This window comes from Kitasatospora griseola, assembly GCF_014648555.1.
Taxonomy (GTDB): domain Bacteria; phylum Actinomycetota; class Actinomycetes; order Streptomycetales; family Streptomycetaceae; genus Kitasatospora; species Kitasatospora griseola.
This window is the reverse complement of record NZ_BMRI01000003.1, coordinates 119423-175021: the sequence shown is the minus strand read 5'-3', so window position 1 is coordinate 175021 and position 55599 is coordinate 119423. Positions and strand designations below refer to the sequence as shown.

Annotated in this window: 54 protein-coding genes, 1 tRNA gene and 1 pseudogene; 40 read left to right on the top strand and 16 right to left on the bottom strand. The window is 72.2% G+C overall.

The window, feature by feature from the left end:
* From IEZ12_RS37705 to IEZ12_RS04950, 4 genes and pseudogenes are all read right to left on the bottom strand, one after another.
* Window positions 1-244 (bottom strand): annotated as a pseudogene (locus IEZ12_RS37705) (STM4012 family radical SAM protein); the annotation flags it as partial.
* Complete coding sequence (locus IEZ12_RS04960) at window positions 241-1062, bottom strand: STM4013/SEN3800 family hydrolase (protein ID WP_189271117.1); 822 nt, start codon at window positions 1060-1062, stop codon at window positions 241-243. The gene IEZ12_RS04960 and the pseudogene IEZ12_RS37705, both read right to left, overlap by 4 nt.
* A gap of 37 nt (window positions 1063-1099) precedes the next feature.
* On the bottom strand, window positions 1100-2269 hold the full coding sequence (locus IEZ12_RS04955; RefSeq protein ID WP_189270992.1) for an STM4014 family protein: 1170 nt from the start codon (window positions 2267-2269) through the stop codon (window positions 1100-1102).
* A gap of 14 nt (window positions 2270-2283) precedes the next feature.
* Window positions 2284-3234 carry an STM4015 family protein gene (locus IEZ12_RS04950; protein WP_189270991.1) on the bottom strand — a complete coding sequence of 317 codons (951 nt, stop codon included), beginning with the start codon at window positions 3232-3234 and terminating at the stop codon, window positions 2284-2286.
* A 164-nt stretch (window positions 3235-3398) separates the two neighbouring features.
* Between IEZ12_RS04950 and IEZ12_RS04945 the strand changes: the two genes are divergently transcribed.
* Window positions 3399-3725 carry a DUF8820 family protein gene (locus IEZ12_RS04945; RefSeq protein WP_189270990.1) on the top strand — a complete coding sequence of 109 codons (327 nt, stop codon included), beginning with the start codon at window positions 3399-3401 and terminating at the stop codon, window positions 3723-3725.
* 36 nt (window positions 3726-3761) lie between these two features.
* On the top strand, window positions 3762-4868 hold the full coding sequence (locus tag IEZ12_RS04940) for a DUF6745 domain-containing protein (protein ID WP_189270989.1): 1107 nt from the start codon (window positions 3762-3764) through the stop codon (window positions 4866-4868).
* 33 nt (window positions 4869-4901) lie between these two features.
* Here IEZ12_RS04940 and IEZ12_RS04935 read toward each other — a convergent pair whose 3' ends face one another.
* Window positions 4902-5636, bottom strand: coding sequence for a TetR/AcrR family transcriptional regulator (locus IEZ12_RS04935; RefSeq protein WP_189270988.1), 735 nt, complete (start codon window positions 5634-5636; stop codon window positions 4902-4904).
* Window positions 5637-5764: 128 nt separating this feature from the next.
* On the opposite strand from IEZ12_RS04935, the gene IEZ12_RS04930 reads away from it, so the two are divergent.
* From IEZ12_RS04930 to IEZ12_RS04910, 5 genes are all read left to right on the top strand, one after another.
* The gene (locus IEZ12_RS04930; protein WP_189270987.1) at window positions 5765-6415 is read left to right on the top strand and encodes a rhomboid-like protein; all 651 of its coding nucleotides are present in this window, start codon (window positions 5765-5767) and stop codon (window positions 6413-6415) included.
* A 56-nt stretch (window positions 6416-6471) separates the two neighbouring features.
* Window positions 6472-8184, top strand: coding sequence for a DUF885 domain-containing protein (locus IEZ12_RS04925; protein WP_189270986.1), 1713 nt, complete (start codon window positions 6472-6474; stop codon window positions 8182-8184).
* Window positions 8185-8271: 87 nt separating this feature from the next.
* Window positions 8272-9852 carry an MFS transporter gene (locus IEZ12_RS04920; protein ID WP_189270985.1) on the top strand — a complete coding sequence of 527 codons (1581 nt, stop codon included), beginning with the start codon at window positions 8272-8274 and terminating at the stop codon, window positions 9850-9852.
* A gap of 209 nt (window positions 9853-10061) precedes the next feature.
* Window positions 10062-11045, top strand: a complete 984-nt coding sequence (locus IEZ12_RS04915) for a trypsin-like peptidase domain-containing protein (protein WP_189270984.1) — start codon at window positions 10062-10064, stop codon at window positions 11043-11045.
* 68 nt (window positions 11046-11113) lie between these two features.
* On the top strand, window positions 11114-11866 hold the full coding sequence (locus IEZ12_RS04910; RefSeq protein ID WP_189270983.1) for a hypothetical protein: 753 nt from the start codon (window positions 11114-11116) through the stop codon (window positions 11864-11866).
* A gap of 7 nt (window positions 11867-11873) precedes the next feature.
* On the opposite strand, the gene IEZ12_RS04905 is transcribed toward IEZ12_RS04910, so the two are convergent.
* Window positions 11874-12221 (bottom strand): hypothetical protein, encoded by a 348-nt coding sequence (locus IEZ12_RS04905; RefSeq protein WP_189270982.1) that lies wholly within the window; start codon window positions 12219-12221, stop codon window positions 11874-11876.
* A gap of 116 nt (window positions 12222-12337) precedes the next feature.
* Window positions 12338-12409: transfer RNA gene (locus tag IEZ12_RS04900), tRNA-Arg, on the bottom strand.
* Between the two features lie 166 nt (window positions 12410-12575).
* On the opposite strand from IEZ12_RS04900, the gene IEZ12_RS04895 reads away from it, so the two are divergent.
* From IEZ12_RS04895 to IEZ12_RS04770, 26 genes are all read left to right on the top strand, one after another.
* The gene (locus IEZ12_RS04895) at window positions 12576-13091 is read left to right on the top strand and encodes a response regulator (RefSeq protein ID WP_189270981.1); all 516 of its coding nucleotides are present in this window, start codon (window positions 12576-12578) and stop codon (window positions 13089-13091) included.
* Window positions 13092-13208: 117 nt separating this feature from the next.
* Window positions 13209-14864, top strand: a complete 1656-nt coding sequence (gene argS, locus IEZ12_RS04890; protein ID WP_189270980.1) for an arginine--tRNA ligase — start codon at window positions 13209-13211, stop codon at window positions 14862-14864.
* A 97-nt stretch (window positions 14865-14961) separates the two neighbouring features.
* Window positions 14962-16353, top strand: a complete 1392-nt coding sequence (gene lysA / locus IEZ12_RS04885) for a diaminopimelate decarboxylase (protein ID WP_189270979.1) — start codon at window positions 14962-14964, stop codon at window positions 16351-16353.
* Window positions 16354-16485: 132 nt separating this feature from the next.
* A complete protein-coding gene (locus IEZ12_RS04880) occupies window positions 16486-17778 on the top strand; it encodes a homoserine dehydrogenase (protein ID WP_189270978.1) in 1293 nt (430 codons plus the stop codon).
* Window positions 17779-17786: 8 nt separating this feature from the next.
* The gene (gene thrC / locus IEZ12_RS04875; RefSeq protein ID WP_189270977.1) at window positions 17787-18884 is read left to right on the top strand and encodes a threonine synthase; all 1098 of its coding nucleotides are present in this window, start codon (window positions 17787-17789) and stop codon (window positions 18882-18884) included.
* Between the two features lie 283 nt (window positions 18885-19167).
* Window positions 19168-20085: a homoserine kinase gene (thrB, locus tag IEZ12_RS04870; protein ID WP_189270976.1), complete on the top strand. Its 918-nt coding sequence runs from the start codon at window positions 19168-19170 to the stop codon at window positions 20083-20085.
* A gap of 503 nt (window positions 20086-20588) precedes the next feature.
* Window positions 20589-22730, top strand: coding sequence for a transcription termination factor Rho (gene rho, locus IEZ12_RS04865; RefSeq protein WP_189270975.1), 2142 nt, complete (start codon window positions 20589-20591; stop codon window positions 22728-22730).
* A gap of 142 nt (window positions 22731-22872) precedes the next feature.
* On the top strand, window positions 22873-23985 hold the full coding sequence (locus tag IEZ12_RS04860) for an LCP family protein (RefSeq protein WP_189270974.1): 1113 nt from the start codon (window positions 22873-22875) through the stop codon (window positions 23983-23985).
* A 125-nt stretch (window positions 23986-24110) separates the two neighbouring features.
* On the top strand, window positions 24111-24338 hold the full coding sequence (rpmE, locus tag IEZ12_RS04855; protein WP_035866123.1) for a 50S ribosomal protein L31: 228 nt from the start codon (window positions 24111-24113) through the stop codon (window positions 24336-24338).
* Between the two features lie 134 nt (window positions 24339-24472).
* Entirely contained in the window at window positions 24473-25549 is a 1077-nt protein-coding gene (gene prfA / locus IEZ12_RS04850) for a peptide chain release factor 1 (RefSeq protein WP_100588011.1), read from the top strand.
* Window positions 25550-25567: 18 nt separating this feature from the next.
* The gene (gene prmC, locus IEZ12_RS04845; RefSeq protein WP_043916027.1) at window positions 25568-26434 is read left to right on the top strand and encodes a peptide chain release factor N(5)-glutamine methyltransferase; all 867 of its coding nucleotides are present in this window, start codon (window positions 25568-25570) and stop codon (window positions 26432-26434) included.
* Window positions 26435-26510: 76 nt separating this feature from the next.
* Window positions 26511-27158: an L-threonylcarbamoyladenylate synthase gene (locus tag IEZ12_RS04840; RefSeq protein WP_043916028.1), complete on the top strand. Its 648-nt coding sequence runs from the start codon at window positions 26511-26513 to the stop codon at window positions 27156-27158.
* Between the two features lie 32 nt (window positions 27159-27190).
* The gene (locus IEZ12_RS04835; protein WP_100588116.1) at window positions 27191-27826 is read left to right on the top strand and encodes an arsenate reductase/protein-tyrosine-phosphatase family protein; all 636 of its coding nucleotides are present in this window, start codon (window positions 27191-27193) and stop codon (window positions 27824-27826) included.
* Between the two features lie 207 nt (window positions 27827-28033).
* Window positions 28034-29296, top strand: a complete 1263-nt coding sequence (glyA, locus tag IEZ12_RS04830; RefSeq protein WP_189270973.1) for a serine hydroxymethyltransferase — start codon at window positions 28034-28036, stop codon at window positions 29294-29296.
* A gap of 150 nt (window positions 29297-29446) precedes the next feature.
* Complete coding sequence (locus IEZ12_RS04825; RefSeq protein ID WP_189270972.1) at window positions 29447-30778, top strand: glycosyltransferase family 4 protein; 1332 nt, start codon at window positions 29447-29449, stop codon at window positions 30776-30778.
* Window positions 30779-31058: 280 nt separating this feature from the next.
* Entirely contained in the window at window positions 31059-31481 is a 423-nt protein-coding gene (locus tag IEZ12_RS04820; protein WP_043916030.1) for a Cg1360 family ATP-synthase-associated protein, read from the top strand.
* A 279-nt stretch (window positions 31482-31760) separates the two neighbouring features.
* Entirely contained in the window at window positions 31761-32573 is an 813-nt protein-coding gene (gene atpB / locus IEZ12_RS04815; protein ID WP_373295432.1) for a F0F1 ATP synthase subunit A, read from the top strand.
* A gap of 80 nt (window positions 32574-32653) precedes the next feature.
* A complete protein-coding gene (gene atpE, locus IEZ12_RS04810; protein WP_189270970.1) occupies window positions 32654-32884 on the top strand; it encodes an ATP synthase F0 subunit C in 231 nt (76 codons plus the stop codon).
* Between the two features lie 41 nt (window positions 32885-32925).
* Window positions 32926-33483, top strand: a complete 558-nt coding sequence (locus IEZ12_RS04805; protein ID WP_043916033.1) for a F0F1 ATP synthase subunit B — start codon at window positions 32926-32928, stop codon at window positions 33481-33483.
* On the top strand, window positions 33480-34295 hold the full coding sequence (locus IEZ12_RS04800) for a F0F1 ATP synthase subunit delta (protein ID WP_189270969.1): 816 nt from the start codon (window positions 33480-33482) through the stop codon (window positions 34293-34295). The genes IEZ12_RS04805 and IEZ12_RS04800 overlap by 4 nt, the downstream gene beginning before the upstream one ends.
* Before the next feature lie 154 nt (window positions 34296-34449).
* Window positions 34450-36024, top strand: coding sequence for a F0F1 ATP synthase subunit alpha (atpA, locus tag IEZ12_RS04795; RefSeq protein ID WP_189270968.1), 1575 nt, complete (start codon window positions 34450-34452; stop codon window positions 36022-36024).
* Window positions 36025-36056: 32 nt separating this feature from the next.
* A complete protein-coding gene (locus tag IEZ12_RS04790) occupies window positions 36057-36971 on the top strand; it encodes a F0F1 ATP synthase subunit gamma (RefSeq protein WP_100588005.1) in 915 nt (304 codons plus the stop codon).
* 2 nt (window positions 36972-36973) lie between these two features.
* Window positions 36974-38419 (top strand): F0F1 ATP synthase subunit beta, encoded by a 1446-nt coding sequence (gene atpD / locus IEZ12_RS04785; RefSeq protein ID WP_100588004.1) that lies wholly within the window; start codon window positions 36974-36976, stop codon window positions 38417-38419.
* A gap of 219 nt (window positions 38420-38638) precedes the next feature.
* Window positions 38639-39022, top strand: a complete 384-nt coding sequence (locus tag IEZ12_RS04780; RefSeq protein WP_189270967.1) for a F0F1 ATP synthase subunit epsilon — start codon at window positions 38639-38641, stop codon at window positions 39020-39022.
* 127 nt (window positions 39023-39149) lie between these two features.
* Complete coding sequence (locus tag IEZ12_RS04775) at window positions 39150-39650, top strand: DUF2550 domain-containing protein (RefSeq protein WP_035866161.1); 501 nt, start codon at window positions 39150-39152, stop codon at window positions 39648-39650.
* Window positions 39651-39815: 165 nt separating this feature from the next.
* On the top strand, window positions 39816-40388 hold the full coding sequence (locus IEZ12_RS04770; protein WP_189270966.1) for a cob(I)yrinic acid a,c-diamide adenosyltransferase: 573 nt from the start codon (window positions 39816-39818) through the stop codon (window positions 40386-40388).
* A 7-nt stretch (window positions 40389-40395) separates the two neighbouring features.
* Here the strand turns inward: IEZ12_RS04770 and IEZ12_RS04765 are convergent, their stop codons facing one another.
* Window positions 40396-40926, bottom strand: coding sequence for a hypothetical protein (locus IEZ12_RS04765; protein ID WP_189270965.1), 531 nt, complete (start codon window positions 40924-40926; stop codon window positions 40396-40398).
* 123 nt (window positions 40927-41049) lie between these two features.
* Here IEZ12_RS04765 and IEZ12_RS04760 point away from each other — a divergent pair, with 123 nt between their 5' ends.
* From IEZ12_RS04760 to IEZ12_RS04745, 4 genes are all read left to right on the top strand, one after another.
* Entirely contained in the window at window positions 41050-42240 is a 1191-nt protein-coding gene (locus tag IEZ12_RS04760) for a sensor histidine kinase (RefSeq protein ID WP_189270964.1), read from the top strand.
* Window positions 42237-42893 carry a response regulator gene (locus IEZ12_RS04755; protein WP_189270963.1) on the top strand — a complete coding sequence of 219 codons (657 nt, stop codon included), beginning with the start codon at window positions 42237-42239 and terminating at the stop codon, window positions 42891-42893. Before IEZ12_RS04760 ends, IEZ12_RS04755 begins: the two co-directional genes overlap by 4 nt.
* Before the next feature lie 506 nt (window positions 42894-43399).
* The gene (locus IEZ12_RS04750) at window positions 43400-43735 is read left to right on the top strand and encodes an STAS domain-containing protein (protein WP_189270962.1); all 336 of its coding nucleotides are present in this window, start codon (window positions 43400-43402) and stop codon (window positions 43733-43735) included.
* Between the two features lie 247 nt (window positions 43736-43982).
* Window positions 43983-46046, top strand: a complete 2064-nt coding sequence (locus IEZ12_RS04745; RefSeq protein WP_189270961.1) for an ATP-binding protein — start codon at window positions 43983-43985, stop codon at window positions 46044-46046.
* Here the strand turns inward: IEZ12_RS04745 and IEZ12_RS04740 are convergent.
* From IEZ12_RS04740 to nucS, 3 genes are all read right to left on the bottom strand, one after another.
* Window positions 46043-46225, bottom strand: a complete 183-nt coding sequence (locus IEZ12_RS04740) for a hypothetical protein (protein ID WP_189270960.1) — start codon at window positions 46223-46225, stop codon at window positions 46043-46045. The two genes, IEZ12_RS04745 and IEZ12_RS04740, sit on opposite strands and share 4 nt — an antisense overlap.
* A gap of 178 nt (window positions 46226-46403) precedes the next feature.
* The gene (locus IEZ12_RS04735) at window positions 46404-46544 is read right to left on the bottom strand and encodes a hypothetical protein (RefSeq protein ID WP_189270959.1); all 141 of its coding nucleotides are present in this window, start codon (window positions 46542-46544) and stop codon (window positions 46404-46406) included.
* Window positions 46545-46765: 221 nt separating this feature from the next.
* The gene (nucS, locus tag IEZ12_RS04730; RefSeq protein WP_043916047.1) at window positions 46766-47425 is read right to left on the bottom strand and encodes an endonuclease NucS; all 660 of its coding nucleotides are present in this window, start codon (window positions 47423-47425) and stop codon (window positions 46766-46768) included.
* A 533-nt stretch (window positions 47426-47958) separates the two neighbouring features.
* On the opposite strand from nucS, the gene IEZ12_RS04725 reads away from it, so the two are divergent.
* On the top strand, window positions 47959-48351 hold the full coding sequence (locus IEZ12_RS04725) for an SCO5389 family protein (RefSeq protein WP_043916048.1): 393 nt from the start codon (window positions 47959-47961) through the stop codon (window positions 48349-48351).
* A 71-nt stretch (window positions 48352-48422) separates the two neighbouring features.
* Here IEZ12_RS04725 and IEZ12_RS04720 read toward each other — a convergent pair whose 3' ends face one another.
* Complete coding sequence (locus tag IEZ12_RS04720) at window positions 48423-49547, bottom strand: LLM class flavin-dependent oxidoreductase (RefSeq protein ID WP_189271116.1); 1125 nt, start codon at window positions 49545-49547, stop codon at window positions 48423-48425.
* Between the two features lie 402 nt (window positions 49548-49949).
* On the opposite strand from IEZ12_RS04720, the gene IEZ12_RS04715 reads away from it, so the two are divergent.
* On the top strand, window positions 49950-50264 hold the full coding sequence (locus IEZ12_RS04715) for an Rv1322 family protein (RefSeq protein WP_189270958.1): 315 nt from the start codon (window positions 49950-49952) through the stop codon (window positions 50262-50264).
* Between the two features lie 7 nt (window positions 50265-50271).
* Here IEZ12_RS04715 and IEZ12_RS04710 read toward each other — a convergent pair whose 3' ends face one another.
* Window positions 50272-51039: an ABC transporter permease gene (locus IEZ12_RS04710; protein ID WP_189270957.1), complete on the bottom strand. Its 768-nt coding sequence runs from the start codon at window positions 51037-51039 to the stop codon at window positions 50272-50274.
* 1 nt (window position 51040) lies between these two features.
* Complete coding sequence (locus IEZ12_RS04705; RefSeq protein ID WP_189270956.1) at window positions 51041-52045, bottom strand: ABC transporter ATP-binding protein; 1005 nt, start codon at window positions 52043-52045, stop codon at window positions 51041-51043.
* A gap of 96 nt (window positions 52046-52141) precedes the next feature.
* Here IEZ12_RS04705 and IEZ12_RS04700 point away from each other — a divergent pair, with 96 nt between their 5' ends.
* A complete protein-coding gene (locus IEZ12_RS04700; RefSeq protein ID WP_189270955.1) occupies window positions 52142-52945 on the top strand; it encodes an alpha/beta fold hydrolase in 804 nt (267 codons plus the stop codon).
* Between the two features lie 75 nt (window positions 52946-53020).
* Here the strand turns inward: IEZ12_RS04700 and IEZ12_RS04695 are convergent, their stop codons facing one another.
* Window positions 53021-53950 carry a coiled-coil domain-containing protein gene (locus IEZ12_RS04695; protein WP_043916053.1) on the bottom strand — a complete coding sequence of 310 codons (930 nt, stop codon included), beginning with the start codon at window positions 53948-53950 and terminating at the stop codon, window positions 53021-53023.
* A gap of 108 nt (window positions 53951-54058) precedes the next feature.
* A partial coding sequence (locus IEZ12_RS04690) for a polarized growth protein Scy-related protein (protein ID WP_505744207.1) occupies window positions 54059-55599 on the bottom strand: 1541 nt, incomplete at its 5' end.

Below are 55599 nucleotides of genomic sequence, written 5' to 3'. Positions count from 1 at the left end.
GGCGCTCCAGCGCGTCCAGGTACGCCGTGGTCAGGCCCTCCGGGCTGCCGATCCGGGTGAACAGGTTGCAGAAGCCGCAGCGCACCTCGCAGAACGGGATGTGCAGGTACAGCGAGAGGGCGTCCTGCTTCTCGCCACGCCACAGCTCGGCCAGCGTCGGGCGGTCCGGCAGCGGGCGGTACGCCGTCTTGTGCGGGTACGCGTAGACGTACGACTGGTACGGGGACTCGGGGGTCGTCGTCATCGGGGTTCCTGGGAGGTGGCCGGGAGGGTGAAGTGCGCGTACGGCACCGTCCAGACCACCTCGTGGCCGATCCGGTGACCGGTGTAACCGTCCTCGCCGTACGCCGTGCCGTGGTCCGAGCAGACGATCGCGAAACACGGCCGACGCGCGGACATCGCCGCGAACAGCCGCCCGAGATGCGCGTCCACGTACTCCAGCGCGGCGGCGTGGCTGGCCCGGGAGTCGCCGTCCTCGCGGGTCGCGCCCGGCAGGTGGAACCAGTTCGGCTGGTGCAGCGCCGAGACGTTGACGAACAGGAACAGCGGCTGATCGGACGGCTGCTCGGCGGCCACCCGCTCGGCCACCGCCACCTGCGACTCGAAGGAGGTCGGCGACGGGACGCCCAACTCCGGTGCCCAGTGGCTCTCCTGGAACAGGCCGGGCAGGACGGAGCCGAGCGGGCCCTGCTTGTTGAAGAAACCGACGCCGCCGATGCAGACCGTGCGGTAACCGGCCGCGGCGAGCGCCGTCGGCAGATCCGGCGCGTCGAACACCCAGGTGCGGGACTCGGTCGACTCGGAGCCGGCGAAACGCGCCGCGAACAGGCGCGGGTGCGGGCCGTCGGGCGAGGCCGGCGTGGGCAGGAACCCGGCCAGGATCGCCTGGTGGGCGGCGTACGTGAAGCTGCCCGGGGAGTGGCGGCGCTCCCACGCGCCGTTCGGGATCACCCGGGCGAGGTGGGGGAGGCGGCCGGCGGCGAGGAGTTCCTCGGCGACGTCGAAGCGGAGGGTGTCGAGGGTGAGGAGGAGGAGATCGTGGGTGCCGACGATCTCGTTCATGTTCGGTATGTCGTGGTGCACGGGGGTTCCTTCGGGGTTACGCCGCCGGGGCGTCGACTGGCTGGGGCTGCCCTTCCGCTGCGTGCGGGTGCGGAGCGTGGGCTGCCGCCGTGCTCCGGTGGAGGGCGTTCAGGTAGCTCGGCGAAGCCAGTTGGGCCGCGTAGGTGTCGAGGCCCGGGGCCGGGCCGTCCGGCAGGCCGGGGAGGTTGGGGAGCAGGTCGCCGAAGGCGTTGACCTCGCCGACCAGGGTGCGGCGCCAGTGGGAGGAGGGGAGGAGGTCGACGCCGACCATGGGGGCGCGCGGGAAGCAGGCGGCGGCGGCTTCCGCGGTGGCGAGCAGGGTGGGCCAGGTGTCGCCGGCGGCGGCGCGGGCGGCCGGGAGTTCGCCGCGGGCGCCGCCGAGGTGGAGGTTGGTCATGGGGTGGCGGCTGGTGCGGACCACCACGTGGGTGGCGCGGCCGCCGACCACCAGGACGCGCAGGTCCGCGGCGCGGCCGTGCTGGCCGGACTTGGGGACCCACTGTTCGACGTGGAGGCCCTCCGGGGTGAGCCGGTCGACCAGGGCGGCGACCTCGGTCGCGCCGCGGTAGCGCCGGACGGTCAGCGAGTTGTGCAGCCCGTCCGGGGTGACCTCCACGGAGGTGGTGGCCTGGATCTGGCCGCGCGGGCCGAACTCCAGGGCCACCACGCCCGAGGCGGAGGAGCCGTGCACCGGTTTGAGGAAGGCCCGGCGCATTCCGGCGGAGGCCATCCGTTCGCGCAACTCCTCGAAGGAGTGCGGGAGTTCGCCGGGCAGCGCGCGGGGCACCGGCACCCCGGCGGCGGACAGCGCCGCGTGGGTGCGGCGCTTGTCGAACATCACCGCTGTCTCCTCCGGGTCGCCGAGCAGCCGCACCCCGGGCCGGGCGGCCAGCTCGCGCAGGGCGGCGGTCACGCCCGCGTACCAGGCCGGGCCGCCCTCGACCCGGGTGGCGGCGTAGCCCGCGCCCAGGGCGGCGCCGCGCAGCAGCCGGTCGGCCTCCGGGTCCTCACCGGGCGAGTCGACCCGGACCACCGCGCCGGGCGGCAGCTCGTACCGCCCGCGCAGCACCGCGGACCAGGGCAGCACGGCGGGCTCCGGCAGCCCCGCGGCGCGGGCCGCGGCGGCGAACAGGGTGACTCTCCGGTGGCCCGGGCAACCCAGGACGACCAGCTGTGGCGGCGTCAACGCAGGACCTCCGGCTACTCGGAGACGGCGACGTAGCGCCAGTTGTCGTTCGGGTCCTCGGCGTCGGAGAGGTCGATCTCGACGCCGGGCAGGGCGTCCCGCAGGCGCTTCTGCATGCCCTCGGTGAGGTAGTGGTGGTGCAGGTCCAGCGTCTTCAGGTGGGTGAGGGGCTGGCCCTCCAGCAGCGCCGCCGCACCCTCGTCGGTGAGCGCGCCCATGGACAGCGACAGTCCGGCCAGTCGGGGAACCACCGGGGCGTGGGCGATCTCGGCGGCGATCCGGTCCTGCTGCTCGGCGTTCTGCAGGCCCAGGTACCTCAGCGAGGGCAGGTTGGCGCCGGACAGGAACGGGCCGAGGTCCGCCATCGTCCAGTCGCCGCCGTAGTTGTCGACGCCGAGCCACAGCTCCAGCTTCTCCAGCGCGGGGAAGTCGCAGGCGGCGACCGAGCGGACCACCACGCCCGGCAGGCCGCCGGCCTCGAAGCGCAGCGCCTTCAGCTTCTCGTGCCGCAGCGGCTTCAGGGAGAGCCGGTCGTTGCCGTCGTAGTCCTCGCCGGCGCCGCGCATCACCAGCTCCTCCAGCAGCGGGAAGGTCTCCAGGACCGGCGTGATGTCGCAGGTCTGGATCCAGGAGATCTCGCACTCCTCCATGACGATGTCGCCGATGAACAGCGCCCGCAGCGCGGGGAAGCGGGCGGCGGACGCGAGCACCACCGGCAGCGCCTCGGACAGCGACTCCGGCTCCTCGGAGAACCAGCGGCCGATCACCACCGCGGTGACCTCCTCCACCGCGACGGTCTCCAGGAACTTCGCCCAGTACTCGGCGAAGGTGGTGTCGTCGTCCCAGTCCACCCAGATCTTCCAGGCGGTGGCCGCCGCCGCGGGAAACTTCCCCTCCTCGGAGGCCTTGAGGAAGTCGGTGACCGGAAGGCCGTGGAACTCCTCGATGTGCTGATTGATGGTCATGCGCCGCTCCTCGCTGCTCGTCGTGGGGCCGGACCCTGTCTACCAGCCGCCCCCGACGTTCACCCGCACGGGGAATTGTTCGGGCGTGGTGTTGTCGGTGGGGCCGCCTAGTTTTCCGGTCGGGACGTCCGGCGCCCGGCCGGACCCGACCGCGGGAGGACTCCGTGTACCGCCAGGGAGACGTACTGATCGTGCCGGTCGAGCAGGGCGCGGTCCCGGCCGCGGTGGCCCGCCTGCCGCGCCAGCCGCGGGACGGCCGCGGCCGGCTGGTGCTGGCCCTCGGCGAAGTCACCGGCCACGCCCACGCGGTGGTCGGCCCCGGCGAACTGCTGCGCGAGTCCGGCCCGTTCGGCCGCGCCTGGCTGCACCTGCCGGAGGGCGGCAAGGTCGTGCACGAGGAGCACGCGGCGATCGCCCTGCCCACCGGCTGGTTCCGAGTGGTCCGCCAGCGCGAGTACGTGCCCGGCGCGGTCCGGATCGTCGCGGACTGAGCCCGGCCGCCCCGTAAGAGACAGAGGACAGAACTGATGAGCACGCAGCTGACCGGCCGTCCGGCCGACGCCTCGGTGGCGCACTGGCGGGCGGTCGCCGCCGCCACCGGTCCCGCCGACCGGGCCACCGCCGAACAGGCCGTCCGAACCGCCTACCGGGCCGCCGGGCTGGCCGAGCCCGCCGAGTTCCGCTGGTACCCCTCGCCGCTCGCCGCCGTCACCGAACTGCTCGACCACCGCGAGGAGTTCGGCCGATCCGTGCGCGAACAGGTGCGCACCGCCGCCTGGGAACGGGCCCGCACCGCCGCGTTCACCGCGCTCGGCCCGACCGGCTGGGCCGAACTGTGGGGCGCGACCGGCGCCGAACTCGCCGCCACCGCCGCACTGCCCGCCGAACGGGTCCGCGCCGCGCTGCTCGACCACTTCGCGCCCGAACCCGAGCCGCTCGGGTGGGAGGAGTCCCGCCTCCCCGCGAACAAGGAACTCCGCCGGGTCGCCGGCGAGACCCGCGCCAAGGTCCGCCTCACCGTGCTGGACGCGGTCGCCGGCCAGCACGACGCCGCCTGGTTCGCGGCCTTCGACACCGCCGGCACCGGCGACGAGACGCTCGCTGCGCTGGCCGGCGTCGCCCGACAGACCGGCTGGTGGTGGCCGTTCGAGAACACCGTGCTGCTCAGCGAACGCCCCGTGGCCCTGCACCGCGACGAGGCCGGCCGCCTCGACCGCGCCGACGGCCCCGCACTCGCCTACGCCGACGGCTTCGCGCTGTACGCCTGGCGCGGCATGCCCGTCCCCGCGAACTTCCTCGACCGGCTGACCGACCTCACCGTGGAACGCATCCGCACCGAGGAGAACGCCGAACTGCGCCGCGTCATGCTGGAGCACTTCGGCTACGAGAGGTACCTGGCGGAGAGCGGCGCGGAACCGCTGCACCGCGACGCGACCGGCGTTTTGTGGCGGATCCAACTCCCGGACGACGAATCGGTGGTGATGGTCGAGGTGGTCAACTCCACCGCCGAACCGGACGGCACCTTCCGCACCTACTACCTGCGCGTCCCGCCGCACATCCGCACCGCGAGGGCGGGCGTGGCCTGGACCTTCGGGGTCGAGGAGGACGAGTACCGCCCCCAGCGGGAGACGTAGGAGAGCAGATGGGCGCGAAAACAGGGGCGCTCCCTACATGCCTATGTCCCGAAGGCGGGAGACGAGCACCCCCGCAGGGCTCTCGTCCGTCTCCAGTTGGAGCCAGTGGTGGAGGACCTCCGCCGTCTGGTCGTCGCGGACGGCCGTCGCCGCGGCCATCACCACGAACTGGTCGACCAGCCACGCGCAGAGGGAGTCGAGCGGGATCTGGCGGCCCTCGTCGAGCCAACTGATCGCGGAGGCCTCCACCACGGAGATCCAGGAGCGGACCAGCAGGGTGAGTCGGGGGCCGGCCTCGCGGACGCCCAGGTGGCGCAGGGTGCGCCGAATCGCGGCGCGGCGGACGTCGTCGACGATCGCCGAGGTGCGGGCGGTCTCCACGACGGAGCCGCCGCGCAGCAGCGCGCCGTAGCCGGCGGCGTGTTCGTCGACGAAGTCGAAGTAGCGGTGGAGGACCGCGCCGAGCTGTTCGGTGGGGGTGCCGGTGAAGGTGGCGACCGTGAATCGGGTGGTGAGCTCGGAGGCGGCGCTGCGCAGAGCGGCTTCGTACAACTGCTGCTTGCCGCCGGCGAAGTAGCGGTAGACGAGCGGACGGGACGCGCCGGCGGCCTCCGCGACGTCGTCGAGCGAGACGTCCTCGGGCGGTCGGGCGGCGAACAGTTCGAGGGCGACGGCGATCAGCTGTTCGCGCCGCTGCTGGACGGGCAGGCGGCGGTAGCCGGTGCGCCGGGGGCGCTCCGCCGCGGCGGGGGAGGGGGTCGCTGCCATGGGTGTCAGGGTAATCGCCGGGCGGGTCCGCGCTCTGCGGGCAGGACCGGCGGGTCCCTGCCGAGCGACGGCCGCCGTCGACCGCAGACTGTGACCAGGTGTCGGCGGAGTGCGACGAGGAGCGGCCGGTGCGGTGGGTACGGGCGGTCGGCCGGTGGGTCGGGAAGTCGCCGGGGACGTACGTGTGGCTGCTGCTGCTCGCGGTCACCAGCTTCGTGGTGGCCCGGAAGGACCCGGCCGCGCTGCACTTCTTCCTGCAGAAGCGCTCCACCAACATCGACCAGCTGAACGCGCATCCGGTGCACGCGCTGCTGGCCAGCTTGATCTGGACCGAGCAGGCGAACTTCCTGTTCTACTTCGTGATGTTCCACCTCTTCCACGTCCCGGCCGAGCGCTGGCTCGGCACCGGGCGCTGGCTGACGGTGGCGCTGACCGCGCACGTGCTGGCGACGTTCATCAGCCAGGGGGTGGTGGCCTGGGGCGTGCACCACCAGGTGCTGCCGATGAGGATGGCGCGCACCGTGGACGTCGGGGTGTCGTACGCGCTGGCCGGTGTGGAGGGCGTGCTGACGTGGGGCCTGGCGGGCGTCTGGCGGTGGGTGTACGGGTGCGGGCTGGTGGTGTTCTACCTGGTGGCGCTGTTCACCTCGCGCACGTTCACCGATCTGGGGCACTTCTGCGCGGTGCTGATCGGCCTGGCGTTCCGTCCGATCACCCGCGGCCGGCCGGTCTGGGACCCGGGGCGCACGCTGCGCCGATTGCGAGCTGGACACAGTTGACGGGGTCACTTTCAGATTGGGGTTGAATTCGCCTGGCGCTGCGACAGGATGGCCGGATGGCTCATGAACTGAACGAACGTCACATCGGCGGCCCCACCCCGCGCCGCATCGCCGACTCCCATGTCCACGCCCTCGCCGACCTCGACCCGCTGACCGCGGTCTACCTCGGCCTCAACCCGGACGACGACCGGCTGACCGACCTGTCCCCGGCGGGCACCGGCGCCCTCGCCGACCTGGCCCGCCGCACCCTCGCCGAACTGGACGCGCTGGAGGCGTCCGGCCCGGTCGAGGACGAGGCGGAGCGCCGCTGCGCCCGACTGCTGCGCGAGCGGCTGACCGCGGAGCTCGCGGTGCACGACGCGGGCGAGGAACTCCGGACGGTCCGCAACCTGGGCTCGCCGGTGCACAACACCCGCGAGATGTTCACCCTGCTGCCCACCGACACCGACCAGGACTGGCAGCGGCTGGAGCGCCGGCTGGCCCGCTTCCCGGAGGCGATGGCCCAGTACCGGCAGACCCTGGAGGAGGGGCTGCGTCGCGGCCTGTTCTCGGCGCCGCGCCAGGTGGACACCGTGGTCGGCCAGTTCGGCGAGTGGATCGAGTCCGAGCGGCCCGGCGGTTGGTTCGGCGACCTGGTCGCCCCCGCGCCCGAGCACCTGCGGGAGCAGCTGACCGCCACCGCGGTCGCGGCCACCGGGTCGCTCGCCGAGCTGCGCGACTGGATGCGCGACGTGTACGGCCCGGCCACCCAGGGCACCCCCGACGCGGTGGGCCGCGAGCGCTACACCCGCTGGGTGCGGTACTGGACCGGCGCCGACCTGGACCTGGACGAGGCGTACCGCTGGGCGTGGGAGCAGTTCCACGACCTGGACGCGCAGATGCGGGTCGAGGCGGAGAAGGTGCGTCCCGGAGCCACCCCGATGCAGGCGATGAAGTGGCTGGAGACCGACGGTCCGGCGATCCGCGGCGAGCAGGAGGTGCAGGAGTACCTGCAGGGCCTGATGGACCGGGCGATCAACGACCTGCAGGGCGTGCACTTCGACCTGGCCGACCCGCTGCTGAAGGTGGAGTCGCGGATCGCCCCGCCCGGCAGCGCCGCCGCCCCGTACTACACCCAGCCGTCGCTGGACTTCTCCCGTCCCGGCCGGACCTGGCTGCCCACCCTGGGCCGGGAGGCGTTCCCGGAGTGGGACCTGGTCTCCACCTGGTACCACGAGGGCGTTCCCGGCCACCACCTGCAGCTCGCGCAGTGGACGTACATGGCGGACCGGCTCTCCACCTACCAGGTCACCCTGGGCGGCGTCAGCGCCAACATGGAGGGCTGGGCGCTGTACGCCGAGCGCCTGATGGACGAGCTGGGCTACCTCACCGACCCGGGCCACCGCCTGGGCTACCTGAACGCGCAGATGATGCGGGCGCTGCGGGTGATCGTGGACATCGGCATGCACGCCGAGCTGGACTTCCCTGCCGACTCGCCGTTCGCCGCCGGCGAGCCGATGCTGCCGGAGCGCGCCCGCGAGTTCTTCGGCGCGTACTGCGGCCTGTCCGCCGAGTTCCTGGACAGCGAGCTGGTCCGCTACCTGGGCCTGCCCGGCCAGGCGATCGGCTACAAGCTCGGCGAGCGGGCCTGGCTGAGCGGCCGGTCCGCGGCCCGGGCGGCGGCCGCGGCGCGCGGCGAGGAGTTCGACCTGAAGGCGTGGCACATGGCGGCGCTGTCGCAGGGCTCGCTGGGCCTGGACGACCTGGTGACGGAGCTGAGCGCGCTGTAACCGAGGGAGTGTCCCGGGTGGCCGATGCGGCCGGGCACCCGGGTCCTCGTCCCAAATCGTGACAAAAGAACACAGACCGCCTTGCCGATGATCGGATCGAGCGTTTGGCTGGAGAGAGCGCCGTGCGCGCGCCCCAGGCCCATTCCCGATTCGGCGGAAGGCGGTCCTCCGGTGACCTCCCAGCACGCCCCCGACACCCAGCAGGCCGATCCGCGCCGCTGGTGGGCCCTGGCGGTCATCGCCATCGCCCAGCTGATGATCGTCCTGGACGCGACGATCGTGAACATCGCCCTCCCGTCCGCGCAGCACGACCTGGGCATCTCCAACGCCAACCGGCAGTGGGTGATCACCGCCTACACGCTGGCCTTCGGCGGCCTGCTGCTGCTCGGCGGCCGGATCGGCGACCTCTTCGGACGCAAACGCACCTTCATCATCGGCCTGCTCGGCTTCGCCGCGGCGTCCTGCCTCGGCGGCTTCGCCGTCAGCGGCGGCATGCTGTTCGCGGCCCGCGCCCTGCAGGGCAGCTTCGGTGCGCTGCTCGCCCCGTCCGCGCTGTCCCTGCTGTCGATCACCTTCCGCGACGTGCGCGAGAGGGCCACCGCGTTCGGCGTCTTCGGCGCCCTGGCCGGCGGCGGTGCGGCGATCGGCCTGATCACCGGCGGCCTGCTCACCGAGTACCTCAGCTGGCGCTGGTGCCTGTACGTCAACGGCCCGATCGCCGCGGCCACCGCGCTCGCCGCCTACTACCTGCTGCGCCGCGACCACATCGACCGCTCCCACCGGGTCCGGCTGGACCTGCCCGGCGCGGTGCTCGGCTGCGGCGGACTGCTGCTGATCGTCTACGGCACCTCCGAGGCCGTCGACCGCGGCTGGGGCGACTGGCTGGTGCTCACCGCGCTCTGCGTCGGCGTCGCCCTGCTCGCCGTGTTCGCCCTGGTCGAGCGGCGCACCCCGCACGCGCTGCTGCCGATGCACCTGATCCGCGACCGCAACCGGGCCGGCAGCGCGCTCTCGGTCGGCCTCGCCGTGATCGCCATGTACGGGCTGTTCCTGTTCCTGACGTACTACATGCAGGTCGTCAAGGGCTACTCGCCGATCCGGGCCGGCGTCTCGTTCCTGCCGATGACCGGTGCGATCATCCTCAGCTCGGCCGGCATCGGCTCCCGCCTGATGACCCGCATCCCCACCCGCGCCCTGATCGTCCCCGGACTGCTGATCGGCGCGGGCGGCATGGCCTGGCTCACCCAGCTCCGGGTGGACAGCCCGTACCTCGGCCTGGTGCTGCCCGCCGAACTGCTGCTCGGCATCGGCCTCGGGCTGGTCTTCATGCCCGCCATCAACCTGTCCACCCTCGGCGTCGCCCCGGAGGAGACCGGCGCCGCCTCCGCCATCATCAACAGCGCCCAGCAGGTCGGCGGTTCGATCGGCACCGCGCTGCTCAACACCATCGCCGCCAGCGTCACCGCCACGTATCTGGCCACCCGCAACCCGACCGACCCACTGGTCCAGGCCCAGGGCGCGGTGCACGGCTACGCGGTCGCCACCGCCGTCGCGATGGGCATCCTGCTGCTGGCCGCCGTGGTCGCGTTCGTGATGATCACCCACCGCCCCGCCCCGGGCGAGGCCAAGGGCCGGGCCGACCGGAGCGAGGCCAGAGCGGTGGCATGACCCGATCGGCGCGGTGCCGCCGTCCCCGCGTCCGCCCCCCGGCATGAGACCCTGCTGTCCGCCACCGGAAATCTCACGAGTCTCCCAGCCAGGAATCACGGCATTTCCAGCTCGGCGACGCATATTCGAGACAGTTCGGGTCACCCGGTGTCCAGGTCGGCAACGACGCGGACGTCGGCGCGGCCTCCGGTCGGGAGGAACGGGGCAGCATGGGACGCCACTCCAAGCAGCGCAAGCGCCGCTCGCTGCGGCCGGTCGTCCTCAGTTCGGTGCTCGCCGTCGGCGTGGTCGGCGCGATAGCGGCCGCCGGGGTGCTCTCCGTCCACCTGCGCGACCCGCGGCAGCGGACCAGCACCGACACCGTCGCGGCGGTCGGCTCGGCCCCCACGCCTGCCCCCGTCACCAGCGCTGCCCCGAGCCCGAGCGCGACGCCGAGCGCAAGCCCGAGCGCGAGCACGGAGGCCGAGCCGTCCGGGCCCCTGAACGTCGCGCAGGCCGGCAGCTCCACCGACGGCCTCACCCGGCAGGTCCCGCCCTTCGCGCCGCCGGACGTGAAGCTCGGCGTCACCGGCACCGCCCCGCTCAACTCCGAGTCGGTCCGGGTCGGCGCGCTGTTCACCGGCGACGTCGCGCCGGGCAGCCACTTCTGCTCCGCCAGCGTCATCGACAGCCCTGGCCGCAACCTGATCCTCACCGCCGCGCACTGCGTGTCCGGCGTGAGCAGCATCGTCTTCGTCCCCGGCTACCGCGACGGCATGGCCCCGTTCGGCAGTTGGCAGGTCACCAAGGTGTACACCCCGGACGGCTGGCAGAACAGCGACGACCCCGACGAGGACTTCGCGGTGCTCGCCGTCGCGCCCACCAACAACCTGCGGATCGAGGACGCGGTCGGCGGCAACCCGCTCGGCGTCAACGCCGCGCCGACGGTCCAGGCCCGGCTGTACGGCTACTCCGACAGCGCCGAGAAGCCCGTCCTGTGCACCAACGTCACCAGCCGCGAGGACACCCTCCAGCGACGCATCGACTGCCCGTCGTTCTCCAACGGCACCAGCGGCGGCCCGTTCATCGACTCCGCCACCGGCGAGGTGATCGGCGTCGTCGGCGGCTACCAGCAGGGCGGCGACACCGAGGACACCTCCTACAGCGCCTACTTCGACCACACCGTCGCCGACCTGGTCGCCCGCGCGAGCTGACCGGCCCTGGAATCTCCCCTCCCGTGTCACCCACAATGGGGCGACGACGCACACGAGGGGGAGGCGCGGTGTTCCGCCGCTGGTGGTTCCTGAAGGCCGCGAGGCCCGCCCCGACAACCGAGCACCACCCGAGTCGCCGGGAGGTCCGCGAGCACCAGGCGCTGGTGCTGGGGGAGTGGGAAGCGCTCCGGGACCGCCTGCGCGAGCTCGCCGCCGAACGGGTCACCGCCGCCGGCACGGTGTTCCAGGCCGCCGAACTCCGGCTCCCCACCGAGGAGTCCGCCGCCCGCCGGGCCTACCAGTGGGCGCTGGAGGCGTACGAGGCGGCCGGCCGGCTGCTCGACCGCGCCGACCACCCCGACACCGACCTGCCCGACCTGGCCGCCGCCGTGGTGCTCGCCGAACAGGCGGTCGAACGCCTCGCCGCCGCACACCTGTTGCACGCCGGACAGCGGCCCGGCCCGCTCGCCGTCCGCTGCTACTACAACCCGCTGCACGGCCCGGTCGAGAACGCCGCCGAACCGCCCAAGAACCGCAAGACCCGCCAACGGGCCCGCACCACCACCCGGGAGGCCGCCGCCGACCGCCGACCCGCCTGCCGCTCCTGCCGCGCCGCGATCCTGGCCGGCCAGACCCCCGACGTGCTGCCCGCGCTGCTCCCCGCCAAGGCCGCCCCCGGCCGCAAGGGCCCCGTCCTGGTCCCGTACTTCGCCGTCCCCCGCCAGTGGTCCCCCTGGTCCGCCACCGCCTGCGGCGCCTACGACCCCGCCACCCCGTCCCTCGTCCTGCGCGGCGCCCACCACCGGCGCCCCCCGCACTGACGGCCCGTCAGCGACGCTTGCGGCGCTCGGCCACCCGCCGCTCGACCTCGGCCAGGAAGTGGGCCGGGACTTCGCCGGTGGCCCGCAGGTGGGCGCGCTCGGCGGCGGTGAGGGCCTCGGCGGCGGTGTCCACGGCGAGGGCGTACGCGTGAAGCTTCCCCGAGGCCGTCCCGCGCCGCAGGTCCGCGGCCTCCTCCGCCCAGTAGTTGCCCTCCCAGCCGTCCCGGGAGCCGAACAGCGCGGTCAGCCAGCCGAGCACACCGCGCCGACGGGCCTTCCGGTTCAGCTGCTCCCGGACGGCCAGCCAGCACAGCCGCTCGTCCGGCAGGTTCGGAACGGTTCTGTTCGTGGTCATGGTGGTGCCCCCTCGTTCAAGTGTCGGGGGAGCGTACCGGCGGAGGCTGTCAGGGGGGAAACGAAAAAGGCCCAAGTCCCTTGGACCTGAGCCTCGTTCACGCACTTGCTGCGAAGTGCCCCCGGTAGGATTCGAACCTACGCACCCGCCTCCGGAGGGCGGTGCTCTATCCCCTGAGCTACGGGGGCCTTGGGTGATCTGCGATCACCCGGCCTTGCGGGGAAAACACTACCAGGGAAACTCCGTGGTCCGTGCACGGGTTTCCGACGGCGGGTTCGGACGGGCCGTCAGCGGTGGGCGGCAAGTGCCCGAAAGACCGGACGGGCGGGGCGGCGCGCGGCTACCCTCGGTGAGGTGGCGGCGACGTCGGGGCGGGTTCTCGTGGTGGACGACAGCGAGGCGATCCGTCGACTGATCAGGGTCAACCTGGAGCTGGAGGGCTTCGAGGTGGTGACCGCCGCCGACGGTGCCGAGTGCCTGGAGGTGGTCCACCGGGTCGCGCCGGACGTGGTGACGCTGGACGTGGTGATGCCCCGGTTGGACGGGCTGCGGACGGCGGCCCGGTTGCGCGCCGCCTGGGAGACCGCGCACCTGCCGATCGCGATCGTGAGCGCCTGTACGCCGGCGGACCTGGAGCGCGGCGAGTCGGTGGGGGTGGACGGCTACCTCGCGAAGCCGTTCGATCCGGCGGACCTGATCGAGCTGGTGCGCCGACTGCGGGCGATGGACCGCCCGGCCGCAGCGGCAGCCGGGCGCCGTTTCGCGTACGACTTCGGCAGCGCGCCCCATCCGATCGCCCAAACCCTGCGAGATTTCGCCCTGAGCGAACACGCACAGGAACTTGTTCCGCCGGACGAGTCACGCCCGTGAGATGTGCCGGTCTGCGGCGCTGTCCGACGAGACGAAGCACGCCGCGGGGCACGACGCGCGTCCCGCTCGGCAAACCGAGTGGCGGTCGACCGCCCCCTCTCGCCTAGGCTTGGGCCCGTGACACCCGCAGAACTCTCCCAGGCAGTCCAGGCCGCCGTCAGCGCCGCCATCCAGGCAGGCGAGCTGACCGTCGACGTGCCCGCGCACGTGACGGTCGAGCGGCCCAAGAACAGGGACCACGGCGACTACGCCACCAACGTGGCCCTCCAGCTCGCGAAGCCGGCCGGCAAGCCGCCGCGAGCCGTCGCGGAGATCCTGTCCGCACGCCTGCGAGAGATCACCGGCGTCGCGAAGGTCGACATCGCCGGTCCGGGCTTCCTGAACATCACGCTGGACGCCGCCACCCAGGGCGAGCTGGCGCGCACCATCGTCGAGGCGGGCGAGGCGTACGGCCGCAACGAGGCGCTCAAGGGCCTGAACATCAACCTGGAGTTCGTCTCGGCGAACCCGACCGGCCCGATCCACATCGGCGGCGTCCGCTGGGCCGCCGTCGGCGACTCGCTGGCCCGCGTCCTGAAGGCCTCCGGCGCCGAGGTGTCGACCGAGTACTACCTCAACGACGCCGGCGTGCAGATCACCAAGTTCGCCAAGTCGCTGAAGGCCGCCGCCAACGGACAGCCCGTCCCGGAGGACGGCTACGTCGGCGAGTACATCACCGACATCGCCAAGGCCGTCACCGACGGCGTGCCCGGCATCCTGGAGCTGCCCGAGGACGAGCAGCTGTCGGCCTTCCGCGCCGAGGGCCTGAAGCTGATGGTCACCGAGATCCAGCGGTCGATGAACGAGTTCGGGGTGCACTTCGACACCTGGTTCTCCGAGAAGTCGCTGCACGACTCCGGCGCCGTCCAGCAGGCCATGGAGCGGCTGCGCGAGCAGGGCCACGTCTTCGACCGGGACGGCGCGATCTGGCTGCGCACCACCGACTTCGGCGACGACAAGGACCGCGTCCTGATCAAGGCCGACGGCGAGACCACCTACTTCGCCGCCGACGCCGCCTACTACCTGAGCAAGCGGGACCGCGGCGCGGAGGTCTCGGTCTACATGCTCGGCGCCGACCACCACGGCTACGTCAACCGCCTCAAGGCCATCGCGGCCTGCGCGGGCGACGACATGGACCGCAACATCGAGGTGATGATCGGTCAGTTCGTGAAGATGCTGCGCGACGGCAAGGAGGTCCGACTCTCCAAGCGCGCGGGCAACATCATCACGATCGACGACGTGATCGACTGGATCGGCGTGGACGCCGCCCGCTACATGCTGGTGCGCCAGTCCACCGACTCCACCATCACCATCGACATCGACGTGGTGACCAGCCAGACCAAGGACAACCCGGTCTACTACGTGCAGTACGCGCACGCCCGGATGTGCTCCGTGGCGCGCAACGCCGTGGAGAAGGGCATCGCCCGCAGCGCGGACTTCAAACCGGAGCTGCTGAACAGCGAGTGGGAGAACGCCCTGCTCGGCCAGCTCGGCGAGTTCCCGCGCGTCCTCGCCAAGGCCGGCGAACTGCGCGAGCCGCACCACGTCGCCACGTACCTGGACGAGCTGGCCCGGGCCTACCACCGGTTCTACGACAACTGCCAGATCCTGCCGAAGGGCGACGAGGAGGTCACCGACCTCACGCACGCCCGCCTCTGGCTCGCCGACGCCACGCGAACGACGCTCGCCAACGGCCTCGGCCTGCTCGGCGTATCCGCCCCCGAGCGGATGTAGAGCACCACAACCCCCAAGCGCAGCACGAGCGGGGGCGGCGGACCGGTCGACGGAGACCGGTCGCCGCCCCTTGCCATAGGTCGAGGAAGTCCCGCACATGAGTCGCTCCGCACATCCCGCAGGCCCCCGGCACGGCGACGTGCTGCCCGAGGGCCACTACCAGGCCCCGCCCGCCGACCTGAACGCCCTGGACCCGAAGGTCTGGTCGCGCACCGTCACCCGTGACGCGGACGGCGTCGCCATCGTCGGCGGCGTCGACGTCCGCACCCTGGCCGCCGAGTTCGGCACCCCCGCGTACGTGCTGGACGAGGCCGACTTCCGGGCCCGCGCCCGGGCCTGGCGGGACGCGTTCGGCGACCGCGCGGACGTGTACTACGCGGGCAAGGCGTTCCTGTCCAAGGCCGTGGTGCGCTGGCTGCACGAGGAGGGCCTCAACGTCGACGTGTGCTCCTCGGGCGAGCTGCAGGTCGCGCTGGCGGCCGGCATGCCGGGGGAGCGGATCGCGCTGCACGGCAACAACAAGTCGGTGCGGGAGCTGGAGCAGGCCGTGAAGGCCGGCGTCGGGCACATCGTGGTCGACTCCTTCCAGGAGATCGAGCGGCTGGCGGAGATCGCCGGGGCGCAGGGCGTCCGGCAGCCGGTGCTGATCCGGATCACCGTCGGCGTCGAGGCGCACACCCACGAGTTCATCGCCACCGCGCACGAGGACCAGAAGTTCGGCCTGTCGCTGTCCGGCGGCCTGGCCGCCGAGGCGGTCCGCCGGGTGCTGGCCGAGCCTTCCCTGGAGCTGCGCGGCATCCACTCGCACATCGGCTCGCAGATCTTCGACTTCGCCGGCTTCGAGGTCGCCGCCCGCCGGGTGGTCGGCCTGCTGGCCGAGGTCCGCGACGAGCACGGCGTCGAGCTGCCGGAGATCGACCTGGGCGGCGGCCTGGGCATCGCGTACACCCCCGACGACGACCCGCGCGAGCCCGCGGAGATCGCCGTCTCGCTCGGCGAGATCGTCCGACGCGAGTGCGCCGCAGCACAGTTGACGACCCCTCGGATCTCGGTGGAGCCCGGCCGGGCGATCGTCGGCCCGACCGCGTTCACGCTGTACGAGGTCGGCACCGTCAAGCCGCTGGAGGGCCTGCGGACCTACGTCAGCGTGGACGGCGGCATGTCCGACAACATCCGCACCGCGCTGTACGACGCCGAGTACTCGGTGGCGCTGGTCTCCCGGACCAGCGAGGCCGGGCCGATGCTGGTCCGGGTGGTCGGCAAGCACTGCGAGTCCGGCGACATCGTGGTCCGGGACGCCTTCCTGCCCGCCGACCTGGCCCCCGGCGACCTGATCGCGGTGCCCGCGACCGGCGCCTACTGCCGGTCGATGGCGAGCAACTACAACCACGCCCTCAAGCCCCCCGTGCTGGCCGTCGCGGACGGGGCGGCCCGGGTGATCGTCCGACGCGAGACGGAAGAGGATCTTCTGCGTCTCGATATCGGCTGACGAAATTTTCGTCTCATAACGTGGACCGGCGGTAGATCCGTGCGGAAAGTCCCGGAGACTGGTACGGACAGGAAAGCCCCCGGGGGACACCGAATCACCCCGGCGGGGACGAAGAATGCAGAGCGGAGTCGGATGATGCGTACGCGCCCGCTGAAGGTGGCGTTGCTGGGCTGTGGTGTGGTGGGCTCCGAGGTGGCGCGCATCATGACGACGACAGCCGACGACCTCGCCGCGCGCATCGGCGCCCCGGTCGAGCTCGCGGGAATCGCGGTCCGACGGGCCGGGCGCCCCCGCCCCGGGGTGCCCGAGCACCTGCTCACCACCGATGCCGAGGCCCTGGTCGGCCGCGACGACATCGACGTGGTGATCGAGGTGGTGGGCGGCATCGAGCCGTCCAAATCGCTGATCCTGAAAGCCTTCGGGAACGGCGCCTCGGTGGTCTCCGCCAACAAGGCGCTGCTCGCCAAGGACGGCGCCGAACTGCACGCCGCAGCCGCCGCGGCCGGCGCCGACCTCTACTACGAGGCCGCCGTGGCCGGCGCCATCCCGCTGCTGCGCCCGCTGCGCGAGTCGCTGGCCGGCGACAAGGTGAACCGGGTGCTGGGCATCGTCAACGGCACCACCAACTTCATCCTCGACAAGATGGACTCCACCGGCGCCGGGTACTCCGAGGCGCTGGAGGAGGCCACCGCGCTGGGCTACGCCGAGGCCGACCCGACCGCCGACGTGGAGGGCTTCGACGCCGCCGCGAAGGCCGCCATCCTGGCCGGGATCGCCTTCCACACGAAGGTGACCGCCGCGGACGTCTACCGCGAGGGCATCACCGAGGTCACCGCCGCCGACATCGCCTCCGCCAAGCAGATGGGCTGCGTGGTCAAGCTGCTGGCGATCTGCGAGCGCTCCACCGACGGCAGCTCGGTCACCGCCCGGGTGCACCCGGCGATGATCCCGCTCAGCCACCCGCTGGCCTCCGTCCGCGAGGCCTACAACGCGGTGTTCGTGGAGGCCGAGGCGGCCGGCCGGCTGATGTTCTACGGCCCCGGCGCGGGCGGCTCGCCGACCGCCTCCGCGGTCCTCGGCGACCTGGTCGCGGTCTGCCGCAACAAGGTCAACGGCACCACCGGCCCCGGCGACTCGGTCTACGCCCAGCTGCCGGCCAAGCCGATGGACGAGGTGGTCACCCGCTACCACGTCAGCCTCGACGTGGACGACCGGGCCGGCGTGCTGGCCCAGGTCGCCTCGGTCTTCGCCGAGCACGGCGTCTCCATCGACACCGTCCGCCAGCAGGGTCGCGACGGCGACGCCGCGCTCGTCGTGGTCACCCACCGCGCCACCGACGCCGCCCTGTCGGCGACGGTCGACAAGCTCCGCGCACTGGACAGCGTGCGCGACGTGGCCAGCATCATGCGGGTCGAAGGGGAGTAGGAACAACCATGAACGCCCTTGCCGAAAACGCTGCCCGAGGCACCCGCACCCACCAGTGGCGCGGCCTCATCGAGGAGTACCGCGACCGCCTCCCGGTCACCGACTCCACCCCCGTGGTCACCCTGCTCGAAGGCGGCACGCCGCTCGTCCCCGCCCAGGTGCTCTCCGAGCGCACCGGCTGCGAGGTCTACCTCAAGGTCGAAGGCGCCAACCCGACCGGCTCCTTCAAGGACCGCGGGATGACCATGGCCATCTCCAAGGCCAAGGAGGACGGCGCCCAGGCCGTCATCTGCGCCTCCACCGGCAACACCTCCGCCTCCGCCGCCGCCTACGCGGTGCGGGCCGGCATGGTGTCCGCCGTGCTCGTCCCGCAGGGCAAGATCGCCCTCGGCAAGATGGGCCAGGCGCTGGTGCACGGCGCGAAGATCCTCCAGGTGGACGGCAACTTCGACGACTGCCTCACGCTCGCCCGCGACCTCTCCGAGAAGTACCCGGTCGCGCTGGTCAACTCGGTCAACCCGGTGCGCATCGAGGGGCAGAAGACCGCCGCCTTCGAAATCGTCGACATGCTCGGCGACGCCCCCGACATCCACGTCCTCCCGGTCGGCAACGCCGGAAACATCACCGCCTACTGGAAGGGCTACCGCGAGTACGCGGCGGACGGCCTCTCCTCGAAGACCCCCCGGATGTGGGGCTTCCAGGCGTCCGGCTCCGCGCCCATCGTGGACGGCGCCCCGGTGCTCAAGCCGCAGACCATCGCCACCGCGATCCGGATCGGCAACCCGGCCTCCTGGGACTACGCGCTGGCCGCCCGGGACGAGTCCGGCGGCCTGATCGACAAGGTGACGGACCGCCAGATCCTGTCCGCCTACCGCCTGTTGGCCGCGCAGGAGGGCGTGTTCGTGGAGCCCGCCTCGGCCGCCTCGGTGGCCGGCCTGCTGGCCAAGGCCGAGGCCGGACTGGTCGACCCCGGCCAGCGGATCGTCTGCACCGTCACCGGCAACGGCCTCAAGGACCCGGACTGGGCCGTGGCCGGCGCGCCGCAGCCGCAGATCGTCCCGATCGACCCGGAGGCGGCCGCCCGCCGCCTGGGCCTGCTGGACTGACCCGGCTGAACCGGCGTCAACACCGTTGAGCGGCGGGCCTGATCGGGCCCGCCGCTCAGCGGTTTTCTGCACCGCTTTCAGGTCATCCGACCGGCGCTTTTCCGCTTTCTTGTGGCAACACGGAAGATCCGAGCCGGGCGGGGTGTACCGCTCTGGAACCTCTCTTCGATACGCTGGACCCCGGCGGGCCGCGCCACGCCGCGCGCTCCCTTCGACCTCCCGCCGTCGTACCACCGCAGGCCCCGTCGTCCGGGCCGCCCCCACTTTCAGGAGTGTCCACCGCATGGCCGGTCCCGCGTTCCGCGCCGCCGCCGTCCGGGTCCGCGTTCCCGCGACCAGCGCCAACCTCGGCCCCGGCTTCGACGCTTTCGGCCTCGCCCTGGGGCTCTACGACGACGTGGTGGTCCGGGTCGCCGACTCCGGTCTGAGCGTGGACATCGCCGGCGAGGGCGCCGAGACCCTGCCCCGCGACGAGCGCCACCTGCTGGTCCGCTCGCTGCGCGCCGCCTTCGACCGGCTCGGCGGACAGCCCCGCGGCCTCGAAGTGGTCTGCGCCAACCGCATACCGCACGGTCGCGGCCTGGGCTCCTCGTCCGCCGCGATCTGCGCGGGCATCGTCGCCGCCCGCGCCGTCACCATCGGCGGCGCCTCCGCCCTCGACGACGACGCGCTGCTCGCCCTCGCCTCCGAGCTGGAGGGCCACCCCGACAACGTCGCGGCCTGCCTGCGCGGCAACTTCACCGTCGCCTGGACCGAGGACGGCACCGCCCGCACCATCACGCTCGACCCCGCCGACCGGGTGGTTCCGGTCGTGTTCGTGCCCTCCACCGAGGTGCTCACCGAGACAGCCCGCGGTCTCCTCCCCAAGACCGTCCCGCTCGCCGACGCCGCCGTCAACGCCGGCCGCGCCGCGCTGCTGGTCGAGGCGCTCACCCGCCGCCCCGAGCTGCTGCTCACCGCCACCGAGGACCGCCTGCACCAGGACTACCGGGCCTCCGCCATGCCCGACAGCGCCGCCCTGGTCGCCGCCCTGCGCGCCGAGGGCGTCCCCGCCGTCATCTCGGGCGCCGGACCGACGGTCCTCGCGCTCACCGACGAGGCCGGCGCGGAGAAGCTCGTGAACTTCGCAGGACCGCAGTTCGCGGCACACCGCCTGGAGCTCGACCGCACCGGCGCGACCGTGCTGCCGCTCGACATGTGAGACGGACACGATTGACAAACAAAGGGCTGGGGAATGTGTCAGGGGGTCGGTAGTGTTAACCTCATTGCTGCACCAGATGCCCTCCGGGGACCGGTGCGACGCATCCCGATCCCGTTCCCCCGTCACGGGGGCCGGAAGCTCGGGAACACGATTCTCCGGGAGCCCGCCACACCGCGTACGCAGCCTGCCTCCGCGACTGCGGCCCATCCCGAAGCCGTGACGGCACCAGACTCCCACCCGCAGCCTCTGCACTGAGGCCTGGCCGGGCGGGGCCCGAACTGCCGCCGCGCGACGGGGGCCCGGGCATCAAACAGGCGCAGCGAGGTCGGTACCGGCCGTCCGCGCCACTTCGCACCACAGTGCACCGCACTTCGCAGCTCCCCGGAAGGACCAGCCTTCCGCGGGAATCCAGCCCCTGACCAGCGCACAGAGATGCTGGGCAGGACAGCACAACCGGTCGCCGTGCCAGACAGGCCGACGTCCGCTCCAGGGAAGGACCCTTAGTGAGCGACACCACCGATCTGATGGGCGCGCGCCCGGACGCCGAGGCGTCGGACGCTGCCGCCGCCCCCGCGGCTCCGGCGCGACGCCGTCGTACCGCTGCCGCCGGCCTGGACGGCCTGGTCCTGGCCGAGCTCCAGAAGCTCGCCTCGACCCTCGGGATCAGCGGTACCGGACGGATGCGCAAGAGCCAGCTGATCGAGGCCATCAAGGAGAAGAGCGGCGGAGACCCGCTGCTCGCGGGCGGCTCCGCCCCCGCCGCTCCGGCCGCCAAGAAGGCCGCCAAGTCGGCTGCTCCCGCCGAGGCCGCCCCGGCCGCCGCCGAGGAGCAGGGCGAGTCGGCGGCTGCGCCGCGGGCGACCCGCCGCGCCCGCACCGCCGCCGCCACCGAGCCGCAGCCGCAGGCGCAGATCGAGATCCCGGTGCAGGCCGCCGCCGACACCGCGGCCGCCGCCGCCCGGACCGAGCGTCCGCGCCGCCGCGCCACCGCCGCCGCCGGTGCGCCGACCGCCGAGGCCGCGGCCGCCGCCACCGCCGCCGAGCAGGACCGGCCGGCCGCCGAGGCCAAGGCCGAGGGCCAGCGCCAGGCCGCCGAGGGCGAGGGCCGTTCCGAGCGCCGCGAGCGCCGGGACCGCCGTGACCGCCGCGAGGGCGGCGAGCGCACCGAGCGTGCCGAGCGCACCGAGGCCGGCACGGCCGAGGGCGACAACGAGATCCGCGAGTCCCGCCGGGACCGCCGCAACCGCCGCGAGCGCGACCGCGCCGACCGGCAGCAGGGCGGCGGCCAGCAGCAGGACGGCGGCCAGTCCCGCCAGCAGGGCCAGCAGCAGAGCCAGGGCCAGGCCCAGGGCCAGCAGCAGGGCGGCGGCGCCCAGCAGCAGGGCGGCTACGACGACGACGAGTTCGGCGACGGCCGCCGCGGCCGCCGCGGCCGCTACCGTGACCGCCGGGGCCGTCGCCGCGACGGCTTCGAGGGCGCCGGTGGCCCCGAGGTCCCGCTGAGCGACGACGACGTCCTGATCCCGGTCGCGGGCATCCTGGACATCCTGGACAACTACGCCTTCGTCCGGACCTCCGGCTACCTGCCCGGCCAGAACGACGTCTACGTCTCGCTGGCCCAGGTCCGCAAGCACGGCCTGCGCAAGGGCGACGCCATCACCGGCGCCGTCCGGCAGCCCAAGGACGGCGAGCGCCGCGAGAAGTTCAACGCGCTGGTGCGCCTGGACTCCGTCAACGGCATGGACCCGGACAGCGGCCGCGGCCGCCCCGAGTTCGGCAAGCTGACCCCGCTGTACCCGCAGGAGCGGCTGCGCCTGGAGACCGACCCGGGCGTGCTGACCACCCGGATCATCGACCTGGTGTCGCCGATCGGCAAGGGCCAGCGCGGTCTGATCGTGGCCCCGCCGAAGACCGGTAAGACCATGATCATGCAGGCGATCGCCAACGCGATCACCCACAACAACCCCGAGTGCCACCTGATGGTCGTCCTGGTGGACGAACGTCCGGAAGAGGTCACCGACATGCAGCGGTCGGTGAAGGGCGAGGTCATCTCCTCGACCTTCGACCGCCCGGCCGAGGACCACACCACCGTCGCCGAGCTCGCCATCGAGCGCGCCAAGCGCCTGGTGGAGCTGGGCCACGACGTGGTGATCCTGCTGGACTCCATCACCCGCCTGGGCCGCGCCTACAACCTGGCGGCGCCCGCCTCCGGCCGCATCCTGTCCGGTGGTGTCGACTCGACCGCGCTGTACCCGCCGAAGAAGTTCTTCGGCGCCGCGCGCAACATCGAGAACGGCGGCTCGCTGACCATCCTGGCCACCGCGCTGGTCGAGACCGGCTCGCGGATGGACGAGGTGATCTTCGAGGAGTTCAAGGGCACCGGCAACATGGAGCTCAAGCTCGACCGGAAGCTCTCGGACAAGCGCATCTTCCCCTCCGTCGACGTGGACGCCTCCGGCACCCGCAAGGAGGAGATCCTGCTCGGCCACGAGGAGCTCTCCATCGTCTGGAAGCTCCGCCGGGTGCTGCACGCCCTGGACTCGCAGCAGGCGATCGAGCTGCTGCTGGACAAGATGAAGCAGACCAAGACGAACGCCGAGTTCCTGATGCAGATCGCCAAGAACACCCCCGGTTCCGGCGACTGATCGCAGCAGTCCCGCCGAGACCCCGTGCCGCTTCCCGCGGTGCGGGGTCTCGGCCTTTTCTCATGCGGGCTTCAGAACCGGTTCGCCCTACCGGTGCGTCACTTATGCTCGAAAGGTCGCACTGCGGGTGAAATGAGGCGATATGGCCGAACATCGGAAGGATCGTTCCGCGGGTCGCCGCGGACTGCGGATCACGCTGTTCGCGCTGGTTGCCGTCATCCTGGTGGCCGCGGGGCTCGGCGGGCTCGCCTACTGGAAGCTGAACCGGAACCTGCACGGCGTCGACATCTCCGGGCAGCTGGGCAGCGCCCGCCCGCCCGCCTCCACCGACGGCTCGTTCAACCTGCTGGTGCTCGGCTCCGACTCGCGGGCCGGCGCCAACGGCAACCTGGCGGGCGGTGACACCGGCGACGCCGCCCGCTCCGACACCGCCATGGTGGTGCACGTCAACCAGACCCACACGGCCGCCTCGGTGGTCTCCATACCGCGCGACACTCTGGTCGCCCGGCCCGCCTGCACCGGCCTCGACGGCAAGCCCGTCCCGGCGGTCCGCAGCGCGATGTACAACTCGGCGTTCGAGGTCGGCGGCCCGGCCTGCGCGGTGAAGACCACCGAGCAGCTCACCGGGATGCGGATGGACCACTTCGTCGAGGTGGACTTCGCCGGCTTCGCCTCGATGATCGACGCGATCGGCGGGGTGGACGTCACCACCACGGTGCCGATAAGCGACCCGGACAGCGGACTGCAGCTGTCGGCCGGCACCCACCACCTGGGCGGGCAGCAGGCGCTGGCGTTCGTCCGCACCCGGCACGGCGTCGGCGACGGCAGCGACCTGGGGCGGATCGAGCTCCAGAAGCAGATGGTGAAGGCCATGCTGGGCCGGATCGACACGCTGGGCCTGGCCACCGACCCGGTGGCGGTGTGGAGCCTCGGCGACAAGCTGACCCGGTCGCTCACCACCGACTCCGACCTGGCCTCGGTGAGCTCGCTGGTGGGCCTGGCGCAGACCCTGAAGCGGATCGGCCCGGACCAGCTGACCATGGTCACGCTGCCCGTGGCGTACGCCCCCAGCGACCCGAACCGGGTGCTGCCGAAGAACCCGGAGGCCCAGCAGCTCTGGGCGGCGCTGCGGGTCGACCAGCCGGTGCCGACGCCGGTGGTCTCCGAGCAGCCGACCAATCCGGCGGACGGTTCGCCGTCCGCAACGGCCTCGGCGCACCCGGGCTCGGTGCCGACACAGGGGGGTGTGGAATAGCGCGCTCCGCCTCCCGGTTTGGGAAGAAGCGGGCAGTGCTGGCACACTGGTCCGTCGGTCCCGGTTCACGTGCGGACGTCCATGTCCGCCGACCCGGTGCCCTCCCGATCAGCTAGGAGAATCCGTTGAAGTCCAACGTTCACCCGGAGTACGTGGTCACCAAGGTGACCTGCACCTGCGGCAACGAGTTCACCACTCGCTCGACCGAGACCAGCGGTGAGATCCGCGCCGAGGTCTGCTCGAACTGCCACCCGTTCTACACCGGCAAGCAGAAGATTCTGGACACCGGTGGCCGCGTGGCCCGCTTCGAGGCGCGCTTCGGCAAGAAGCTTTCCGGCAACAAGTCGGCCTAGCGCTTCCACGGCGCCGGTCTCGGGCGTCCTCGTGTACTCACGGGGGCGTCCGGGCCGGCGCCGTTCGCGTCTCTCCCGCCCATCACCCCTGCTGGGCACCCCCTGTTCGGCACTCACGGAAGTAGGACCACCCGATGTTCGAGGCAGTCGAAGAGCTCCTCGTCGAGCACGCCGACCTCGAAAAGAGGCTGGCCGACCCGTCCGTGCACGCGGACCAGGCGAACGCGCGCAAGCTGGCCAAGCGGTACGCCGAGCTGACCCCGATCACCCGGACCTACCTGGCCTGGAAGCAGGCCGGCGAGGACATCGTCGCCGCGCGCGAACTCGCCGCCGAGGACCCGGACTTCATCGCCGAGGCGAAGGCGTCCGAGGCGCACCAGGGGGAGCTCACCGAGGAGCTGCGGCTGCTGCTGGTGCCGCGAGACCCCAACGACGACAAGGACGTCATCCTGGAGGTCAAGGCGGGTGAGGGCGGCGAGGAGTCCGCGCTGTTCGCCGGTGACCTGCTGCGGATGTACCTGCGGTACGCGGAGCGGGTCGGCTGGAAGACCGAGATCATCGACGCCAACGAGTCCGACCTCGGCGGCTACAAGGACGTCTCGGTGGCCGTGAAGACCAAGGGCAACGCGGAACCCGGCCACGGCGTCTGGGCGCAGCTGAAGTACGAGGGCGGCGTGCACCGGGTGCAGCGGGTGCCCGCGACCGAGTCGCAGGGCCGCATCCACACCTCCGCCGCGGGCGTGCTGGTCACCCCGGAGGCCGAGGAGGTCGAGGTGGAGATCCACGCCAACGACCTGCGGATCGACGTCTACCGCTCCTCCGGCCCGGGCGGGCAGTCGGTCAACACCACCGACTCCGCGGTCCGGATCACCCACCTGCCGACCGGTATCGTCGCGTCCTGCCAGAACGAGAAGAGCCAGCTGCAGAACAAGGAGCAGGCGATGCGCATCCTGCGTTCGCGACTGCTGGCCGCCGCGCAGGAGGAGGCCGAGCGGGAGGCGTCCGACGCCCGCCGCAGCCAGGTCCGCACGGTCGACCGCTCCGAGCGCATCCGGACGTACAACTTCCCGGAGAACCGCATCTCCGACCACCGCACCGGCTTCAAGTCGTACAACCTGGACCAGGTGCTGGACGGCGACCTGAACGCGGTGATCCAGTCCTGTGTGGACGCCGACGCCGCGGCCAAGCTGGCCGCCGCGCAGGAGAACTGAGCCTAAGGAACCCGAGGCATGAACCTGCTGCTCGCCGAGGTGGCCCAGGCCACCCAGCGCCTGGCCGCGGCCGGCGTGCCCTCGCCGCGCTTCGACGCCGAGGAGCTGGCCGCGCACATCCACGGCGTGAAGCGCAGCCAGCTGCACACCGTGCCGGACGGGGACTTCGACGCCCGCTACTGGGAGGCGATCTCCCGGCGTGAGCAGCGCGAGCCGCTGCAGCACATCACCGGGCGGGCGTTCTTCCGCTACCTCGAACTGGAGGTCGGCCCCGGGGTGTTCGTGCCCCGGCCGGAGACCGAGACGGTGGTCGAGTGGGCGATAGAGGCGGTCCGCGCGATGGACGTCGCCGAGCCGCTGGTGGTCGACCTGTGCACCGGCTCCGGGGCGATCGCACTGGCCCTCGCCCAGGAACTGCCGCGCTCCACCGTGCACGCGTTCGAGCTCGACGAGGGCGCGATCGCGTACACCCGCCGCAACATCGAGGCCAGCCCCGACCGGGCCCGGGTCCACCTGCACCAGGGCGACGCCACCAAGGCGTTCGCCGACGACCGGGCCTGGGACGGCCGGTTCGACCTGGTGATCAGCAACCCGCCGTACATCCCGCTCACCGAGTGGGAGTACGTCGCCCCCGAGGCCCGCGACCACGACCCGCAGATGTCGCTGTTCTCCGGCGAGGACGGCCTGGACACCATCCGCGGCATCGAGCGGGTCGCCGCCCGGCTGCTGCGGCCCGGCGGCGCGGTGGTGATCGAACACGCGGACACCCAGGGCGGCCAGGTCCCGTGGATCTTCCGCGAGGAGGGTGGTTGGACGGACGCCGCCGACCACCGGGACCTGAACAACCGGCCCCGCTTCACCACGGCCCGAAGGGCTTCGTTGTGAACGCCAGGCGCAGTACGACTGCGCGACGCGCTTCGCTGTAGACCACCACTGAAATCACCGGAAGGGGATTGCTCCGATGAGCCGCCGATACGACTGCTCCGACGCCCAGGACCGCGCCAGCGGGCTGCGTGAGGCCGCCACGGCGATTCGCCGCGGGGAGCTGGTGGTGGTGCCGACCGACACGCTGTACGGGATCGCCGCCGACGCCTTCTCGCCGGACGCGGTGGGCGCGCTGCTGGCGGCCAAGGGGCGCGGGCGGAACATGCCCTCGCCCGTGCTGGTCGGTTCGCCGACCACCCTGCACGGGCTGGTCACCGACTTCTCCGAGCAGGCCTGGGAGCTGGTGGACGCGTTCTGGCCGGGCGGCCTGACCCTGGTGGCCCGGCACCAGCCGTCGCTGCGCTGGGACCTGGGCGAGACCCGGGGCACCGTCGCGGTCCGGATGCCGCTGCACCCGGTCGCGCTGGAGCTGCTGAACGCCACCGGCCCGCTCGCGGTGTCCTCCGCGAACAAGACCGGCGGCCCCTCGCCGTCCACCTGCGACGCGGCCGAGGCGCAGCTCGGCGACGCGGTGTCGATCTACCTCGACGGTGGGACGGCCGACTACGCGACGGCCTCCACCATCGTCGACGTCACCGGCAAGGTGCCGGTGGTGCTGCGGGCGGGCGCGATCAGCGTCGAGCAGCTGAGGGAGGTCGCTCCGGACGTCGAGGCCGGCAGTTGACCGCCGCCCCCTTGTACGGAGCGGGGAGCGCCCTGGCGCCGTATCCGGCGTCCGGGCCGCTCCCGCTGGACACCTTCAAGATCCTCTTCGTCTGCACCGGCAACATCTGCCGCTCGCCGATCGCCGAGCGGCTGGCCCGGCTGGAGCTGGACTCCCGGCTCGGCGTCCGGGTGGGCCGCCGGATCGTGGTGGAGAGCGCCGGCACCTGGGGCCACGAGGGCGCCCCGATGGAGGCGCACGCGGCCACCGTGCTGGGCGAGTACGGCGCGGACAGCGGCGATTTCGCCGGGCGGGAGCTGCTCGACGAGCACGTGATCGACGCCGACCTGGTGCTGACCGCGACCCTGGACCACCGCGCGCAGGTGATCTCGATGGGGCACGCGGCGGGTCTGCGCACCTTCACGCTGAAGGAGTTCACCCGGTTGGTGCAAAGGGTCGATCCGCGGACCCTGCCGGACCCCAGGGACGGCGCGCGACTGACCGAACGCGCCCGCGCGCTGGTCCGCTCGGCCGCCGCCCTGCGCGGCTGGCTGCTGGCCGCCTCACCGGAATCGGACGAGCTGAGGGACCCTTACGGGGCGCCGATCGGCATGTTCCGCAACTGCGGCGAGGAGATATTCGACGCGCTGGACCCGGTGGTGACCGCACTGACCGGCGTGGACCGGTGAGTTGAGCGCCCTCCACTAAAGTTTCGGTGGAGAAATTGTGAAGTCTGTGTGCTCGGGCGATGCAGGTGGCCGGGGCGCGGCCGAAAGGCCCAGTCCCGCGCGTGGGGGCGGGCCCGGCGACCGGGGCCGACCTAGGCTGGAGGAATCTCCGCCCGCACCGGCCCCCTCGCCTTCGGTTGGGGGACCCCCCCACCCGGGAGCTGCAGCATGACGGTTGCCGATGCCCGACAGACCCACTGGCAGGCCGCCGAGGCCCTGCGCGCGGCGGACCCGCTGATCGCCGACCTGCTCACCGCCGAGGACGAGCGCCGGGCCGATTCCCTGCAACTGCTGGCCGGGGAGAACCTGGCCACCCCCGCGGTGCTGGCGGCGCTGGCCGGCCCGCTGGTCGACAAGTACGCCGAGGGCTACCCCGGCCGCCGCCACCACACCGGCTGCGCGCCCGCCGACACCGTCGAACTGCTGGCGGTCGACCGGGCCCGTGAGCTGTTCGCCGCCCCGCACGCCAATGTCCAGCCCCGGTCCGCGACTTCGGCCGTCCTGGCGGCCTACGCGGCGCTGCTGCGGCCGGGCGACGCGGTGCTGGCGATGTCGCTGGAGCACGGCGGCCACCTGAGCGCCGGCTCGCGGGCCAACTTCTCCGGCCGGTGGTTCCAGTTCCACGGCTACGGGGTGCGCGAGGAGGACGGCCTGATCGACCTGGAGCAGGTCCGCCGGCTGGCCCACGAGCACCGTCCCAAGGCGATCGTCGCGGGCGGCATCTCCTACCCCCGGCACCTCGACTGGGCGGCCTTCCGGGAGATCGCCGACGAGGTCGACGCCTACCTGATCGCCACCGCCGGGCAGAGCGCCGGCCTGGTCGCGGCCGGCCTGGCGCCCTCCCCGGTGCCGTACGCGGACGTCACCGTGGTGGCCACCCACAAGCTGCTGCGCGGCCCGCGCGGCGGCCTGCTGCTGTGCGCCCGCGAGCTGGCCGACCGGATCGACCGGGCGGTGTTCCCGTTCTGCCAGGGCGGGGCGGCGATGAACGAGGTGGCCGCCAAGGCGGTGGCGCTGGCCCAGGCCGGCACCCCCGGCTTCGCCGAGTACGCCCGCCGGGCGGTGGCCGGGGCGCGGGCGCTGGCCGCCGCGCTGGCCGCCGCCGGGGCCGCGCCGCTCACCGGCGGCACCGACACCCACCTGGTGACCGCCGAGGTCGGCGGCCTCGGCCTGACCGGCGTGGAGGCCGAACGCCGGTGCGCGGCGGCCGGGTTGATGCTCGGACGGTGCGCCGTCCCGTACGACCCCGCGCCGCCCACCGAGACCTCCGGGATCCGGCTGGGCACCGGGACGTGCGCCGCCCAGGGAATGGCGGAGGCGGAGCTCGGCGAGGTCGGTGAGCTGCTCGGACGGGTGCTCGCCGGGGCCGATCCGGCCTCGGTCCGGGGCCGGGTCCGGGAGCTCGCGCAGGCCTTCGCCGGGCGTCGCTGAGCATTCGCCGGCCGCGGAGGCGAACCGCGATGCGGGGCCCGGGCGTCGGAGTCAATAAGGTGTGCAGCGTGGCGACGCACCTCGAACCCCGAACCTGCGCGGGAGTACCCTGCGTACTCGTCCGTCGGACCGCGACCCTGGAGGCCAGTGGTGCGTGAGTATCTGCTGGTCCTGTTCGTCTCCGCGGCGGTGACCTACCTGCTGGTCAGCCCGGTGCGGAAGTTCGCGATCGCGGCCGGCGCGATGCCCGCCGTGCGGGCGCGTGACGTGCACCGCGAACCGACTCCGCGGCTGGGCGGCATCGCGATGTTCGGCGGCCTGCTGGCGGGCCTGCTGGCGGCCTCCCAACTCACCAACCTGGGGCGGCTGTTCGTCCAGAGTGCGGACGTCAAGGCGCTGCTGTCCGGGGCCGGGATCATGTTCGTGCTGGGCGTCCTGGACGACAAGTGGGGCGTGGACGCGCTGGTGAAGCTCGGCGGTCAGATGATCGCGGCCGGCGTGATGGTCTGGCAGGGCGTCACGGTGATCTCCATCCCGGTGCCCGGCTACGGCCCGGTCGCGGTGACCCCGACCCAGGGCATGCTGATCTCGGTCACGCTGGTGGTCGTCATGGTCAACGCGGTGAACTTCATCGACGGCCTGGACGGCCTGGCGGCGGGCATGGTGTGCATCGCCGCGATCGCGTTCTTCCTGTACTCGTACCGGCTGTGGCTCGGCTACGGGGTCAACGACGCCGCGCCGGCCGCGCTGTTCACCGCCGTGCTGATCGGCATGTGCCTGGGCTTCCTGCCGCACAACCTGCACCCGGCGCGGATCTTCATGGGCGACTCCGGCTCGATGATGCTGGGCCTGATGCTGGCGGTCGCCGCGATCTCCATCACCGGCCGCGTCGACCCCGACCTGATCTCGGCCCGGACCGGTTCGCAGACCCTCACCGTGCACGCCCTGGTGCCGATCTACATCCCGCTGATCCTGCCGCTGACGGTGATCGCGCTGCCGCTGGCCGACCTGCTGCTGGCCGTGGTGCGCCGCACCTGGGCGGGCAAGTCGCCGTTCGCGGCGGACAAGCAGCACCTGCACCACCGGCTGCTGGAGGTCGGGCACTCGCACAGCCGGGCCGTGCTGATCATGTACTTCTGGGCCGCGCTGATCGCCTTCGGCACCGTCGCGGTGTCGGTCACCAACACCGGCCGCACGGTGGTCCTCACCATGGCGGGCCTGTGCCTGGTGGGCCTCGCGGTGCTGCTGATGCCGCGCTTCCGCCCGCGCGCCCCGAAGGCCGTCCAGCCGTTCGTGCCGCCCCGCTACCGCAGCGGCGAGCGGGCCGCCGGGCCGGTCGGGGCGGAGACCGGCGTCGAGGACGCCGACGTCGGCGCCGAGGCGTCCGCGATGGCCGAGCTGTCGGCCGAGGACAAGGCCCTGCTGGGACGAATCGGGACGGGTGCGACGGCGTCCGGCCGACGGGGTGAGCGGCAGGACTGACGAATCGTCAACTCCCGTTGGGCCGTTCGGCGGCACCCGTTCGGCGGTACTCGCGCGCCCGCGGTGTGACAGGTGCCACACGTTCATGGTAAAGCTCTCATCAAATAGTTTGTGATACCGTTCACGAGTACCGAGAACGCGCCGAAAGACCTGACAGGTGGAGGACTTCCGTCCCTGGTCGGTCTCCCTCGACGGGCTCGCCGAAACGGGCGGTCCGCGGCGTGGTTCTCGCCCTGAGTTCACTGCCCCTTGCCACCGACATGCCTGCGGAGCTGCCGACATGCCGTCCCACGACGCCCGGATCCTCCGTGGCGCCGCAATTCCCACTGCGGCCGCCGGAGTGATCGCCATGGCGATCTCCTTCGCCGTCGCCCAGGGGAAGGGCCTGCTCGGCGCGCTGCTCGCGACCGTGGTGGTGCTGGGCTTCTTCAGCTTCGGCCAACTCGCGCTCGACCGTCTGACCCGGAACAACCCGCAGATGATGATGGCCGCCGGGCTGCTGGTCTACACGACCCAGATCTTCGCGATCGGCATCCTGCTCGCGGTGGCCAAGCACCTGACGTTCTTCGACCGCAAGGTCTTCGGGTTCACCCTGCTCGGCCTCGCGATCATCTGGACGGCGTTCCAGGTGAGGGGCGCGCTGAAGGCGAAGATCTATTACGTGGAACCCGACGGCAAGCCGAAATCCGGGCGTCAACCGTGAGCGGGGCCGGCTGTCCCCCTCGCGAGGGGGGCGGTGTTTATGCCCTCCTGACGGGCTGCTATCGTCCGTCCCAACGGCGGAGTACGGGATGCGGCCAGGTCTCTCCGAGAATCGGACGGATCGCCCCCCGGCTCCACGAAGCTTTCGAAGATCCCGCGGCGGGGATATGCGCCGCGCCGGGTCCGCGAGAAATCCAACTAGTTCCAGTGCCGCACCGTGGCCGCAGGCCACGCCGACACACCGAGGTTGCCGTAACCATGCGTCAGAACGAAGGAGTCTGTGGTGGGTGCTGACGTTCAGCTCGCCTCCGAGGCCGGTTGCCACCTTTTCTCCGGCTGCGGCTTCCCGGCCCCCGGCCTGAACGAGTTCGACTTCAAGCCGATCTTCTCGATCGGCAGTGTCGACTTCACCAAGCCGATGCTGCTGTCGATCATCTGTGCGCTGCTGGTGGTCGGCTTCTTCTGGGCCGCGTTCGCCAAGCCGAAGCTGCTGCCGGGCAAGCTCCAGCTGGTCGGTGAGATCGGGTACGACTTCGTCAAGCGGAGCATCGTGCTGGAGACGATCGGCAAAAAGGGCGAGAAGTACGTCCCGATGCTGGTCTCGATGTTCTTCTTCGTGTGGATCATGAACATCATGTCCATCATCCCGTTCGCCCAGTTCCCGGTGATGTCGCGCATCGCGTTCCCGGTCGGGCTCGCGGCGGTCGTGTGGATCACCTACATGACGCTGACCTTCAAGAAGCACGGCTTCGTCGGCGGCATGAAGAACCTCTGCTGGCCGTCGGGCATCCCGGGCTGGGTCATGTTCATCCTGGTGCCGATCGAGTTCTTCTCGAACATCTTCGTGCGCCCCTTCACCCTCGCGGTCCGAGCCTTCGCGAACATGTTCGCCGGTCACCTGCTGATCGTCGTCTTCTCGGTGGCTTCGTGGTACCTGCTGAGCCCCAGCATCGGCGCCCTGTACGGCTCGGTGTCCTTCGCGGTGGCCGTCGGTCTGACCGGCTTCGAGCTGCTGGTGCAGTTCCTGCAGGCGTACATCTTCGTGATGCTCGCCAGCAGCTACATCGCCGGTGCCCTGGAAGAGGCGCACTGAGCCCCGCGGCTCCGGCCGCGCCCTGAACTCCCGGTGGCCAACACCCACCGGTATTCCATCCCCGCAAAGGATTAGCTGAGATGTCCGCTCTCGCTGAAGGTATCCACGGTTCCGTCGCGTCCATCGGCTACGGCCTCGCCGCGATCGGCCCCGGCATCGGCGTCGGTCTGATCTTCGGTAACGGCGTGCAGGCGATGGCCCGTCAGCCCGAGGCTGCCGGCCTGATCCGCTCCAACATGTTCATCGGCTTCGCCCTGACCGAGGCCCTCGCCCTCATCGGCATCGTCATGCCGTTCGTCTACGGCCAGTGAGCCAGGCGCACCGGTAGTCAATTCCGACGAAAGGTTCTGATATGACCCCCGAGGTTCTCCTCGCGGCTGAAGAGAAGATGAACCCTCTTCTCCCCGCGTGGCCCGAGGTCATCATCGGCCTGCTCTGCTTCTTCATCGTCTTCGGTCTTCTCGGCAAGAAGCTCCTCCCCAGCATCGAGAAGGTGCTGGAGGAGCGCCGTGACGCCATCGAAGGCGGCATGAAGCGCGCGGAGACCGCTCAGGCCGAGGCCCAGGCCATGCTTGAGCAGTACCGTGCCGAGCTGGCCGAGGCGCGTCACGAGGCCGCTCGGATCACCGAGCACGCCCGTGAGCAGGGTGCTGTCCTGATCGCCGAGATGCGCGAGGAGGGCCAGCGTCAGCGCGAGGCCATCGTCGCCGCCGGCCACGCGCAGATCGACGCCGACAAGAAGCAGGCGACCGCCGCCCTGCGCCAGGACGTGGGCTCGCTGGCCTCCCAGCTGGCTTCCCGCATCGTTGGTGAGTCCCTGGAGGACCACGCCCGCCAGAGCGGTGTCATCGACCGCTTCCTGGACGAGCTGGAGTCCAAGGCCGCCGCTGCCCAGGGTGCGTCCAAGTGATCGGCGCGAGCCGCGAGGCCCTCGCCGCCGGTCGCGAGAACCTCGAGAGCCTGACCGACAACACTTCGGTGGACGCGGCCAAGCTCGCCGAGGAACTCGCTGCCGTCACCGCGCTGCTGGACCGCGAGGTGTCGCTGCGCCGCGTGCTGACCGACCCGTCCCGGTCCGGTCAGGACAAGGCCCAGCTGGTCACCTCGCTGCTGGCCGGTCAGGTCTCCGGCGAGACCGTCGACCTGGTCTCCGGCCTGGTCCGCTCGCGCTGGTCGGGTTCGCGTGACCTGGCCGACGCGGCCGAGCAGCTGACCGCGTACGCCGAGGTCATCGCCGCCGACAAGGCGGGCGCGCTGGACGACGTCGAGGACGAGCTGTTCCGGTTCGGCCGGGTGGTGGCGGGCTCGCACGAGCTGCGTGCCGCGCTGACCGAGCCGAAGGCCGACACGGCCGCCAAGAAGGAGCTGATCCGCAAGCTTCTCGGCGGCAAGGCCAACGCGGGCACCGTCCGCCTGGTCACCAGCCTGGTCACGGTCCCCCGGGGCCGTAGCCTGGAGGGTGGCCTGGAGTCCTACTCCAAGCTCGCCGCCTCCCGGCGTGGCCGCGTGGTGGCCCTGGTCACCACCGCCGTGCCGCTGTCGGACCGCCAGAAGGAGCGGCTCGCCGCTGCCCTGGCCGGCCTGCAGGGCCGTTCGGTGCACCTGAACATCGACGTGGACCCCGAGGTCCAGGGCGGTGTCCGGGTCCAGATCGGCGACGAGGTCATCGACGGCACGGTCGCGAGCCGCCTCGAAGGCGCTCGCCAGGGCCTCGAAGGCTGAGCACCAGCACTATCCGACCCTCGGTCGGGCGTCGGTCCACACCAGGTGGGCCGGCAAAACGTACGGCCGGTTCACTCGACCCGGCCGAGAGTCGAGCACTTGCGGCCCTCAATGGCGGGCCGAGGATCGCAAACTAGGAGAGCAGGGAAGCCTGATGGCGGAGCTTACGATCCGTCCGGAGGAGATCCGGGACGCGCTGGCCGACTTTGTCCAGTCGTACCAGCCGGACGCCGCTTCTGTGGAAGAGGTCGGCAAGGTCACTGACGCTGCGGACGGCATCGCGCATGTCGAGGGCCTGCCCTCGGTCATGGCGAACGAGCTGCTGAAGTTCGAGGACGGCACGCTCGGCCTCGCGCTGAACCTCGACACCCGCGAGATCGGTGTCGTCATCCTCGGTGAGTTCGGCGGCATCGAAGAGGGCCAGACCGTGCGCCGCACCGGCGAGGTCCTCTCGGTTCCGGTCGGCGACGGCTACCTCGGTCGCGTCGTGGACCCGCTGGGCAACCCGATCGACGGCCTGGGCGACATCGTCTCCACCGGCCGTCGCGCCCTGGAGCTGCAGGCCCCCGGCGTCATGGCCCGCAAGTCGGTCAAGCAGCCGCTGCAGACCGGCATCAAGGCCATCGACGCGATGACCCCGATCGGCCGCGGCCAGCGCCAGCTGATCATCGGTGACCGTCAGACCGGCAAGACCGCCGTCGCCGTCGACACCATCATCAACCAGCGCGACAACTGGCGTTCGGGCGACCCGGAGAAGCAGGTCCGCTGCATCTACGTCGCCGTGGGCCAGAAGGGCTCCACCATCGCGTCCGTCCGCGGCGCCCTGGAGGAGGCCGGCGCGCTGGAGTACACCACCATCGTGGCTGCTCCCGCCTCCGACCCGGCCGGCTTCAAGTACCTCGCCCCGTACACCGGTTCGGCCATCGGCCAGGAGTGGATGTACGACGGCAAGCACGTCCTCATCGTCTTCGACGACCTGTCGAAGCAGGCCGAGGCCTACCGCTCCGTCTCCCTGCTGCTGCGCCGCCCGCCGGGCCGCGAGGCCTACCCGGGTGACGTCTTCTACCTGCACTCCCGCCTGCTGGAGCGCTGCGCCAAGCTGAACGACGCCCTCGGCGGCGGCTCGATGACCGGTCTGCCGATCATCGAGACCAAGGCCAACGACGTCTCGGCGTACATCCCGACCAACGTCATCTCCATCACCGACGGCCAGTGCTTCCTGGAGTCCGACCTGTTCAACGCCGGCATCCGCCCGGCCGTGAACGTCGGTATCTCGGTCTCCCGCGTCGGCGGCTCCGCCCAGATCAAGGCCATGAAGTCGGTCGCCGGCCGCCTGCGCCTGGACCTGGCCCAGTACCGCGAGCTGGAGGCGTTCGCCGCCTTCGGTTCCGACCTGGACGCGGCCTCCAAGGCCCAGCTGGAGCGCGGTGCGCGCATGGTCGAGCTGCTGAAGCAGGGCCAGTACCAGCCGTTCGCGGTCGAGGACCAGGTCGTCTCGATCTGGGCCGGCACCACCGGCAAGCTGGACGACGTCCCGGTCGCCGAGATCCGTCGCTTCGAGCGCGAGTTCCTGGACCACCTGCGCCTGGAGCACAAGGGCATCCTGACCGGCATCGCCGAGACCCAGAAGCTCGAGGACGGCACCATCGACGCGCTGACCGCGGCGATCACCTCGTTCAAGCAGGGTTACACCACGGCGGACGGCAAGCTGCTCTCCGAGCAGGCCTGAGTCCGGTAGCGAGGGAAAGGACGTAACGACCCATGGGAGCACAGCTTCGGGTCTACAAGCGCCGCATCCGCTCCGTCACCGCGACGAAGAAGATCACCAAGGCGATGGAGATGATCTCCGCGTCGCGCATCGTCAAGGCGCAGCGCGCGGTGGCCGCCTCCACCCCGTACGCCGATGAGCTCACCCGCGCGGTGACCGCGGTGGCCACCCGGTCCAACGCGAAGCACCCGCTGACCACCGAGAACCCGAGCGCCTCGCGCGCCGCCGTGCTGCTGGTGACGGCGGACCGCGGTCTGGCGGGCGGCTACTCGACCAACGCCATCAAGCAGTCGCTGGCGCTCGCCGCCCGCCTCCGCGAAGAGGGCAAGGAAGTGGTCACGTACATCGTCGGCCGCAAGGGCGTCGGGTACTACGGGTTCCGCAACCTCGCGGTCGCGAACTCGTGGACGGGCTTCTCGGACAAGCCGACCTACGGGGACGCGAAGGCCGTCGCGGCGGACCTCATCGAGGCCTTCACCGCGGAGACCGGTGGCGTGGACGAGCTGCACCTGGTGTCGACCGAGTTCGTGTCGATGCTGACGCAGACCGCCGTGGACGCCCGACTGCTGCCGCTGAAGCTCGACGAGGTCGAGCTCAGCGACAAGTCGCCGGCGAAGAACGAGATCTTCCCGCTGTACGACTTCGAACCGTCGGCGGAGGGCGTCCTCGACGCCCTGCTGCCGCGGTACGTCGAGAGCCGGATCTACAACGCTCTCCTGCAGTCGGCCGCCTCCGAGCACGCCGCCCGCCGGCGTGCGATGAAGAGCGCGACGGACAACGCCGGCGAGCTCATCAAGTCGCTGACGCGGCTTGCCAACTCGGCCCGTCAGGCCGAGATCACCCAGGAAATCAGCGAGATCGTCGGCGGCGCCAACGCCCTCGCCGACGCTAGCCGCGGGAGCGAATGAGTATGACCACCACTGTTGAGCCGACCACGGCGACGGGCCGCGTCGCGCGGGTCATCGGCCCGGTCGTCGACGTGGAGTTCCCCGTCGACGCGATTCCGGACATGTTCAACGCCCTGCACGTCGAGGTGGACAACCCCGACGGCACGGGCAAGAAGACCCTGACCCTTGAGGTTGCCCAGCACCTCGGCGACGGCCTGGTCCGCGGCATCTCGATGCAGCCGACCGACGGCCTGGTCCGTGGCTCGCAGGTCACCGACACCGGTTCGGCGATCTCCGTCCCGGTCGGCCAGATCACCAAGGGCAAGGTCTTCAACGCCCTCGGTGAGGTGCTGAACGTCGACAAGGCCGAGTTCGAGGCCTCCGTCGAGGTCAAGTGGCCGATCCACCGCAAGGCCCCGAACTTCGCCGAGCTCGAGTCGAAGACCGAGATGTTCGAGACCGGCATCAAGGTCATCGACCTGCTCACCCCGTACGTCCAGGGTGGCAAGATCGGTCTGTTCGGTGGTGCCGGTGTCGGCAAGACCGTTCTGATCCAGGAGATGATCTACCGCGTCGCCGAGAACTTCGGTGGTGTGTCGGTGTTCGCCGGTGTCGGTGAGCGCACCCGTGAGGGCAACGACCTCATCGACGAGATGGTCGACTCGGGCGTTCTGGACAAGACCGCGCTGGTCTTCGGCCAGATGGACGAGCCGCCGGGCACCCGTCTGCGCGTCGCGCTCTCCGCGCTGACCATGGCGGAGTACTTCCGCGACGTCGAGAAGCAGGACGTGCTCCTCTTCATCGACAACATCTTCCGGTTCACCCAGGCCGGTTCCGAGGTGTCGACCCTGCTCGGCCGTATGCCCTCCGCGGTGGGTTACCAGCCGAACCTGGCCGACGAGATGGGCCTCCTGCAGGAGCGCATCACCTCGACCCGCGGTCACTCGATCACCTCGATGCAGGCGATCTACGTCCCCGCGGACGACCTGACCGACCCGGCGCCGGCCACCACCTTCGCCCACCTGGACGCGACCACCGTTCTGTCGCGCCCGATCTCGGAGAAGGGCATCTACCCGGCCGTCGACCCGCTGGACTCCACGTCCCGCATCCTCGACCCGCGGTACATCGCGCAGACCCACTACGACACGGCCATCCGTATCAAGGGGATCCTGCAGAAGTACAAGGACCTGCAGGACATCATCGCGATCCTCGGTATCGACGAGCTGTCCGAGGAAGACAAGATCACGGTGCAGCGTGCCCGCCGCATCGAGCGCTTCCTCTCGCAGAACACCTACGTGGCGAAGCAGTTCACCGGTGTCGACGGTTCGACCGTGCCGCTGTCGGAGACCATCGAGGCCTTCAACGCGATCGCGGACGGCAAGTACGACCACATCCCGGAGCAGGCCTTCTTCATGTGCGGTGGCATCGACGACCTCGAGCGCAACGCCGCCGAGCTGCTGAAGAAGTAACCGCAGACCGGTCGCACCGCAGACCCAACCGTTGAGGGGTGGTTCCCGGCTCTCGTCGGGGGCCACCCCTCACCGCTGGAACTGCTGTGATCCCGGTCATTTACCCGCCCTTGGTTTCGTTCCGGGGGCGCGCGACCGTTATTCTTACCGAAACTGCCGAGAGCTCAGCCGCCCGTTCGCCCGGGTGGCCGAGGCCCGGCAAGAGCCAAGGAGCCCACGTTGGCTGAGCTGCACGTCGAGCTGGTCGCAGCCGACCGCAAGGTGTGGTCCGGTGCGGCCACCATCGTTGTTGCCCGTACGGCCTCCGGCGACACCGGCATCATGCCGGGTCACACCCCGGTGCTGAGCGTGCTGGAGACCGGCCCGGTCACCATCCGCACCGTCTCCGAGGGCACCATCATCGCGGCGGTGCACGGCGGCTTCATCTCGTTCGCCGACAACAAGCTGTCGATCCTCGCCGAGATCGCCGAGCTGGCCGACGAGATCGACGTCGCCCGCGCCGAGCGCGCGCTGGAGAACGCCAAGGCCGACGCCGACTCGCACGCCGAGCGTCGCGCCGAGGTCCGACTGGTCGCCGCCGGCGGCCTGAAGGCGCATCACTGAGCCTGGTCTCAGCGACGGTCCCGGGGACGCCTGGAGCGTGTCCTCGGGACTGTCGTATCAGTTGGTAGGAATGGGCGGCCGTTGTCGGCCGTCAACGGGGATGAAGGCAGCGAGGAGGTAGGTGAGCGTGGTCCTCGCCCTTGTGGTGTGCGCGTCGGTAGTGGTCCTCGCCATCGCGGGCCTGGTCGGCTTCGCGGTACGCCGCCGCCTCATCCAGCGGGTGGGCGGCACCTTCGACTGCTCCTACCGCTTGAAAATGCCGGCGGACGCCTCCACGCAGCCGGATCTCGACGAGAACGGCCAACCCACCTCGGCCCCGGTCCCACAGACCGACGGCAAGGGGTGGGTTTTTGGTATCGGCCGGTACAGCGGCGATTCCATCGAGTGGTTCCGGGTGTTCTCCTACGCGCCCCGGCCGCGACGGGTCCTGCCGCGCACCGAGATCGAGGTGCTGGGCCGCCGCTACCCGCAGGGGCAGGAGGAACTCGCCCTGCTCTCCGGCTCGGTGGTGCTGCGCTGCCTGCACCGGGGCGCGCCGCTGGAGCTCGCGATGAGCGACGACGCGCTGACCGGCTTCCTGGCCTGGCTGGAGGCCGCCCCGCCCGGGCAGAGGGTCAACGTCGCGTAGCGACGAGACCCTCGGGGTGGGGGTCCCCCCGGCCGGAGGCTGGGGGAGGGTCAACGTCGCGTAGCGACGAGACCCTCGGGAGGGTCGACGTCGCCGGGGCCGCGGTCGGGGGAGCGTGACGTGGCTCGCGTCCACCGCTTCCGACGTGCGCGCTAGGCTGCGGGCATGGTGAACCTGACGCGCATCTACACCCGCACCGGGGACGACGGCACGACCGCGCTCGGCGACATGAGCCGGACCACCAAGACCGACCCGCGGCTGATCGCGTACGCCGACACCAACGAGGCCAACGCGGCGATCGGCGTGGCACTGGCCGCCGGGGCGCTGGACGGCGAACTGGTGACGGTGCTGACCCGGATCCAGAACGACCTGTTCGACGTGGGCGCGGACCTGGCGACGCCGATCGTCGAGGACCCCAAGTACCCGCCGCTGCGGGTCGAGCAGTCCTACGTCGACCGGCTGGAGGGGGACTGCGACCGGTTCCTGGCGGAGCTGGAGAAGCTGCGCAGCTTCATCCTGCCCGGCGGCACCCCCGGCGCCGCGTACCTGCACCTGGCGTGCACCGTGGTGCGGCGGGCCGAGCGGGCCACCTGGGCGGCGATCGAGACGCACGGCGACGACATCAACCCGCTGACCGCGAAGTACCTGAACCGGTTGTCCGACCTGCTGTTCATCCTGGCGCGCACGGCCAACAAGGAGCGCGGCGACGTGCTGTGGGTGCCCGGCGAGAACCGCTGACCTCCGGCTACTTCGCCCGCTTGGGGAAGACCGTGTAGCCGGCGGCGACGACGAGGTTGATGCCGACCGCCAGGGCCATCTTCGGGTACCAGGAATCCAGCGCCGCAGTGCGCGCGGCGTCGCCGACCAGCCACTGGACGGCGGCGACCAGCGCCACCGTGACGGCCGCGGCCAGCAACGTCAGCAGGAACACGCCCCACTCGTAACGGGCCCGCGCCGCACCGTACTTGGGCATGCCGGGAGGCTTGGGGCCGCCGGCCAGCCGGTGCGCGGCGTGGCCGTCGGCCCAGCGGACCAGGCGGTGCCCGTAGGCGACCGAGAAGCCGACGTAGGCGGCGGCCAGGCCGTGCGTCCAGTCGGCGGTGGCGCCGCCGCGCAGATCGGCGACGGTGGCGCCGAGGATCACCAGATCGACCACCGGCAGCAGCGCCAGCAACGCCAGACCGGTGCGGCGCAGGCGCAGCGCGTAGCGGGCCAGCAGCCCCGCCGCCAGCACCACCCAGAAGCCGGCCTCGCCGGCCACGATCAGGGAAACCATGCTTCGATCCTCCTCGCGCGCGGGTGCGCCGTCGTCGTCCGGCCGGTGGACCGGGGTGTCAGACGTTCGTCGGACGGCGGGTCGTCCGAGCGGTCGTCCCGGCGGGCCGGAAGGGGTGCTGGGATGGGTCGGGTGAGACTCTCCGAGCGCGGGCAGGACGTGGCCATCGCCGTGGCCGGGCTGCTCGGCGGCCTGCTGCTGATCGCGGTCGGCGCGTACGACCGGCGGCCCGAGTGGTCGGCGTGGGCGTCGGTGCTGCCGCTGGTGGCGATGGCCGGGCTGTCGCTGGTGCGCCGCCGGTGGACGGTGTGGACGGTCAGCGTCGGCGGCGTGGTGTTCGGCGTCGCCGTGTACTTCGGCTCGCTGGTGCCGACGATGCTGCTGTACACCGACCTGCTGTACGCGGCCGTGCTGTACGGCCCGGCGCGGATGAGCCGGGTCCTGCAGTTGTCGGGCGCCGCCACCACCGTGGTGTTGACCGGCCTGACGTGGAGGTACGCCTCGCTGTCCGAGGCGCTGCTGGTCGCCGTGTTCTGCGGGCTGATCTTCCTCTCCCCGGTGTGGACGGCGGACCTGCTGCGCCGGCACCGGGAGGTCGCCGAGGCGGAGCGGCTGCGCGCCGAGCAGACCGCGCTGCTCGCGGAGCTGGACCGGCGCGGCGCGGTGGTCGCCGAGCGGGCCCGGATGGCCCGCGAACTGCACGACGTGATCGCCAACCACCTGTCGGCGATCGCCATCCACGCCACCGGCGCGCAGGCGGTGGCGCGCCGTCAGGTGCGGGCGGCGGACGAGCCGTTGGTGGAGGCGCTCGCGGTGATCCGGGAGAACAGCGTGCAGGGCCTGGCCGAGATGCGTCGGATGATCGGCCTGCTGCGCGAGGCCACGCCCGAAGAGCCCTACGCCGCGCCGCGGTTGGCGGCGGTGGACGTGCTGCTGGAGCAGGCTGCGGCAGCCGGGCGGTCGGCCGGGCTGCGGTTCGCGGCGGAGCAGCACGGCGAGCCGGGCGAACTGCCCGCGCCGGTCGAACTCGCCGCGTACCGGATCGTCCAGGAGTCGCTGACCAACGCCGTCAAGCACGCCGCACCCGGCCCGGTCCGGCTGTGCATCCGGTACGGGGAGCGGGAGTTGGAGATCACCGTGGAGTCCCCGTACCGGGCCGGCGAGGGCCGGGCGGTGCCCGGGGCGAAGGCCGGGCTGGTCGGCATGGGAGAGCGGGCCCAGCTGCTCGGCGGCGAGTTCGACGCCGGGCCGGACGGGCAGACGTGGCGGGTCCGGGCGGTGCTGCCGCGGACGGCGAGCGGGGAGCGGGCATGATCCGGGTGCTGGTGGCGGAGGACCAGGCGGCCGTCCGGGCGGCGCTGGTGATGATCCTGCGGGCCGAGGACGACCTGCAGGTGGTCGGCGAGGCCGCGGACGGCGAACAGGCGGTGCGGCTCGCGCTGGAACTGCGGCCCGACGTCGTCCTGATGGACGTCCAGATGCCCCGGCTGGACGGCGTCGCCGCGACCCGCCGGGTGGTGGAGGCCGGGGCGGCGCAGGTGCTGGTGCTCACCACCTTCGACCTCGACGAGTACGTGTGGGGCGCGCTGCGGGCCGGCGCCGCGGGGTTCCTGCTCAAGGACCTGGAGGCGGACACCCTGGTCGAGGGCGTCCGCACGGTCGCCCGCGGCGACGGCATGCTCGCGCCGTCCGTCACCCGGCGGCTGATCGCCTCGTTCGCCCGGCCCACGGCGGCGCCGGCGGCGGACGCGACGGCCCTCGGCGCGCTGACGCCCAAGGAGCGCGAGGTGCTCGGCTGCCTCGGGGCGGGCCTGTCCAACGCGGAGATCGCCCACCGGCTCGGCACGGCGGAGGCCACCACCAAGACCCACGTCACCCGGATCCTGGCGAAGCTCGGGCAGCGCAGCCGGGTGCAGGCCGCGATCCTCGCGCAGGAGTGGGGAGTGCCCGTTCCCGGGGAGCGGTGACGGCCGACGGCGCAACCCGGGGGAGGGGCGCAGATCACACCTGTTCCGGTGCAGATCACACTGTCGGAACGCACCACGGGGCGCGTGCTGCTACTAGAGTCCGGCGCAGAGCGATGTGGCTCCCCGTCGGGCGGTCGGTGCCGCCCCGGCCCGGGCGAGCCCTCCGCGTGCCCCTGGGAGGACCAGATGACCGCACGACCGGCCCCGCACGGGCCGCCCGCACCCTCCGGGTGAGTTTGCTCACGGAGCACCGCGCAGACGGGTGATTTGGGCGGTAATCGAGCGTAGGTACCAGGTGTTCCTGCGTATATTCCCTCGGACGGGTGAAGTTGAGGGACAGTCCGCCGGGTGACAGCAACCTGCGGAACTGGTCGACCGTCAGATTCAGGAAGGGGCCGGTGCACAACCGGTCCAGAACACGGCGCGGTCGATCCCTGGGGCACGGGACGGGCGGCAGGCGCAACGCGGCGGACGGACAACGGCACACGGCCGAGGAGGAGGACAGCGTGCGCATCAGCGGCGACCACACCGGACTGGCCGTCGAAGGGCGGCTCGACGTGCGCAGCGCCGCCGACGCCAAGGCGCTGCTGCACGCCGCGGTCGACGGCGGCGAGGGCGATTTCGTCCTCGACCTCGGCCGGCTCGAATCCTGGGACGCGACCGGCCTCGGCGTCATCATGGGCACCCACCGCCGGGCCGGCCGGGCCGGGCGGCGGCTGGTCCTGCGGGACGTGCCGATGCAACTCCAGCGGCTGCTGGTGGCGACCCGGCTGCACCGCATCCTGGCGGTGGAGGGGGCGGTTCAGGACCCGGTGGGGACGACGTTGCCCGCGCTGAGCTGATCGCTCGTCCGCCTTCTCCTCTCCCCACAACTACCCGGTGTGTTGACCCGGTTCGGTCATGTGGGAAAGTCTCCGGTCAGGTGTCCGAGTGGCGGGGAGCAGCGACGTGGGTCAGCCGAGTGGGATACGCCCGCGGGGTGGGGAACTGGTCAGCGGTGAGCGGCTGGTGGTGGTCGGAGGGCCGGAGGGGTCGGAGGCGCGGCACTGTCCGGACGAGTGGCTGCCGCAGCCTCGGCGGATCCGCGGCTTGGTGCAGGCGCGGCCGGAGTTGGGGCCGACCGCCGCGGTGGGACCGCTCGCGTTGGGGGCCGGGCCCGGGGACCTGCCGCTGCTGGACCGGGACGGCGACGTCGCGGCGGTGCTCGGGCAGCTCCGGGAGGGCCGTTCGGTGCGGCTGGTCGGGCAGGCCGGGTCGGGCCGCTCCGCGTTGCTCGCGGCGGTCGCCGAGGTCGCGGGGGAGTTGGCGCCGGACGGCGTGGTGCGGCTGAGCGGCTACCGCAGGACGTCCGCCGACCTGTTGCAGGACCTGTTCGCGGCGACCCACCACGCGCCGGACTTCCGGCCCGACCGGGAGCAGTTGGTCGAACTGCTGGCCGGGGTGGCCGCGGTGGTGGTGATCGACGATGTGGAGCCGTCCGGCGAGGAGCTGGAGGAGCTGCTGGCGATCGCCCCCGAGTGCGCGTTCCTGATCAGCACCGCGCCGGACGCGCCGCCGTCGCCGCCCGGTTCGCGGCTGCGGGAGCACCTGGTGGCGGGCCTGTCGCGGCCGGCGTGCCTGACTCTCGCGGCGCGGCTGGCGGGCCGTCAGCTGGACGAGGCCGAGCGGGCCTGGGCGGTGGACCTGTGGTTCGAGTCGGAGGGCCTGCCGCTGCGCTTCGTCCGGGCGGCGGCGCTGCTGCGGCAGCGGGACGTCGCGGTGGACGCGCTGGTCGCCGCGCAGGAGGACCGGCGGAGCGTCTTCGGGTTCGCGCAGGAGTACGAACTCCCGGGTGATCCGGCCGAGTTGGAGACCGAGTTGCGGGCCGGGGTGCCGCTGCCGTCGGTCGGGGAGAGCGCCGCTCCGGCCCGGTTGCTGGTGCAGGGGCTGAGCGAGCCGGCCCGGCGGGTGCTGCGGCTGGCGCTGGCGCTGGAGGGGGAGTGCCCGACCGCGCCGCACCTGCCCGCGCTGATCGACGTCGGTCTCGGCGAGAGCGCGCTGCAGGAGCTGGTGGACCACGGCCTGGCGGTGTCGGTGGGCGGCCACCACCGGCTCACCGAGGGCGTGCTGGCCGTGCTGCTGCCCGAACTGGAGTCCGACGCGGACGGGCAGCCGGCCCCGTTCGCCGCCGGCGGGGTCGCGCACGGCGCGGCCGAGCACCTGTCCTGGTGGGTCGGGCACGCCTCGGTGACGACCCGCCAGATCGCCGCCGAGGCCGAGGTGATCCTCGCAGTGCTGCGCGCCGAGCGGAACGCCGACCGGCCCGAGCAGGTGCTGCGGCTGGCCCGGGCCGCCGCGCCCGCGCTCGCCCTGTCGCTGCGCTGGGGCGCCTGGGAGCGGGCCCTGCAACTCGGCCTGGAGGCCGCCCGGATGCTCGGGGCGACCGCCGAACAGGGCTGGTTCCACCACGAGTTGGGCGTGTACGCGCTGTGCGTCGGCAATCCGCAGCGGGCCGTCGGCGAGCTGGAGGCGGCGCTCGCGCTGCGGGCCGCCGCCGGCGACCAGCGCGGCGGGGCGGTGGCGCGGCGGATGCTCGACGTGATCCGCCTGGAGGAGACCGCGGCGCTCACCGTCGGCGACACCCAGCCGGTGCGCGGGCGGCGCACCATCCGGGCGATCGCCCAGGTCCCGGCCCGGCTGCGCAAGCGGGCCCCCGCCGGGGCCCGGAAGACCGCCCTGGCGGCGGGCGCCGCGGTGATGGCGCTCGGCGTGCTCGGCACCGCGATCGGCGTGGCCGTCAGCAGCGAGGACGCCCCCGCCGGCAAGCAGCCCGGCAGCTCCGCGGACGACATCCCCGTGCCGGACGCGACCACCAGCCCCCGGCCCAGCGCCAGCCCCCGGCCGTCGGCGAGCGACAGCGCGACGCCGTCCGAGAGCCCGACCGAGTCGGCCAGTGACAGCCCCTCCGCCACCCACCGGCCGAGCAGCAGCCCGACCGGCACGAAGTCGACCGCGACGGCGACCGGCACCAAGACCTCGCCGCCGCAGACGAGTTCTCCGCCGCAGAACACCAAGCCGCCCACCCAGCCCGCCAGCCCGCCGCCGTCCAGCACTCCGCCGAGCTCCCCGCCGGCGACCTCCCCGGACCCGTCGGGCAGTCCGGCCGCAGGCTAGACGTTGAGCCGGAGCTGGAGCCGGCAGCCGCCGGGGCGGTTGTCGGTGTCCACGGTGAGCGGCACCGGGTGGCCCGGGGTGGCGGTGAAGCGGTCGTTGGGGAGTGCGCCGCCGCACTGGCGGACGTCGCCGTTCCCGGCGTACCGGATGTCGAGGGAGACGGACGGGGTGTCCGCCACGAGGAACGTGAGGATGCACCCGCCCGGTCGGCCCTGGCGCCCGCCGCACTGGCCCGGGTCGCCCTCCGGGTCGAACCGGATGCCGAGCGCCGCTGCCGTTCAGGGATTCCGGCAGCGCGGGCACGCCTAACCGAATCGGGGGTCCCGGGCGGGCAGATCCACTGGAAGGGCGGCGGGGTCAGTCGCGGACCCAGGTCCAGGGCGCGGCCTCGATCTTCACCCGGACCGGGGTGAACCCGGCGGCGCGCAGGCGGGCCGTCTCGGCGGCGGCGCGGCGGTGCTGGGCGGCCAGGGTGCCGTCGCACTGCCAGGACAGCATCGGGAGGGGTGCCGGCCGCGGGCCAGCAGGATGTGGGTGAACTCCAGGCCGTGCGCAGCCGCCCATGCGGCCAGTGCGTCGACCTCGGCCGGGGCCAGGGTGAGATGGGTCTCGTACCGGCCGACCGGTTCAGCGCTTCGCACGGGCATGCGGTGATCCTGGCAGGCGGACGCGGGCGGCGGCCCGCCAGGGGGCCCGCCGCAGGTTCGTCGCCGCCGGGGTCAGAACAGCTTGAGCTTGTCGTCGTCGATGCCGCGCAGCTCGTCGTAGTCGAGGACGACGCAGCCGATGCCGCGGTCGGTGGCCAGCACGCGGGCCTGCGGCTTGATCTCCTGGGCGGCGAAGACGCCCTTGACCGGGGCGAGCAGCGGGTCGCGGTTGAGCAGGTCGAGGTAGCGGGTGAGCTGCTCGACGCCGTCGATCTCGCCGCGGCGCTTGATCTCGATGGCGACGGTGGCGCCGTCGGAGTCGCGGCAGAGGATGTCGACGGGGCCGATCGCGGTGGGGTACTCGCGGCGGATCAGCTGCCAGCCGGCGCCGAGGACCTCCATCCGGTCGGCGAGGAGCTCCTGCAGGTGGGCCTCGACGCCGTCCTTCACCAGGCCGGGGTCGACGCCGAGCTCGTGGCTGGAGTCGTGGTGGACGTCCTCCAGGGTGATGATCAGCTTCTCGCCGGCCTTGTTGGTGACCGTCCACACCCCCTCGGTCTCCTTCAGGGAGCACGGCGGGGACATCCAGTTCAGCGGCTTGTAGGCCCGGTCGTCGGCGTGGATGCTGACGCTCCCGTCGGCCTTCACGATCACCAGGCGCACGGCGGAGGGCAGATGTGCAGCGAGGCGGCCCGCGTAGTCCACGGTGCACTTGGCGATTACAAGACGCATGGGGACAAGCCTACGGCCCGCCGGGAGTGCCCCCGTCCCTGTTCGATTTCGGCGGGCGCGGGGAGGGGGCGTGCGGAGGGGAGGGGTGCGCCGGCGTGCAGTGGGTCGAGGGGGCGCGATTCCCGAGACAGGCGGCTGTCGGGAGGCGGGCCCGGAGGCCGTTTGAAGCGAGTGTCCGCAGACCGGGTGTGGGTCGGCCGGGAGGGGCGAAACATGGTGACCGCACGGCCACCACCGGTGAGCCGGGCCAGCTCGGCGTACAGGGTCGGTGCACAACTGATTCCGGCCAATCTCGGCTGCGGCACGGCGATTCGGGTGGCAATCCCCGGATTCTCCAGCCGGGTCCGGGAAGGACTGACACGCTGGTCTGACCCCCTGGCCAGGACCTCGATTACGCGGCGGCATCCCCCAGCCCCGTCGCGCCGTCGGCATTCGAACATCGCGCGTGGTCCACCGCACGTCCAACGCACCCTCAGCACCCCGGTACGACCGCCCCGTCGAATCCGTCGGGGCGGACCGTGAGAGGAGAACCCATGTCGCTCGACGTCTCACCGGCCCTGTTGGAGAAGGCCGAACGGGGCGAGGTCGACGAGCGGGAGTTCGTCGACTGTGTCCGCACCTCGCTGCCCTACGCCTGGGACATGATCAGCTCGCTGGTGGCCCAACTCAAGGTCGACGGAACCGACTTCGCCGACAACGAGGTCCCCCCGCCGAGTGAGCAGGAGCGCGGACAGCTGCTCCGGGCGATGGCCAGCGACGCCATCCGCGGAGCCCTGCAGCGCCACTTCGGCGTCCAGCTGGCCTTCCAGAACTGCCACCGGGTCGCGGTCTTCGCCCCCGGTCCCGACACCGCCGACCGGCTCGCCCGATTCACCTCGGTCCGGGCCCAACTGCTCAACCAGTCGCCGGAGTTGCGCGACTGCTGACGCCGACTCGGCGCCGCCCGGCACCGGGCCGCCCCGGACCTGACCGGCCGGGGCGGCCCGCAGGCATGCGTTCAGCGCAGCTGCGGCAGCACCTCGTCGCCGATCCGGTCCAGGTTGTGCAGCGTCGCCGCGGTGTCCCCGGAACCCTCGGCGAGCAGCGCGAAGCGCCGGATCCCGGTGCCCTCCGCGGTCGCCAGCAGCCGGTCCGCGCACTGCCGGGGCGTGCCCACCGCGTGCAGGTCGCACAGCAGCTCGGTGTACGCCCGGGGGTCGCGCATCGACCGCTCCCGGCCGTCCACCGTGCGGTGCGCGCCCAGCCCGTACGCGAAGAAGTCCGGCATCGCCCGCAGCAGGCTGTCCCGGGCCGCCCCCGCCTGGTCGTCGACCTGCACCACGCCGGCCGCCACGTGCTCCCGCTGCACCCGCGCCAACTGCTCCTCGCCCCGCCCCGCGGCCCGCCAGGCCGCCCGGTAGGCGGCCAGCATGTCCCGCTTGTCCTCGTCGCCCGAGTGCATGCCCAGCAGCATCGGCAGGCCCCGCTCGGCGGCCGTCCGCACCCCGGCCGGGGAGGTGCACGCCATCACCACCGGCGGGCCCGACTGGGGCTGCTGGGGCGGCTCCTGGCGCTGCCGCGGAATCACCGCGGCGGTCGGCGCGGGCCCGTCCAGGCCCAGCCAGCCCGTCAGGTCCGTCCGCCGGGCGGGTTCGACGGCCCGCGGCACCACCGCCACCTCCGGGAAGTCGAACTGCGGCCCAGAGCCGCCCACCCGGGCCCCGTGCAGCCAGCGCAGCAGCAGGTCCAGGCGCTCCGGGAAGCCCCGCTCGTACGCCTCCAGGCCGCCGCCGAACACCGCCAGGTCGATCCACGGCCCGCCGCGGCCCACCCCGAGGGTGAACCGGCCGCCGGAGGTCAGGTGCAGCAGCGCCGCCTGCTCGCCCAGCGCCACCGGGTGGCGGGTGCTGAGCACGCTGACCGCGGTGCCCACCCCGATCCGCCGGGTGCGGCCCAGCAGTATCCCCGCCAGCGTCGCCGCGTCCGGGCAGACCCCGTACGGCACGAAGTGGTGCTCGGCCAGCCACACCGCGTCCAGGCCCACCCGCTCCGCGGTCAGCGCCGCCGAGACGGTCCGGTCCAGCACCTCCCCGTGGCTCTGCCCGGGGAACTGCGCGGACAGCAGGAAGGCGCCGACCCGGATCGCGTCCGTGTCGGCCCCCGGCCCCTGCTCCGGGGCCGGCTGGGCGGCCGTGGCCACCCCTCGGCCGGTCGGTCGCCGTTCGGAGCGGGCGTGCGGGCGGGCGGTGGTCTTCGTCATGGGGCGTGCCTCCTCGGTGCGCGCAGGGTTCGCGAGCCCCGCCGTGTCACCTCGTGAGTAACCCATGTCATGTGCCAATGGCACGCCGAACCCTCAATTTGCCCAAGGGAAGGGTGGATTACCGTCGAATCGCTGAAGCCGGACGGTGATCCGTGCTAGTGGCGCGGAAGGGGCCGGTGTGGCGTGCGTGACCCCTGGGGCGAAACGTCCCGGCCACGGCCGCCCACCGGTGACGCGGCGGCCCGTACCCTGGAGGGACAACGCGCCGGAACGAGGGGTAGTCACGTGTCACCGCGACGCAACCGGATCCAGAAGTCCGAGGACCGAGAGAGCGCCGCGCCGATGGGCGGGTCGCTGCGACGGGTGGAGTCGTACCGGGGCGAGGACTGGGTCGTGCAGACCGTGGCCGGGACGGCCGGGCGGCACTACCGGTGCCCGGGGTGCGACCAGGAGATCCCGCCGGGCGTGGGGCACGTGGTGGCGTGGCCGGACCACAGCAGCGGAGTGGACGACCGGCGGCACTGGCACCGGGCGTGCTGGGGAGCGCGGGAGCGCCGCGGCTCCAACCTGCTGCGGGGCCGCGGCGCTCCGAAGTACTGACGATCCGTCAGGCGTCGCGCTTCTTCAGGACCAGGTAGCCGCCGAGCAGGGCGGCCGCCGCCCAGGCCGCGCAGATCAGCAGGCCCGTCCACGGGCCGTACGGGTGGTCCCCGGTCGGGTAGACCTGGAGCGCCGCGGAGCCGGCCCGGTCCGGGAAGTAGCGGACCACGTCCTTCACCTTGGGGACGATCGACAGGATCGGCGAGACCAGGAAGAAGAACGGGATCAGGATGCCCAGCGACAGCACCTGGTTGCGCAGCATCATGGTGACGCCGATCGAGAACAGGCACAGCAGCGTCAGGTAGCAGGCCGCGCCGAACACCGCCCGCAGCACGTGCGGCTCGCCGAGGCCGGTGGAGTACTGGCCGAGCGCCGCCTGCCCGAGGAAGAACGCGACGAACACCGTCACCAGCGAGACCAGGAACGCGAGGACGCCCAGCACCGCGGTCTTCGCCCCCATCAGGACGCCGCGCTGCGGGACGGTCGCCAGCGACACCCGGATCATGCCGCTGGCGTACTCGTTGCCGACCGCCAGCACGCCGAACACCACGATCGCCAGCTCGCCGAGCGAGATCCCGGCGAGCGAGGTGGTCGTCGCGTCGAACGGGGCGGTGTTGTGCTCGGTGAACTGGTCGTAGTTCAGCTTGGTCAGCAGCGAGATCGCGAAGCCCATGGCGACCACGATCAGGAAGGTGAGGACCAGCGTCCACACGGTGGAGCGGATGCTGCGGACCTTCGTCCACTCGGACTGCACGACTGCGGGGAACGCGGCCATCTCAGCTCTCCTTTCCGGCCTGGCGGGCGTCCCAGCCGGCGCCCCATCCGGGCTGCTGCGCCGGCTGCGGGGTGGCGGCGCCGGTGGCGCCCGTGGTGGCGGCGACGTCGGTGTGGTACTCCACCGAGTCGGCGGTCATCTGCATGAACGCGTCCTCCAGCGAAGCCTGTTGGGGGCTCAGCTCGTGCAGCGTGACGCCGTGCGCGGCGGCCAGGTCGCCGAGCAGGGCCGGGTCGCCGTCGACCACCTCCCAGGCCCCGTCCGGGCCCGGCTCGGCGGTCAGGCCGGCGCCGCGCAGCGCGTCCAGCAGCTGCTCCGGCTGCGGGGTGCGCAGCCGCACCGCGGAGCGGGAGTTCTGCCGGATGAACTCGGCCATCGGCAGGTCCGCCAGCAGCCGGCCGCGGCCGATCACCACCAGGTGGTCGGCGGTCAGCGCCATCTCGCTCATCAGGTGCGAGGAGACGAAGACCGTGCGGCCCTCGGCGGCGAGCGCCTTCATCAACTTCCGGATCCAGACGATGCCTTCGGGGTCGAGCCCGTTCACCGGCTCGTCGAACATCAGGATCTTCGGATCGCCCAGCAGTGCCGAGGCGATGCCCAGCCGCTGCCCCATGCCCAGCGAGAAGCCCCGGGCGCGCTTCTTCGCGACCGCGGTCAGGCCGACCACGTCGAGCACCTGGTCGACCCGCTCGCGCGGGATCCGGTTCGACTGCGCCATCCACAGCAGGTGGTCGTAGGCGGTCCGCCCCGGGTGCACGCCCTTCGCCTCCAGCAACGCGCCGATCTCGCGCAGCGGGTCCTGGACGGAGGCGTAACTGCGGCCGTTGATGGTCACCTTGCCGGCCGTCGGCCGGTCCAGGTCGAGGATCATCCGCATGGTGGTGGACTTGCCGGCGCCGTTCGGACCGAGGAAGCCGGTGACCACGCCCTCCGGAATCCGGAAACTCAGGTCGTCCACGGCCAACTTGTCGCCATAACGCTTCGTCAGATGGTGCAACTCGATCATGTGCCACTCCTAGGTCTGCCGCCAGGGTAGGACAAAAAACGGATGATTCGGACGATCGTCGTCCGGGGCGCGGCCCCCGGGCCCTACGGTGGAGCCATGACCTCCCCCAGCGCACCGGTCGTCCGCGAGAACGGCACCGGCACCCCGCTCGTCCTGCTGCACGCCTTCCCACTCTCCGCGCGCATGTGGGAGGGGCAACTGGAACGCGTACCCGGTCCGGCCGGGGACGATGCCCGGGTGGTCGCGCCGGACCTGCGCGGCTTCGGCGCCGCCCCGCTCGGCGAGGAGCCGCCGTCCCTGGACACCGCCGCCGACGACCTGGCGCACCTGCTGGACGAACTCGGCATCGAACAGGCCGTGCTCGGCGGCCTGTCCATGGGCGGGTACGTGGCGATGGCCTTCGCCCGCCGCCACCCCGAACGGCTGGCCGGCCTGGTCCTCGCCGACACCAGGGCCACCCCCGACACCGACGCCGCCCGCGCCAACCGCGAACGCATCGCCGCCGCCGTCCTCGAACACGGCGGCGTCGACCTGCTGATCGAGGAGAACACCGCGGAGAACCTGCTCGCCCCCGGCACCGATCCCGAACTCGTCGACGCCGTCCGCCGGATGATCGCCGAGGCGGACCCGGCCGCAGTCGCCTGGGCGCAGCGCGCGATGGCCGCCCGCCCCGACTCGCTGGAGGCGCTGGCCGCGCTGGAGGTGCCCGCCGCGGTCATCGTCGGCGAACTCGACACCGTCACCCCGCTCGGCGAGGCCCGGATGATGGCCGACGCCCTGCAGGACGCCGAGCTGACGGTCATTCCGGCGGTCGGCCACCTCTCCTCGCTGGAGGCCCCCGAGACCTTCAACGCCGCCGTCCGGGCCTTCCTCAAGCGCCTGAAGCAGCACGGCTCCTGACACGCCGAAAGGGCCCGGAGCAGCAGGCTCCGGGCCCTTCGCGGTCGGTCGGACCTCAGCGGCCCCGACGGGACGTCAGCGCGACTGCTGCGCCGGGACGCCCAGCGAGTCGTCGGTCGGCAGCGTGGCCGCGGCGACCGCCGCACCGGTCAGGGTGGCCAGCATCTCGCGGACGTTGGTCAGCTGCGCGTTGATCGAGTCGCGGCGGTTGGTGAGCGCCGCCAGCTCGCGCTCCGACTCGCTGCGGACCCGGTCGGCCTTCGCGTTCGCGTCGGCCACGATGTCCTCGGCCTGGCGCTGCGCGGTCTCGATGGTCTGGCGGGAACGGCGCTCCGCGTCGGTGCGCAGCTTCTCCGCCTCCAGGCGGAGCTGCTCGGCGCGGTGCTCGATCTCGGCGAGGCGCTTCTCCGCCTTGGCCTGACGGGCCGCCAGGTCGCGCTCGGACTGCTCCCGGCGCTTGGCCAGGTTGGTCTCGAACTCCAGCGCGGCCTGCGCGGCCTTGGTGCGGGTCTCCTCGAAGAGGGCGTCCGCCTCCTCGCGCTTGTTCTGCGCGTCCTTGTTGGCCTCGGCGCGCAGCTGCGCCGCGTCCGACTTGGCCTTGTCGACGATCCGCAGGCCCTCGTCCTCCGCCTTGGCCTTGCGGTCCTTGGCGTAGTTCTCGGCCTCGGTGCGGACCTGCTGCGCCGCGGCCTCGGCCAGCTCGCGGTGCTGCTCGGCGGCGCGGTGCGCCTCGTCGCGCAGGTCCTTCGCCTCCTCCTCGGCGAGGCGGAGGATCTTCTCGACGCGGGCGCCGAGGCCGGCGTACGACGGCTCCGCCTCGGTGACCGCGGCCTGCGCGGTCTGGGTTTCGAGGTGGAGCTCCTCGATGCGCTTCTCCAGCGCGCTGATCCGGGAAAGCGCGCTGTCTCGGTCGGCCACCAGCTTGGCGATCCGCTCGTCGACCTGGGCGCGCTCGTACCCACGGCGTACCAGGTCGAAGCCGTGCGGGGAGTGACTGTCGCTCATGGGATTTCTGGGCTTCCTGTCGTCAAACCGCTGAGATGGTTGAGGGAATCCTGACACGGTACCGGAGTGTCAACGACGAAACGCCGTTGGTTCGCGGACAATGTCCGCTCAATCGGGTGGCGCGCCCCCGGAGCGATTGCCTCCCGATCGTGGAGAGCCCACCCCGGCACCGGCCTTGGGCCCTCCGTCCTTCTTACTGCCCCCGTTGCTCTGAGCCACCGGCGCGGGCGCCTCGAACGCCTCCAACGCCGACAGCACGTCCTGGACCCGAGAGATCTCGGTGTTGATGTCCTTGCGGCGGCGCACCAACTCGTCCAACTCCCGCTGGCCCTCGTCGGTCACGCGCTTCGCCTCGGCCTTTGCCTCCGCGAGCAGTCGCTCCGCCTCCTCGGCGGCCAGCCGCAGCTGCTCCTCGGCGTCCGAACCGGCCCGCCGGATCCGCTTCTCCGACTCGTCGTCGGCGCGCTTGAGCCGGGACGAGGCCTCGTCGGCCGCCGCTTCCAGCTTCTCCTCGGACTCCATCTCGGCGGCCTTGAGCTTCGCCTCCGCCTTGATGATCAGCGCCTCGGCCCGGGTGGTGGAGTCGGCGAGCTTGTTCTCCGCCTCCTTCAGCAGCGTCTCGGCCTTGCGCACCGCCGAGATCCGCACCCGGCCGGCCTCCGCCGACGCCTCCGAGGTCAGGTCCGAGGCCCGGGTCTCGGCCGCCTCGATCAGCTTCGCCGCCCGCTCCTCGGCCTCCGCGACCTGCGCCTGCGCCTGCTCCTCGGCCTCGGTCAGCTGCTCCTGGGCGGCCGTCACCAGCGCGTCCACCCGCTCGCCGGCGGACTTCATCGCCTGCGCGTTCTCCTTGCGGGCCCGCTCGTGCAGCGCCTCGATCTCGGAATCGGTGCGCTCGCGCAGCTCCTCCGCGCGGTCCCGGATCGCCGTCGAGTCCCGACGGGCCTCCTTCAGCAGCGCGTCCGCGTCCGAACGGGCCTTCTCCACCTCGGCCTTGCCCTGCGCGTCGGCGATCGCGACCAGCCGCTCGGCCTCCTTGCGGGCCGCCGTCACCAGCGCGTCGGCCTGCTCCTCGGCCGCCGCGGCCGCCGCCAGCGCCTCCGACTGGGCCTGCTCGGCGAGCTGCTCGGCGTCCGTGAACGCCTTCTCCAGCACCGACTTGGCCTGCTCGCGGGTCGCCTTGTCGTACGCCTCGGCGGCCTCCCGCAGCTCCGCGTCGAAGGACTCCGCGCGGGACCGGATGTCCGCGTCGAACTCCTCCGCCAGCGTGCGGGTCGCCAGCGCGTACTCCTCGGCGTCGCCGCGCAGCGCCGCCGACCGCTCCTCGGCGTCCGCCAGCGCGGCCGCCGCCAGCTCGTCCGCCTCGGCCAGCGTGCGCTGCGCCCCGGCCTCCGCCGCGGCCCGCTGCTGCTCGGCGAACTCGGCCGCCGCGGCGTGCAGTTCGGCGATCTCGCGGTCGGCGGCGGCGCGGAGCTCGGCCACCTCCTGTGCGACGACGGCCCGGATCTCGGCGGTGTCGCGGTCCGCGGTCTCCCGCAGTTCGCGGTCGTAGGCGGCCGCGCTCTCGCGCAGCTCCCGGTCGAACGCGGCGGCCTGCTCGCGCAGTTCGGTGGTCTCGCGCTGGGCGGTGGCGCGGAGTTCGGCGACCTCCC

What these genes read in the sequence shown, in the direction of transcription:
- IEZ12_RS04920 (WP_189270985.1), top strand. Translation starts at nt 8,272, where the DNA reads ATGATCGGATCGAGCGTTTGGCTGGAGAGAGCGCCGTGCGCGCGCCCC.
- prfA (WP_100588011.1), top strand. Translation starts at nt 24,473, where the DNA reads ATGTTCGAGGCAGTCGAAGAGCTCCTCGTCGAGCACGCCGACCTCGAA.
- IEZ12_RS04755 (WP_189270963.1), top strand. Translation starts at nt 42,237, where the DNA reads ATGATCCGGGTGCTGGTGGCGGAGGACCAGGCGGCCGTCCGGGCGGCG.
- IEZ12_RS04950 (WP_189270991.1), bottom strand. Translation starts at nt 3,234, where the DNA reads ATGACCATCAATCAGCACATCGAGGAGTTCCACGGCCTTCCGGTCACC.
- IEZ12_RS04935 (WP_189270988.1), bottom strand. Translation starts at nt 5,636, where the DNA reads ATGGCAGCGACCCCCTCCCCCGCCGCGGCGGAGCGCCCCCGGCGCACC.
- IEZ12_RS04840 (WP_043916028.1), top strand. Translation starts at nt 26,511, where the DNA reads ATGAGCCGCCGATACGACTGCTCCGACGCCCAGGACCGCGCCAGCGGG.
- glyA (WP_189270973.1), top strand. Translation starts at nt 28,034, where the DNA reads ATGACGGTTGCCGATGCCCGACAGACCCACTGGCAGGCCGCCGAGGCC.
- nucS (WP_043916047.1), bottom strand. Translation starts at nt 47,425, where the DNA reads ATGCGTCTTGTAATCGCCAAGTGCACCGTGGACTACGCGGGCCGCCTC.
- IEZ12_RS04915 (WP_189270984.1), top strand. Translation starts at nt 10,062, where the DNA reads ATGGGACGCCACTCCAAGCAGCGCAAGCGCCGCTCGCTGCGGCCGGTC.
- IEZ12_RS04760 (WP_189270964.1), top strand. Translation starts at nt 41,050, where the DNA reads ATGGGTCGGGTGAGACTCTCCGAGCGCGGGCAGGACGTGGCCATCGCC.
- atpD (WP_100588004.1), top strand. Translation starts at nt 36,974, where the DNA reads ATGACCACCACTGTTGAGCCGACCACGGCGACGGGCCGCGTCGCGCGG.
- lysA (WP_189270979.1), top strand. Translation starts at nt 14,962, where the DNA reads ATGAGTCGCTCCGCACATCCCGCAGGCCCCCGGCACGGCGACGTGCTG.
- prmC (WP_043916027.1), top strand. Translation starts at nt 25,568, where the DNA reads ATGAACCTGCTGCTCGCCGAGGTGGCCCAGGCCACCCAGCGCCTGGCC.
- IEZ12_RS04905 (WP_189270982.1), bottom strand. Translation starts at nt 12,221, where the DNA reads ATGACCACGAACAGAACCGTTCCGAACCTGCCGGACGAGCGGCTGTGC.
- IEZ12_RS04700 (WP_189270955.1), top strand. Translation starts at nt 52,142, where the DNA reads ATGACCTCCCCCAGCGCACCGGTCGTCCGCGAGAACGGCACCGGCACC.
- atpA (WP_189270968.1), top strand. Translation starts at nt 34,450, where the DNA reads ATGGCGGAGCTTACGATCCGTCCGGAGGAGATCCGGGACGCGCTGGCC.
- IEZ12_RS04805 (WP_043916033.1), top strand. Translation starts at nt 32,926, where the DNA reads ATGACCCCCGAGGTTCTCCTCGCGGCTGAAGAGAAGATGAACCCTCTT.
- IEZ12_RS04925 (WP_189270986.1), top strand. Translation starts at nt 6,472, where the DNA reads ATGGCTCATGAACTGAACGAACGTCACATCGGCGGCCCCACCCCGCGC.
- IEZ12_RS04735 (WP_189270959.1), bottom strand. Translation starts at nt 46,544, where the DNA reads ATGCTGTCCTGGCAGTGCGACGGCACCCTGGCCGCCCAGCACCGCCGC.
- IEZ12_RS04710 (WP_189270957.1), bottom strand. Translation starts at nt 51,039, where the DNA reads ATGGCCGCGTTCCCCGCAGTCGTGCAGTCCGAGTGGACGAAGGTCCGC.
- IEZ12_RS04695 (WP_043916053.1), bottom strand. Translation starts at nt 53,950, where the DNA reads ATGAGCGACAGTCACTCCCCGCACGGCTTCGACCTGGTACGCCGTGGG.
- IEZ12_RS04880 (WP_189270978.1), top strand. Translation starts at nt 16,486, where the DNA reads ATGATGCGTACGCGCCCGCTGAAGGTGGCGTTGCTGGGCTGTGGTGTG.
- IEZ12_RS04765 (WP_189270965.1), bottom strand. Translation starts at nt 40,926, where the DNA reads ATGGTTTCCCTGATCGTGGCCGGCGAGGCCGGCTTCTGGGTGGTGCTG.
- IEZ12_RS04725 (WP_043916048.1), top strand. Translation starts at nt 47,959, where the DNA reads ATGTCGCTCGACGTCTCACCGGCCCTGTTGGAGAAGGCCGAACGGGGC.
- atpE (WP_189270970.1), top strand. Translation starts at nt 32,654, where the DNA reads ATGTCCGCTCTCGCTGAAGGTATCCACGGTTCCGTCGCGTCCATCGGC.
- IEZ12_RS04860 (WP_189270974.1), top strand. Translation starts at nt 22,873, where the DNA reads ATGGCCGAACATCGGAAGGATCGTTCCGCGGGTCGCCGCGGACTGCGG.
- IEZ12_RS04790 (WP_100588005.1), top strand. Translation starts at nt 36,057, where the DNA reads ATGGGAGCACAGCTTCGGGTCTACAAGCGCCGCATCCGCTCCGTCACC.
- IEZ12_RS04770 (WP_189270966.1), top strand. Translation starts at nt 39,816, where the DNA reads ATGGTGAACCTGACGCGCATCTACACCCGCACCGGGGACGACGGCACG.
- IEZ12_RS04820 (WP_043916030.1), top strand. Translation starts at nt 31,059, where the DNA reads ATGCCGTCCCACGACGCCCGGATCCTCCGTGGCGCCGCAATTCCCACT.
- thrC (WP_189270977.1), top strand. Translation starts at nt 17,787, where the DNA reads ATGAACGCCCTTGCCGAAAACGCTGCCCGAGGCACCCGCACCCACCAG.
- IEZ12_RS04705 (WP_189270956.1), bottom strand. Translation starts at nt 52,045, where the DNA reads ATGATCGAGTTGCACCATCTGACGAAGCGTTATGGCGACAAGTTGGCC.
- IEZ12_RS04940 (WP_189270989.1), top strand. Translation starts at nt 3,762, where the DNA reads ATGAGCACGCAGCTGACCGGCCGTCCGGCCGACGCCTCGGTGGCGCAC.
- thrB (WP_189270976.1), top strand. Translation starts at nt 19,168, where the DNA reads ATGGCCGGTCCCGCGTTCCGCGCCGCCGCCGTCCGGGTCCGCGTTCCC.
- IEZ12_RS04960 (WP_189271117.1), bottom strand. Translation starts at nt 1,062, where the DNA reads ATGAACGAGATCGTCGGCACCCACGATCTCCTCCTCCTCACCCTCGAC.